The following is a 57,671-nucleotide window of genomic DNA, read 5'->3' on the forward strand; positions in this document are numbered from 1 at the left end:
GCGTTCCGGTGAATACTTCATAAAAACCTCTGTCTCGCCCCACTTCATTTAGAGAGTCTAACATCGGGTGGGGTTCCAACTACCTTGACAGAGGGGGCCCCGCACAACGGCGTTGATCTGGCCACCCCCGTTGGCACCCCCATTTTCAGTACCGGCGATGGCATTGTGCAGCGCGTAGGTAACCATCCTTTCGCAGGCAAGTACATCGACATCGACCACGGCAACGCTTACAAAACCCGCTACCTGCATCTGCACAGGATTCTGGTCAAGAAAGGACAGTCCATTCAGCGGGGTGAGAGAATTGCGCTGTCTGGCAACACCGGGCGCAGCACCGGCCCTCACCTGCATTTTGAACTGCATGTGAATGGACGGCCGGTGAATCCTCTGAAGGCAGATATACCTACCGCAGCGGACATCCCCAGTGAACACGCCAAAGCGTTCAAAGAGGACGCTTCCTACAAACTCGCTGTTATGGAGCGGGCGGGTAGTCGTTCGAATCTGATGTTGGCGGGTGCTCGGGTTTCGTTTGACTGAACCCGACCATTCAGCACGGGTAACCATCAACCGCTTATAGCCCAGGGATACTAGCTATGCCCGAGAGCCTGGCCTGGTTTCCAGACAACCTCAGCCTGCCGGAGTCGGCCTTACCACTGCTGATCAGCACCACGCTCCTGATCCTTGGTGTGATTGCCCTGAGGGTTGTCATCGCAGGGGTTATCCGGCGCAACGTGGCGTCATCTGAACTGCGTGGTCGGCTCTTGGTCAATTCCCGAAATGCACTGGTGTTACTGTCGGTGTTCGGCCTGGTCTTTATCTGGGGCGAGCAGCTTCGTTCCCTGGCGCTGTCGATCGTCGCCATCGCGGTAGCGTTTGTGGTGGCCACCAAGGAACTGATTCTTTGTGTGTCCGGCTCCATTCTCAAAGGCGGTGCCGGCTCATTCAGCATTGGCGATCGTATTCAGGTAAAGGATTTTCGGGGTGATGTGATCGACCAGACCCTGCTGACCACCACACTGCTGGAAGTTGGGCCCGGCAAGGCCAGCCATCAACGCACCGGGCGCATGATCGTGTTGCCCAATGCGTTGTTTGTATCGGAGCCAGTCACCAATGAGGGCGGCTTAAGGCTGCAACGGCAAGGACCGAAGAGCCTTATCAGTCTCTAATGAACCCTTTCTATTCGAAACACCGACCGAAACGTTAACTAACCCGAAGGCAAACATACGCTGGCAACAACAGGAAAACCACCCTGCCGCTGCCAGCCAAACAGAATCAGGGCTTCGTCTGATACCAAAGCGACTGATAATACTGCAGTAATTGACCACCCGACACTATTGCATGACCAACCTTCTGACGTTCCACGTGACTCAACCATGCGATCGATTTTTTCACATCCCCAATAGCCCACTCCAACTGAGAACGTGTGCTCAAGTCACGTGATAGCGCTGATTGCGCATAGATCAAAGCTTTGTGGACGGGCCAATACTCCAAAACAGAGTAATCAATGGACTCAATGGACTCCATGTAGCTGAATTCCATTTCCGACCTACTCTGTTGACCAGCAACAACCAGAGTTGCTTCAGCCAGTAGGGTTCCCGCTCCAACCGTTCCATCGTATACGGCCAAGTTCACAGCTCCTTCGGCATTCTCTTCGCTTAGCCGTATCTGGGAGGTAATCGCAACATCGGAGGACAGCGCGGTTCGAGACCAATGCGCAGTGTTCGGATCAATCATTTCACCACCTTGAACACTCACAATCTCTAGTTGATCAGACAACGTCTGCAATATGGCCAGATTCTGACCATGTTCTGTGCCGCTGATTGTCCATTCGATGTCGACTATCCCTTCATCGAAGAGTCGGCCAGCCAACGGTGTCGCGTAGTTTGTCACTTCGCTAACCATTGAGCGCGCATGCTCAGGTTCTGCCAGCTCACCTGGGTTAAAGGTAAACATCGCCACGCTACCAGCACCGTACTTGTTGATTACCAGGGCCGGGTTCTTGTGCTCATCATCGTGTTGCCACCACCGACCATCACAGTCGGCATAGTATTTCCAGAGGTGCCAGTGTGGTTTGCACTCCACTTCAAGCTGGCCCACACCGATACCACCCGTCATTATCACTCGCACACCATGACGGCCTTCGTATTCCCATACTCCAGCACTGGTAGCAGGCCCATCATCCAAGTGGATATTTTGGACATGTGGCAACGCGCCGAAAGACCTCGCACCGATAACGTCGTGCCACAATTCAAACAGGTTCGTGTGATTGTTGATCCAAACAAGTCCCGTGCCGGCACCCACAACACCCCGAATTTCAAGTTCCGTGGAATAAGACATCTTCAGTGGGTGCCCCAATGCAGGCTTGAGGCTCCCGATCAAAAGAACGTTAAAACGTTGCGACCTAAGCGCTGTCACAAAGTCAGACTCGTTCCGAACGACTTGGTAATCCGTTCCGTTCTGATCATAAGCACTGCCGATCAGCTCAATGAGATTGTCAAACTCGTTTCCTTTTGCGTGCCAACCCTTGCCTTTACCCTTGCCTGGATGTTCCGGAATCCAGACAAGCACATGTGATCGGGCCGTAATCTTGCCTCGAAGGTCGAGCTGGGTTTTCCCTCGAACAGTGATCGTTAACTGAGTCTTTTCGCTCACGTTCCCTGCTCTATCCGTGGCAGTCAGCGTTAGTCCATGGATACCATCCTCCAAGGGCAACTCCGCAAACCCGAAGGCACCGGTATCGTCCGCGATCGTCGTGTGCACTGCATCGCCAACACTCAGGTCGATGACGCTTTGTGGCTCAGCACTACCCAAGACGGCAACTTTGTTTTCGCTGACAATATCCCCATCGCTGAGGTTAGTAACCTCTGGCTTCTCTGGTGCTACGGTGTCTATCTCGAATACGCGAGTCTCTCTGGTCGAATTCCCTGCCTTATCTGTTGCAATCACAACAAGCGAATACTCACCACTCTTCGAAATTTCGTCGCCACTTCGATACGGCATTTCGTTCAACAGAGTTTCAGCTGAATCCAGGTTGGCGTCAGTCACCGCGATGTTAATGATTACCGGTTCAGCATAAAGCTCGGCATCCGACACCCCCGTTATAGCGATTTCTGGTCGCGTTTTATCGATGACAAACTCGACCGAATCCCGGGCGGAATTACCTGCCGCATCTTCCGCATAAGCAAAAAGACGATATGCTCCCTCCAGATCAACTACAGAGCCGGACAAGAACATCTCGCCATTAAGCTCAACGCGTGTGACGGAGGCGTCATCAAAGAGAACCACAGGAGAAACCCCAGTCGGGTAGTAACCTCCTGGCTCAACACCCTCAATCAGGATACCTGGAACCTGGTTATCGATCGTGAAATCTACCGAAACTGGCACAGAGACGTTGCCAGCCAGATCCGACGCACGAACCGCCACACTATGCGCACCCTCTGACAGTGCCATCAGATCCACATAGTAATTCACCATCGCAGGTGGCAATTCGGTCCAAGCTCCGCCATCCACTTGGGCTTCGACGGATTTCACACCCGACAGATTGTCTTCAACAGAAACTGCAACCTTTGCGGAATAGGCGTTAATAACACTGCCGGATGCTGGGCTGAGAATGGTCACGTTTGGGGCGTCTGCATCGAATAGCCTTACCGCTCTCGTCGCGAGTACCTCAGACTGAAAAACCCCCTCGTGTTGGTAGCCTGCGGTGAGGAGAACACGATACTGCCCCAACGGCAGATCTCCGGTCTGAAAAGTTGCCTGCCCTTCGAACGTCTCTGCTCTCTCAAGCTCAGCGTCGAACCTTTCCGATGAAATCAGGCGACCATCATCAAGCCCGACTATAGACACCACCAATTCAAGATCGGACACGGTACTATTGCCCGCGTTGGAGACCGAAAACTCTGGGGTTATGATACGGCCCACGGGTGCGCCGCTGACGACGTTCAACGTTGCCGGCAATACGGGAGCCCCGGCTTTAATAGAAACCTGGTTTGTCGCTGAGGCGAGAGTTTCACCGGCGATATCTAACAACTCGGACTGTATTGAGAGTTCCCCTGGGGCGATATTAGCCGTGTTCCAGACCATCGATTTAGACTGCACATCCGACGGATTGAGTTCAGAGATGCCGACGCGCTCCTCAAAGAGAGTCTGATCCAGCTCGTTAATGATCCGGACAACCAACTCCAGATCTCTCAACGAACTATTTGCCTCTTCGTTTGCAACAAACGTGGTTACGGCGACGTTCTCATTCGGGCCATAACTGACCTGATTCGACCGTACGGCCAGCACAGGGTTGACCTCAGGCTCAATAGCAAACGCGAATCTCGATTCGGAAAGCACACTGGCGTCCGACCCACTTATCTGAGCGACTAGCGAGTATCCACCCGCAAAAATGGCTCCAGTATTCCAAGCCACAGCCTCATGATTGACACTGCTCGCCAGCAGGGGATAACTCGCCTGACTGAGCAGGCGGTCGACCTCATAACCGCTGTCATCCTCTATCCAGACCGACAGCTTCGCTTCCAGCGCCTGGCTCGGATTGACTATTTCGACAGACCCCATGAGATCTTGACGGCTTCCGTAGGTATCACGGTCAGAGCTCACCCTGACTTTTACGCCACCGTCACTCACGACGTTTACGGATCTAATTGCCGAGTTGTTCGCTTTACCGACTTCTTTTATTACCTGGTCATCATCAACTGTGGTAATCACGTTATACATACCGGCTAAACCGGGAACCTGCCATTGTATCGAGTAGGTGATCGATGCTCCGGCGGCTAGCGGTGGTATGGCTCGGCGGTTCCACAATGATGTTACGTCGCCATCAGGACCTATTACGCTGACACTTGATGTCGAGTCTGGCGCGGCTAATTCCCCAAGGTTGGAGATGCGAACCTCCAGCTCTACACTGCTCCCAGCAATCGGCACGTTCGGATTAATAACCAGCTCAACGGCGAGGTCCGGATTGTCAGCGAGGCGATATATAAGAGTAGCAATTTCGGTGGGCTCGCTCTCATTTCCCGAATCATCCTGGGCGATTGCGAAGAGCTGATTGGCACCGTCTCGGAGTTCGCTTTCAAAGGTTTCGAAGCGGCCGGCGGGTTCCACAATATACGCCGAACTTCTCGTGCCGATACTCAGAACCCCTTGCTCTTCGGACCAAAATATCTTTTCCGGTCTATCGTTATAAAATACTGCGGTATATAACTTCTCTATACTTGAGCTGCTTAAATCATATTCGTAAACGTCATAGGAGGCGCCGATGACTATCCGCTCTTCCTGGGCCCAATAGACTGACCGGGTAGAGCTAATTGTACCCAACGAGAGCGGCGCTTTGGTGCCCGTTCCAAGATCAAAAATAGCTGCGCCGCCACTCCTCTCCAGAAATACGAAGGCATTGCCCTCTGGACTCCACGCAATACTATTGGAATTATAAGCGGCCTCTTCGGCAAGCCATGTCCGCTCTCCCGAGTCCAAATTGAACCGACCAATCTGGCGCCTGTTCGAATCCTGCCAGATCAATTCTGAGCCATCCGGTCTCAGGGTCATTGAGCCTTCGACATAGCCCCAATTTTCCAAGGGTAGAATCCTATCAACATTGAAACTATCAGGATCAACCACCCAAATTCCCGACGGATTGGCGGAGTCGTACGAAGTGACCAGAAGAACCCATTTGTTGCGCGCTGGCGAGATCTCCATCCACTGGACGTGATAGTTGTCATAGCCGGGCAAATCCACAAAAGTTCCGGTTGCTCTCACCGCATCAATCATGAGCAACCGATATCCGATGCCAGATTGATACCCGATCGCCACGGCCATCTCATTATTAATCCAAGCCATGCTCCTCAGTTCAACATTATCGGTCCACGAGGCCTGGTCCTGAAGATCAACAACGGAATAGCCAGAATAGTTGGCGGCGATCATTCTCGTGCCGTCAGGAGAAACAACGCTGCCAGCAACGGCGCTGAAAGGAAAAGAAACCTGAACCGTTTGAGAATTCGCAATCGCCGGGATCGACATATTCCCATCGAAGAAAGCTGCCACCCTCGCGCCAGGTTCGGTGAAACCGATAACAGAAACGGCCTGATCGTCAACTACTCGAACTTGTCCGGCTTTCGCTGGCGAGAGCAGAAGGGGAGGCTCGGGTGCCACAACATCTTGCGGAACCCCTTTGACTGTGTCAGAAGGTAGACTCTCGTTACCATATTCATCAACGACAGTTATGCGGTAGAAATAGTCCTGGCCGTTGGTGAGCCCGTCCTCAAGAATCCCACGACTGGTCGTTTCGGCCACTACAGAGAACACCCCTGAAACCGAATCGGCGCGATTTACCCTGAACACAATAGGATCTGGATTCGCATGCTCCCAAGCCACATTGAGAGCTTCACCCTCAGGGATTGGTGTAATTACCAGGTTCTCAGGCCTGGACTCAACCGAGGCCGCAACGGTCAGTGAAACTTTGTTCGAGGCCGGCGATAGATTGCCAGCTGCATCCTCGACGACGACATGATAGATGTAAACACCATTTTTCAGGCTTCCATCTACATAGCTTGTAGCAGTAGCTCCCCGAATGCCCACGAGCTCTCCATTACGATACACCCGATAGTTCGTCGCATCGGCGGAACTGCTTGGCTCCCAGCGCAAGTCTGCATCGTGCTCGTTGACAATCTCTCCACGCAGATTAACGGGCTCGGGCGGAAGCACATCGCCAACGGCTGTTTCAGCAGGATCCGACGGGTTACTCTCCATTCCCAAGCGGTTGATCGCAGTAACCGTATAGCTCTCAAAACCATTACCTTGATTGGATGCAGTAAAGGAAGTCGATTCAAGCACAGGCTGAAGGTACGCCCTGAACTCCCCAATACGGCATGACCAATCACATTGGTCGGTGAACACCATTCGCAAACGGTCAGTCAGATAAGGCCGCTCAAGCCTGAGGTTTAATTCCCCAATAGAGGGCTCATCACCGTCACCAACGTCTCCCACGCGCTGCCCATCGGCGACCGACAACACGGGCAGCCACGAGCTTCCAGTCCATACCTCAATATTGAAGTCTTTTGGTTGGTAGCTGGCTCCATAACCATTCTCGATTTCAACTCGAGACACAAGAGATGGCTCCGACAAAACAAGGGTCAGGGTGCCATAATCTGTTCCCACCGCACGAGGCCTGAAATAGCTGTACGTATCTCCATCAATAGCTTTGTACGCTGCATAATAGCTCGATGTTGCATCTCCCTCCGCAGATACAATAGATACAAGAGTCTCATCGACCAAAGCACCATCTTGTCTGTAAGGGAGATAACCCAAGATATCGGGTTCAGCGTTCGCATCCCAGGTCAGATTCACCTCACTGTCTTGGGCGGATGCCAGGAGGTTCCGGGGCGCCGCCGGGGCTTCACCTCGAATTAAGGTTAGCGACGCAGCCTTGCTACGGTTGCCGACATCATCGGCTACCCGAACTTCAAGAACGTTTTCGCCCGGTTGAACGGCAACTTCAGACCATGCAAATGCGCCCTCTTCGCTCAGCCGTATCGATTCGCCCGTCTGCGTACCGAGAAGATTCTGGACAGAAAGCTCAGCTGTCCCGGAAACAGTTGACGGGGCGTTTCCGCTTACCATGACACTTGAGGCTGTTGTGGGCGTATAGATTGGCGTCAGGTATGGTGTGTAGACCCAACCGTTGGCGATTTCCGATGCCTCAGACTCATTACCAGCCATATCGACTGCATAAACGACATATTGATACTGCCCGTCATCAACATTCTCATCGGTGAACGTCGTTTCTGATAGAGGCTGCCCGTTGAGGAGACTGGCATTCCCGGATTCATCAGTCCGCTTTACAAAATAACCCGCCAGATCAATGTCCGAGTTTTCTGCCCAAGAGAGCTTCACCTGCGCACCGTCAACAGTGGCCAACAAATCAACCACTTTATCTGGCCGAGTAAGGTCAACCTTGGAGATGGCAACGACCTCAGGGTCTGGATCAATGTTACCGTGTACATCGGTTGCCACAGCGCTGAGTTCGTAATCGCCATAGGGGAACAATGTCGCGTCAACGCTTAAGCTGTAGGGCCCATTGCCGTTGACAGATTGAAGAGCCACCCATTCCGGTGCTCCCGTAGCTCGGTACACGAAATTGACCACAGAAACATCGTTATCAAGAGCATCAGCCAGTATCGTCAGAGTATTTTCAAACTGCTCTGAATTCACCGGGCGCTCGAACTCAACATGAGGCGGCTGCGTTTCAATAGTCACTTCCGCTGGCTCGGAGGATTCGCTCACATTGCCAGCAGCATCGGCGGCGTATACATAGTACTGATAGGTTCCATCCGGCTTCTGCTCATCTAGGTAGCCCGTGTCTCCGAGGAGATAAGGAGACATATCTCCAATTACGGCGAGATCGGCATTCGCGAGACGACCACCGGAGAACAGATAGTAACCTGCGAAGTCGGTTTCACTGTTCGCGTCCCACGACAACTCAACATCGTTGCCGACGGCTGTTGCCACCAGTCCCGTCGGAGCAGCCGGTGCGGTGTTGTCAATTTCCAGCAGAACGCTGGTTGCGTTAACATTTCCAGAGAGATCAGTGGCTGTCAGTCGGAGGATGTACTCATCTCCGTCAGCCATTTCCAGTGTATCCCACTGCGCCAATTCCGAGCTTTGCAGTGACAAAGGAGAGCGTGCAATGGTTTGCCAAGTCTGAGGATCCGAACCAACGCCAACCGCAAGCTCATACTCAGCGAAATCGTCTTCACTGAAGGCTGTACCGCGAACATTAATGAGTCCACTGATTACACTGTTTGATATGGGATTGCTCAGAGCCACAGTGGGTGGCGTCCAGTCTACCCGGATCACCTTTGACTCGGATGGCTCACTCTGATTTCCAGCCAGATCCACAGCGACGATCCGGTACTCATAAGTTCCTTCAGCAGCCAACGGGTCTAAGAACACGGTATCTTCTATAAGATCGGCGTTCTGTCGACGACCACCCCGCTGGACGATATACCCAGCAAGATCAGCATCTCCGACCGGCTCCCACGTGACGTGCACACCTTGTTCTTTCTCGGCTTCAAGAGACACCAGTGTCGGAACTTCAGGAGGCGTCGTGTCAACGACTATGTTTACCAGCTTATCAGTCTCGTGCCCGACCGCATCCACCGCACTCAGACGAACGGAGTAATTGCCATCCTCAGGCAGGTCCGACAAGTAAGCCAGATTTCCTGAAACCACCTCGCGGGTACCTTGCACCAGGTTGGTCCAGGCCGAATCATTCGCAGCATCATGCCCCGAAGCTATCTCGACAACATAACTCTCCAGGCTATCATCCTGAACAGAACCAGAGACGGGTTGAGGACCGGTTACGTAGCCACCTTCGGCCGGCTGGGATAACTGCACCTCAGGCGCCGTATTGTCGACCACAATTGGCACCTCTTTCCTGGTCACCTGGCCTGAGGAGTCTCGTGCTTCAACAACCAGCAAACCCGGACCCTCGGCAAACCCTTCTACGCTCACCTCCGCCAGGGTTTCCGTAGCGGGCAATGAAGACGCTTTGAGAAGCTCAAGTTCCTGAGCGCCATCCTGGCTAAGGAACCATACGGAATACTCGGCAAAATACAGATCCTCGACAACGCCGATCACTTGCAGGGTACCTAATAGATCGCCGGTAACCGCATTCGCCACGGGCGCATCTATTGCCACATGAGGTGGTGTGAAATCAACGATATAAGGGAGCACAACCTCAGATCTATTTCCGGCAAGGTCACGAGCAACCAGCCGCAATCCGTACTCGCCTTCCCCGGAGGTATCTTTTGAGAGCGGCTCAAGCAGCCGATTTACTTCAGGCTCATCACCCATCGCCATCTCCGTCCAGTCGGGAGCGTCGGGGTCATCAGCCTTGTAATAAATGTAGCTATCCAAGTGCAGATCGCTGATGGTCGCCGTAATACTGGCTTGGGCAAAGCCATTTTCTATGCCTCGAATAACCAACTCCGGTGCGAGCGTATCCACGATAACAGTGACGCTCTCAGTCTGCTGCAGGCCCGGAAATTCCCGTGAACGGGCGACAACTTCAAGTTGGTACGTACCGTCAGGCATCACATTGCCTTCAGACTGACCATTCCAGGAAAAACTGTACTCACCGGCATCACTCTCATCGCCCGAAGCCAATGTTGTAATAAGCGCTCCGGTAGGCGACTTCAGGTTCAGATCAATCGTAACAGGCTCCAATGTCCCGACATTAAGCCGGACGTTATCGAGTACCGAATCTCCATTGGGAGAGATATACAAAGAACTGAGGTCCACATAGGACAACAAATTTGTTCGCTCATCGATATTGAGACTATGAACCGTCACAGCCTCATTGCCAGCCCTATCCTTAGCGACCAGCCTGAGGCTGACTTCGCCTTGAAGACCAAAGGTGTTCCAAGTAGCGATCAGACTCTCGAGCACATTAGTCCGCCCATCGGCAATAAAAGCCCAGGTTTCGTCCCCTGCGATCTGATATTCCAGGCGGTAGGAGGTCAAATTTACGTCAGATACGCTGGCAATAATTTCAGTACTGAGTGACACGGGATTACCGGTCTGAGGGTAACCAATAATTGCGACCGGGGGAGTTGAGTCAACCTCAACCAAAAACGCCTCGTTCTCGGTGTTTCCACAGGCATCGCGCACTTCAAGCGCCATGAAATAGTGCCCATCATTGATCACAGTCGAGCCATCGGTTCCGTCCCACTCCAGGGCGAATTCTCCGGCGCCATATTGCAGATCTTGATAGACCGCGAACAACGGTTCCTGAACCGGCGTATATCGACCACTCCTGCTATCAAAAACGGCTTCATGGATCGAGAGTGAGACTGATACGTCTTCATCCAGCGAGAGGTCGATGACTGCCTGGTCAAGATTCCCATCCCCGTTGGGAGAAATGATATTGGTTCGGGAGTTTGCCTTGTAACCCTCAACGGAGGCGTCAAGGTAGAAGCTTTGCGTTACACACTGCTTGTATCCGCCAAAGTCTGTGACAGCAACTTCGAAACTCACATTACGTGTGTCATTCAAGGCGATCAAACCGACGTCGCCCAGTGCCTTAAGGCTACCGGACAAGGTTCGTCGAGCCGGAACCGAGAACGCAGGGTGGCCTGACTCGGCGAAACGGAGAGCTTTATCGCTAGACCCACGCTTTTCCAGCTGCTTCAATAATTCCGGGTCATTGGTGATGATCGGAACATTGAGGTCCATATCAGCAGACGGAGCAAGGGAAAATCCTCCCGGCGATGAAGCCTCCCCAGCGTCAGTTTGGTAGGTCATCTGGTACTCAAATGCAGACCCGCGAACATCAAGAATATCTGCATTGATAAGCGCTCCATTCAACATTTGCCCATTTGGCGTCTCGAAAGCAATTGCGCAGACCTTACCGTCCGGCTCTGGCGCAAGAATTGCTACCTCAGGCGGTGTGTGATCAATAGGCAGCCTGATTCTTTCAGAGATTTCTTCACCGGAATCTTTTACCGCACGGATTCTGACGTCGCGCACGCCCTCCTCAAGTGGGGAGGTGTCCAGAGTGAACGCATAAGACTTACCAAGCTCAGGATTGTTTTTGGTGAACAGTGTTTTGGGGGCATCTGCCCCATCCTCAAACATTTCCCACACAAGCACTCGATACACGCCTGGCGTTCCTGGGCTGTTTTCCGGCTTATATATGCCTGCGGAAAGTTGCAGCTCCCGCGTCGGTTCAACGCCACATTCCTCAACTGGTGCCGGGCTCACTCTGTAATGCACCTCAGTACAACCAAGTGTGGCGGGAAATAACTCACTGACCGCCTCATTTCCAAACTCATCCACGAGCACGTACTCGAACACGTACTCGGTGCAAGGAATTACATCATCAATAAAAAATCCACGGGTGACTTCAAGCGGATTCGTCGGATCAAGGGTTCGGACTTTCTTTTCCGAAATTTTGAGGCTAGTTTTATTGATAAATCTGGGATCGCCTGCGCTTGAAACACGGATGAAGTCATCAACAATTTCAAAAGGAGCTTCCTCTACCTCCGTTTCAATTCGATAGCTTTGATCACCCCAGCCGATAATTTTGTCGATTCTGAAATTCGAAATTTGAGTTAGAATAAGGCCATTCGTTGTTAGAGCCTCGCCATTCTGATCGACCACTTTCACCTTCAGCTCGTAGGTCGATGCCTCGTTCAGCTGTCCGAGATCCACCAGGAAAGTGAACTGATTCTCAGTTCTCTCCCATTTGATAAATACCTTATCCTCAGCGCAATAGGCCCCTAACCCCGGACAAACAAAGGCTCCGAAGTCCCGTATTAGTAGCTCTTTCCATTGGGTATGATCCTGGCCCTGCTCTCGATAAAGAAGGGAGACTGACTCGATTGGAGCCTGCACACTTTCAACTATTCTAAAGCGCGACAAACTGAATTTGACCGTGCTCGGCTCTGAAGAAAACGCGTCATAATTTGCGAACGGAACGTTCGGAAATTTCTGTATAGGATTGACAGACCCAAAGTAGTCATCACGGTGGGGGAGAGCCCTGTTCAGAATAACCCTATCGCGTTTGAGTGAGAGATCGAAGTTTTTAACGGATTGGTTTCCAGCCAAGTCTTCTACAACAATTCGATAGGCAAGATCGAGATTATTCAGGTCATTAATGCGGAGCTGAAGCGAGCCTTCTTTGTCCTTATCGTTGAATTCGCCTTCTTCGACCACCTGCCAATTGCTTCCATCGTGTTCGCGCTCAATTCTGAAGCGATAGTAATTTTCTTCTTCAAAGGAATAATCTGCACTCAGATCAACAGCAACATAAGGCTTACAAAACGGACTTGAACTATCACAGGTTTGGCGCAGCAAATCGTTAACGGGGGCCAGGGTAATGGCTGGTGGCGTTGAGTCGACAACCACAGAGTACTTGTACTTGCCAAGCTCCAGACTATATCGACCGTCGGCCACGACCGAGCCGTAATCATCACGGCCGTCCCAGGTTATCTGCTCCTGGGCGCCTATGAGATCAAAGCTACGACGGATGGTCCGGACGAGTTGCCCTTCCTCGCTGAACACCTGCAACGTCAGATTAACGGGCTGCAGGATACGCATATGGACATTGACGACATCCTGTACACCATCGCCGTTCGGTGAAATATAGCCCGGATCCCGGTAGAGATCGGTCAATGCTGCCTGATCGCCCCATGATGTCCGCTTGATACTGCGCCTGACATTCCCGGCCCGATCCACGCCGGTCAGCCTCACATAGTATGAGCCGGGGCCAGGTGGAACCCACACCGTCATTTCCTGATCAACAACGGGAATCAGGCTATCGGGGCTGACCGATTTCCATTCCCTGTTTTCACCACTGCGCGAGTAATCGAGCTCGTAATGATCGAAGTTCAAGTCAGCGGCCGTGCCTGACAACTGCACACCGCCTGCGGCTCTTGAACGAAGGGCTCGGAGATCAAGTGACAGATTCAACAGCGACTCATAGGCAACATCATCCAGGAACATTCGTCGCCCGGTAGCAGAGATCTCGATGTTGTTTACATTGCCAAATGGCCAATCCGTGAAGATTTCCTCAAATTCGCCGTCGTTCTCAATATCCACTACCACTAGCTGACTTGGCCGAAAGACTCGCCAGTTATTTTTCACCTTGGCTATGATACGGCGTTCACCCGGCGACCACTCCCAGTCCTGAGGGCCGTCATAGAGCCAGAATTGGCTCTGCTCATCCGTAAAATAGCTCATAAGATCGGACCCGATCCCAGGGAGCTCAATCACATCAACAGGCATTTCAGCCGTCCTAGCCAACCTGTACTCGGCATCGCCGCCATCGCAGGCCGCCATTTCCGTTACCGCAATTGGTCGCTTGGTACTGCCCGTTACGGTATTCCAGATGTATATGCCGCTAACAGGCTCATAATTTGAAAAATCGCAAAGTCCAGAACCCAAGGGCTCATCACTCGCCACTTCTGACATCATCGCAGTGGGCACAGAGTATGTTTCGCGACTGATTTCGTAGGCCAGCTCCAGATTGTTGGGATTCCAACGCACATCCGAAATCTGAAACCGTGGGTCACCCGCAAAAAACATCTTACGTTCGATGACGGTGCCCGAGGGATCAAACAATCCAAGCGCAGCCATCCGGCTGTCACCTACCGCAAACATTCGCCCATCCGGAGCCCAAGCCAAAGCAGTGCCTGAGGGTCGGTTATAACCAAACTCCTCAATCAGAGATATCTCAACGGTATCCTCGCCAAAATGAACAAGATCGGCCCCACCGCTTCTCCGGTCGAGCATGGCAAAGAAATGATCACTCGAGGGGGAACGCCGAACCTCACGGACGGAACGATAGTCCTCCAGAATGGCCAGACGTTCGGTTACCCCGGTGCCGTCGACTTTGACCCGGCCAAGCTCCAGGCGATTATCAAATCGCTTGAAGTAGTAAAGCCAAACCCCGTCGTGGGAGTAAAACGTCTGATTCCAACTGGCAGAGAATGTCCCACCACCGTAATCGACCGATAAATCTTCCTCAGAGAGAAGATGGCGCAGTTGCCCGCCCTCAACGTTAACGGACCAAACGTCGGAACCGGTAATGAAAGCTATCGTATCGCTCATCGGAGAGACGAGCGGCCCTTGATCCACATATTGGGTAGATGCAAGCTCCGGCACAGAAGCGAAGTCAACCAACGCGGTAAGTTGACCGCCATACACGGTAGAACGATAGATACCCGTCACGTAGCCCTTGGGATCGGAGCTGTCATAGGGCCGCCCCATAAAAAAGGCAAACTCATCGTTATTCGAGTACTCAAAGTTACCCGATGTCCTCAGCAAGTTATCCCCCCTGATTAGCGAAGGCAGATCTGTAATTCGCTCATAAGGGGTATTGGCCGCTTTCAGGAGAGAAGACCGGTTGGTGTCGACATAAACCACGGCATTACCCAGCGTCGCGCCGCTAATATCGATCACGCTCAGCGTGTACTTGTCATCAGTTACGATCCCACCAAACTCATTGCGGCCATCCCATTCGACAGAACCGGATTCAACTGCCTGCAATTCGTCACCTGAATAACGCCGCACTTCCCGACCATTGCTGTTAGCCACGACAATCACAACGTCGCGGGCGGAGTCTAGCCGGAAAGAGAAGCGGGATACGTCTTTAACGCCATCGCCATCCGGCGAGATGTAGCGCTCAGAAACATGGAAATCGTTATTCTGGATGGTAATAGAGCGTTCAGCTTGGTTATTGGAGTAGTCCTTTTCCTGAATAGCCCGATCCTCGTTCACCGTAGCCACCAAAAGAACACTCTCGACGGTATCTCCAAACAGATACTCGAAAGACGCGGACGCACTCCCCCGCCCCTCAATATTCCGGACTATGCGACTGTCGATCAGGCTTCCACCAGCAAGGGGGTTGCCCTCGTAGAGTCTAATAACAACCTCTTCACCCGCCTGGGTGCCTGCATTGTTGATATCCACCTGGATCTCGGCACTTTGCCCCTGTTTGGGAAAGGCCGGATTGACGGTCAAACTGCCTTCGCCCAGGACGAAATCCGGAAGGGCCTGTACGCTGAACCTCTGAAATGCCAGATTGTCTGCCTCATCGAACTCGTCGATGTTATTGTCCGGGTCAACCTGCACGTAAATCAGTTTTTCAGCGGAATCCGGAACCTTGTTCCAGACCACCGACGCAACAACGCGCTCGGCCGCAGCAATCGTTCCGATGGTAGTCGTGCCGATTTCCGAGCCGCCATCTGCAGGGTTACCATTAAAGAATCGAACAACTACCCCATTGACGGTGACTGTGCCGTTGTTTCTGATTTCGGCCGACAGGGTCGCGCCATAGCCTTCCAGCATTGGATTCGGCGACACCGTGATATCAGAGAACCGCACACCGACATTGGTGCCCTCAAGCACCTCGGCATCGAACTGAAAGGCATAACGGTTGTTGGTTTCGTCGGTTTCCGTGACTGTCTGGTCAGGGTCCATTTCCACTATGAGCTGTTTGGGGCCTGCCGTGTCAGCGCGCCAAGTCAGCGTCTGAACCACCGCTTCCGCCGCATCCAGAACAATGTTGTTCGTTCTGAGTATCTGCGCCTGGCCCTCGCTCACCAAGGTGTAACGAACGGTACTGGGGGGGGCAGGAAGCGTCCCCTGATTACGAACCACTACCGTGAACTCCACATCTTCATTAACGACGGCGGTCAGTGGCTGCATCGAAACACTGGTCTCGTCCACGATAAAATCAATGGTGGCCCGCGGAGTTACGCTGGCAGTTCCAGTGTTGTTGGTCTCGTCAGCCTCCGCAATGACATTTTCCGGGTCTGCAACAGCCCGGTATCGGGTCGTACCGGGCACCTCCAGCCGGTCCACAAAGTTCACCACCGAAGTCTGGCGAGGCGGGATAGTAACGATCTTGTCACCAACAGCTACCGGCTCCGCACCATCTTCAATCCTGAAGAGGCGCACCAAAGCCTCATCAGCCTGCTCCGTGCCCGCATTCCGCACTGAAATGCTAACGCTCAAATCCGATGGCAGATAATAGGGAGATGCCGGGGCTACTGACACCGCACCATCATTCAATTCCAGGTCGATGCCTTCAGCAGCCTCACGAACGTCAATGACCAGGCTTGTAAAGTTATCGAGTTCACTCCGTTCAACAACTAAATCATCGGGATCGACCGCAAAGGTAAATGCTCTTTCCCCGGGGCTGTCCATCGAGTCCCAGTAGAAATCAACGGCCACGGCATTCCGGGCTGGAATCGGCGGCACCAGGATATCTTCTGAAATAACACTGGCCGAATCCGCGGAGTCCCCTTTATAAACACGAAGAACGGTTGTTTCAGTGGACTCTCGCCCATCGTTTTCGATAATCACCGTGAACTTGACCCGCTCTCCGTCACGAGGGCTTTTGGGTTCCGCATGCACATCGGAAATCAGCCAGTTGGCGAAATTTGCGGACTGCAAAGCCGATACGGCGAGTGCCGTGCTGTAAACACTGCCATTCCAGTCGCCAGAAATAGACTGCTGACCGGACAAGTAAGCTGCTGCCTGGCCGACGTTTACTTGCTCAAGATATCCGGCACGCAAGAGAGAAAGAATAACGTGAGCAGTCTCATGGACGGTGCCCGCACCAACACCAAAACTCCCATCCGGGAGTTGCTTCGCCTGGAGAAACTCAACAGCCTTCAGAATGGGCTCGCCGCCAACCCCTGCCGCGCGCAAGGCATCCATAGCCAGGGCGGTCACTGTTACCTGACTGGTCGACTTTTCAACGGTTGGCCAGCCACCGTCATTGGCCTGATGCGCCAGCAAGTAATCGACTGCGGCGGTTTTCACCGCTCCACCAAGGTTTGGCGCAATGGACCTCAATACCAAAGCGGTGTCCATCACATCGCTTTCGTAGCCGGCTCTGACCCCCCAGCCACCATCGTCGTTCCGTCGATCAAGCAGGGTATCAAGGTCACCTTGCCTCTCCTGTACGGAGCGACGGACCGCAAGACGGCGTGCCAACGAATCGTTATCAAGTTCGGTCCGGCCACGGAGCCAGGATTCTGCCTCATTGATTCGCTGAAAAGAGGGGTCATAAGTCGTCAAAGTGTCTAGCAGAAGGGCAGTGTCTCTTAGCCGCGTGGCCGGCTGGTCTTCCCAGTAACCCTCACTGGATTGAGCACTCCGCAACCACGCCAGCGCTTCAGGCACACTGGTTGAGCCACTTCTCAGCTCACCGCTTTCCAACACGGCGGATTCACCAACTTCACCAAGCGGCTTGGCCTGAGGGTAGACATTGGCCACGGCACGGCCACCGGTGAGAATCGAAAGACGGGTAACAAAGTTCTCACGAAAACGCTTAAGAGCAAGCAAGGTTGACGAGTCAACCTCTGCTGAGGCGGACTTCAGATAGACAAACGCAAACTTGAATTCCTTTTGCGCCGCGCCCGCAGCCGGGACGCGAGGCCCCTCTGCGGCAATGATATCGTCAACGGTTACTTCTCTGGCTATGCCAGAGATGGAGACACCAGGCTGTGATAATTCCTCCCGGGCCCGATCTGCACTTTCAATATAATAAAAAGGCTCTACCTCATCCGGCTCGTACAGCCCCATGAGATAGAGATCCATCGAACTGAAAAACCGGTTGGCCGAATGTGCCTTGAAGCTTCCATCGCCATGATCATGCCAATCATGACCGTACTGCACGGACGCAGAGGTATGCACCTTGAAGCTCCAGTGCGCATCCTGATGCCCCAGCAGACTATTATTCAGCTCACCTTGTTCATCGATAAACCGAACGAACACCCCCCATCGATGAAAAAACTCGTGAGCCAAAACCAAAAGACCGCGATCATAACTTGGCTTTAGCGAATCCCACTCATAGCGGCTGAACGCAGCCATATCGACATAGCCTTGGAGCTTGCCGTCACTGCCGTAAATGGAAGATAGATCGAACTGAGGCAAACCGATACCCTGCGTATCGTTACGCACGGGGTTATAGAAGGCTGTTGCGTCACCGGTTTCAAATTCAAAGTCGGTAAACACCACAAGAAAGTCGTAGTCATCGGCGTGGGTCCGGTAGAACTCCCGAGCAACGACAGCACGCGCAGCTGCATTGACTTCACCACTGGGGAGTAGCTTGTCGTAATTACCGGAAAACTCAATAATAGATACGTTATCAACATCGTCCACATGGGTCGCCTGATAAGCACCTTGTGGCACATCGAACGGGTCATAAACAACCGTACTATCGCCGAGCGCCTGTGCCGCCCCAACAACGAGCAACAAAGCCAAACAACCTCGAACGAACAGCGTATTCCCGAGCGAAGAAAACACCCAACCCTGGCGGCGACAGCGCATAACAAACTACCCCAAGTTTTTCTGACCAAGCCGCGACGGGCTCAATTCCCTTGATAAACAACAAAAAGACCAGAGCGGCCTTTTCAATCCTTAACGCTCTGAATTTCCCGGGACCGAGAATGTGGCGGGCTCTGGTTCAACTTCACGGATGACCTCCACCCGCGAAGGAGCACCCGACCGGGATACGTGAAGCCAAGTTAGACTAACCATCCCTCTTTCTCCGGAATCCTTGACGAGCAACTTGTCCGAGAGGACTTGCCGAACAACGTAGGGCGTATCGCCTATCGACTCCCCAATGGCGACCACAGACAGCTTTCCCGATGGTTTTTTGATGACGGCCTTGCCATCCCCAGGCGACAACGTCACTACCGACAGATTACCCAACGTATCCGCCAGGACACTTCCGCTTAAGCTTAAAGAGAACAGCACTAACGCAAAGACGAACGATCGACACTTCATCGGCAAAGTTCCTGACTATTAAAGAGGCGTACGAAAGCAAAATAGGAGAGAGCAACCTGACAGGCAGGCATTAGAGAGGGGGCGACAGAGGATTTCATTGACGAAACAACTTCCTTGTACAACTGAGTGACTTCGGAAATGTGCGACGAACCATGTCCAAGGAGAGACATTTCCCACTTCAGATATAAATGGTAGCCATTTTAATTAACTATTGCCAATCTAAAGGTAATGTTTGCGAACGGGTCGACGTATTTTATTTTTACTGCCTCATCATAGAGTTATAAAGAATAGAGCACTCAAGCCTGATCGATTTAGTGAATTCCATCTTAATTAAACATTGTTTTACATTTCAGGCCCACTCCAAGCTTGCCTACTCCAAACCAAGCTGGGCGGACAGCGCGGATAATTTGTAAAGCGCGAGAAGCTAAATTAAACTTTACACAAATTCGTCAATTGGACCCACAGGCATGGCGACTCAGAACTCCGCAGGCAAGCTTAAATATGCCCCCCTGGTACTGACTCTTGCGTCAGTTCAGATCCAGCCTGTTAAGAATATGGAAAAGTACATCCCTGAAATCCAGGATGAGCTGAGGGATGAGTACCCGGAAATCGTCGCACGCAAGATACAAAAGAGAAGTTATAGCGACGACGCCCCTCCAGAGATAACCTATGAGATCGACAGCTGGCAATTAGCGACTGCCAAGCGCGACTGGGTTGTTATTATCGGACGAACCAATATCACCCTGGCGACAAGCGCGAATTACGAGCATTTTTCCAGCTTCGCAGAGAGGTTCAGCAATATACTAGAAAAGGTATCGCGAATCGCCCGCCTAAAGAGCTACCGCAGATTTGGACTACGCCAGATAGACAACATCAGCCCCTTTGGGGAGCACGGTATTGACGAGCTTGTCGACAGCAGATTCCAGCCTCCAAAAGAACTAGACGACTTCACCAGTGACTTCAGCCAAACCGAAGTTCACTACCGGACCGAAATAGGACGACTGGTACTGAGGGCTTTGTATTCCTACCAGGAAAGCGCCATTCCTTCTGTTCCCGAAAACCTTCGTCCTCTTCTCATGAGCCTACTGTCACCTATAGAACAAAAGAAAGTAGAGGAGGTTGTTCTTCTGGACATCGACCATTTTGTTGAATACGGTGAATTGACCGAACTTAATCTTGAAAACATGAAAGAACAGCTTCAGATGCTACACATCGGCGCCAGAGACCTGTTCTTTAACGCCGTTACCCCTGAAGCTCGTAAACTATGGAAAGGTGAAGAAGCATGACGGCTTTCGCAGCAATCGGGCCAGAGGCGGCCCCGGCAAACCTGCATCCGGAGCCCGTCAGGGATCAGTATGAGTATGCTGTCGTCGGCACCCCGCCGGCGCATTATGCAACAATGGATGACAACCCTACTGTTGGCTGGGAAGGGTTCTCAGGAAACCTGACCACCCACGCCCGCATTGTGCCTTTTGAATCAGATACAACCAGGCACAACCGTTTTGTTCGCGACCTCCAAGCCCTGCGTGACCGATTCAGCTTGAGCAAATTACAATTGGCGAAACTGCTGTTTGTTTCCCGCCAGACAATTTATGATTGGGAAAGGAAGATCCCTCGCCAGATTGCGCCAGAGCATGAGCAACGACTTGTCGTTATTACTCAAGCACTTGAGCATTTCGAAGGCGATTCAGCCCATCACTTCGGCAAGCTTCTTAAACAGAAAGCGGATACCACGATTCAGGCCCTCTGGAAGACCCTTACTAACGCCAGCCCCTCGGAAGATGAATTAAAAGCTGATGTGAAAACAGTCGCTCGCAAAGTAAAAATGGCCGCAAGAGCAAAGCGCCTGCGTGAAAATACCCAGGCCTCCAGCCAGCACCACGAAATTGATCCTCTTCGTGATGCGTAGAGGTTTCCCCCAGCGCCATGGACATAAGAGCAGCCATTAAAGAGAAGGGGTGGACCCAAGGGGCCTGTTTCACTACCAGAGACCTACCTGATCCAGCCGTGCTTCCGGCTCGTTATCAAGCCGACGAATTCGTTTTTATTGTGGTGACCCACGCTTGCACCGTTGTCCATGAAAACTTTGACGAAGAGCCTCACCTGGAAGTCCTTGCCGCACGCATTATAGATAAACCCATCGGCACAGATACCAACCTCAAAAACACCCGGCGCCTATCAACTTCTCTTGTCGCCTCAGAAGCGGAAACCCCGATACACCTCTTTGCCCGAGACCGGTTTTTCCTCCCGAGAAAGCTGCTGCTTGAGTTTGAAAGCAATCCTGAATTTCACATAACGACTCAGCAATTAACCATCATTAAAAATTGGCTGGTGCTTCGCTTTACAAATCTCGCGCTCCCCGACTCGTTCAACGAACGTTTAGAGGGACGCCCCATGGAAAAACTCCGGAAACTCCTCAGCAGAAATCCTGGCTACCTATGTGAAAATCTATATCTGAAGCTTAACTATTGGGATGAACTGGACGAGCATTCGGATTACAGCCTGGCCGTGTTAATCGTCTACGCTGAAGTGGCCTATGACGAGCAAGAAGAAGAAATAGAAACCTGCGCCGAGCGCGTGAATGAGATTTTGGACAACATACCAGGCATCCATCTTGAATCATGTGACGTCATCACCGATGACATGGTCACACTTCAAATGCTGCGTATGGGCTGGAAACGATGGAGCGTGTTTGACCAGGTATCCGTTAAAAAGGAAACTCCCGCCAAATTCGAGCCTTGAATGGCGGTTCAGAGCCACACTGCCCGCAGAGAACAGCGGGAATACTGTGGCCAACTGCCGAAAAACCAGGCAACTTTTAAGCAAAGAGACCGTTTTTCCCAACCCTAATGCCTTCCGGACAGCGGACGGGAAAATCGGAGTTATCAGCCACAAACCATCCAGAAGCACCGCTATGAAATCCACGTGCTGCGGCGCAAGATCAAAAACCGCCCCGCCTATGACGTACCGTAAGGCAAGTACTGGGGCATCGACCTGACTCAGGTCGCCGATACGCAAAAGCACCTTCACACCGTATTCGGTGTCTGCGAACACCATTCCCGGTTGGCGGTTACCCTGAAACGGCTGCCCAACAAAGCGTCCATCACCCTGCTTCGCTGTCTGCTGGATGCCATCGAACAGTTTGGCAAGCCGCAGATTATTCGCACCGACAACGAAGCCGTCTTCACCAGCCGGTTGTTCCGGTTCGGGCTGTGGCTGCTGGGCATCCGCCACCAGACGACCGATACCCATTGCCCCTGGCAGAATGGCCGGATCGAGCGATTCTTTGGGACCTTTAAAGTGAAGGTCCGGCAGATCCTGATTGACGATGCCGCGCAACTGGACGAGCAACTGGCGACTTTTCGCTGGTGGTACAACCAGGTTCGTCCGCATCAGAATCTGGGCGGGCGAACCCCTGCCGAAGCCTGGCTGGGAAAGCATCCGCCTCGTGCCCGCCACTGGTATCACGTCTCGCTGTGGAACGGGGTACTCAATGGTTTTTATCCAAGGGAGTAGCACCGCAACACGCTAAAAAAACTGTTAAACCAAAACACACTGTCCGCAGGGAACAGCGGGAATACTGTGACCAACTGCCGAAAAACCGGGCCAAAACACCTGGTCGGGGCAGGAAACAACAAGTTTTTGCTAACGAATCGTTCGTCAGTCGCTCTTTTTTCTGGAAAACCGGTCAACTTTTGAGCAAAAAGACTGGTTTTCCCAGCCCCTAATGCCTTCCGGAAAGCGGAGGAGACACCGCCCGCTCTTCTGCTAGAAAAGTCGGATAAATTCGCCACCTAGTTCAATCCAGCTTCCCTTTTCAGGTCTTCAAATTCTTCCCTGTTGTAATCAACCATAGCAAGAAAAAATTCTTCAAAGTTCGGGTAGTGATCTATCTTAGATCCCGCAAACCAATAAACCAACCCAGCTTTCGAAGCAGTTGGCTTAACCATTAAAAATAAATCCATGTCTATTGACGACGCAGCTATTGGAAACAGGTCATTCCGCTCAATTTGACAATTACTCAATACAACCTCTTCAACAGAATTTAGCATCTCTTGAGCCACGGCCATTTTTTCATTGCCGATCAGATCCTTGGTTCCGAACAAGTCGACTGACTGATAGAAACCGTTCCAACCATTAGCATGGCGTAAGAACCCGGCGTACTGTTCATCCAATGCAAACCCGAGCTGGCTCTCTGCCAGCTCAATTTCTCTAGTGGTTGCAGCAACTTCGGGAAGACAGTGCGGCCAAAGGTCGTGTACATCAAGGTCTGCCAACGCCTGTTTAACATATGCAAGAGTCACAATTTCTTTCTTCCAATCCATTTCCAATTACTCCAAGTCTGGAAGATCTCTAAATATAAACTCTGTCGGCTGATATCCCACTGGATACCTTGTGGATTGTCCACCGAGACTCATATTAACGGCAGGATCAAGGTCTAACCAACTATATGGTTCAGGAGTTCCAGTCCAAGTTGTATCAGGAACATGTCCAGCATGCCCCTGATAAGCTTGACCTGAGCTCTCAGCATTTGCTCTTTCTCGTGCAGCTGCTCTCGATGCCTGTCTGCGCAGACTGCCAGCCGTGGAAACACGGCCCGTTGGAGACAGTGCGCCCGCTTCAAGCGCCTGGTTACACCCATCACAGTACGCTTTCATCTGCTCGATTTGCGCGGCACTTGCTCCTTCTGGCGCCCTGAATTCGACAGGCCCATCACCGTATGGATTATCGCCTCTAGCCAACATCTCTGGAGGCGTCTGCATAGCACCAACATTACGCCCCCCTCCTACATCCGCACCTGAGGCGTGTGATGACTCAGCTGAGATTGAGGGCTGACCACCCATCTTGCTTCCCAGCTTCCTCAATATAAGAGGAGCGGATGCTGCGGAGGTTACTAGCCCAATCCCAGTCGCAGTTTCCTGAGCTTCAACCATGCCTGCGTCAATAAATCGCCCTTGGTCTCTAAAAACCTGGGCCTGGTTTCGCTGCATTTGCATCTGCTGGGTGATACCGTCCAATGTCTCCAATGGATGGGTGACAGCATGTACGGCACCCTGGGCCCCAGTCACGATCTGGTTACGGGCCTCACGCCGCGTCGATGAATCCGTTGGCCGGAGCGCATTCCCGACCGTTACTACGGAATCCACAGTTCCCACTACAACATCTTTAGCTACGTTTGCGGTTCCAATCGCGTTACCAGCGAGTTCTTGTCGTTTTTGGCTGGTATGCTCGCCCACCGGATTGAAGTGCCACCATGCCCACTCAGCGAAACCTTCACCATCACGACGGGGACGCCGCCCATCCGGATCCCAATACACGGTTGGATTCGCATAGGCGTAAAGGTACTTATTCAGCGATGGTGCAATCGTCGTATCACCTTCCCACGGATCCTGACTCAGGAACCGTCCGGTATCCGGATCGTAGTACCTGGCCTTGGCGTAGATCAGATTGGTTTCACGGTCTTCTTCGTGCCCCGTGAAGGCGAAGCGGTTCCAGCTTTCTCCACTCTGGTGGCGCTTATGGCCCCAGGCGTCGTAGCTGTAACGTGCCTGCACACTGCCATCAGGCTTGGTCAGAGTCACCGGGCTGCCCAGGGCGTCGAAGTGGTAGAACTGCAACCCGTTGTCCAGGCTGTTGAGGCTGATCAGGCGGTTGCCGCCGTACTCGAATTTGGCCAGGGTGGCGCCGGTGTCGTCGAACTGGGTCAGCACGCTCTGGTCGTCGTAGCTGTAGCGCTCGATGCCCCGGGCACCGTCTTTTTCGATGCGCATTCCCCGGTAGTCGTACAGGAACTGGCCCAGGGTGGAGCCGCCGGTGGTGACACTCCTGAGGTGGTCCCGCACGTCGTAGACGAAATCGGTTTCTACCGCCGCCTTGGTCTTGCCGGTCTGGTTGCCGTTGGCGTCGAAGTCGTAGCTGACGTTCTGGGCCGGGTCCAGGTTGTCGTCAATGGCGGTCAGTTGGTTGCGGCTGTTGTACCGGTAGGTCTTGTCCGCAATGGTGGTGGCTTCCACGTTCAGGGTGGTTTCGCCGGTGCGGTTGTAAGCGGCATCGTAGCGGTAGAGTACGGTGGTGCCGGTGCCCACCGGCACATCCGGGTAGGTCACCTGGGTCAGCCGGTCCAGGTTGTCGTAGGCGTAAGTGGTGGTTTCCAGGCCACGGCCGTTTTCTTCTTCCTGGCGTTCGCGGTTGCCGTGGGCATCGTACTCATAGCGGTACTCAGACACCTGGGCGCTGTTCTGGCTATGGGTGATGGTTTGGGTGCGGCCCACGTTGTCGTACTGGTAGGCCATCACCGCATTGCCGGGGTATTCCACCTTCCGGCGCAGGCCGGATTTGTCGTAGGTGTAGGTGGTGGCGCCCTGCAGGTTGGTGACGGTGGACACCCGGTTCAGCTTGTCGAAGGTGTAGCGGGTGACGCTCTGGTCCGGGTCGGTCAGCTGGCTGCGGTTGCCGTTATTGTCGTAGGCCGTGGCGACCTGGAGGACTTCCTGGGCCAAGGGGGTGATGGGCGTGAAAGACCGTTGGGTTTCCCGGTTGAGGGTGTCGTAGTCGTAGCTGACAACGCTGCCCCTGGCATCCGTCATGGCCTCAAGATTGCCGTTGCCGTCGTAGGCGTAGGTGGTGGTCTGCTATGGCCACCCATCTTTATATCATCAAATTATTAAAGAGCTCGTCAGCCTGACATCACTTAATTGGATCTACGCTATAGCCGCTACTCTCAACCGCTGAACACACTGTCCGCAGGGAACAGCGGGAATACTTTGGCCAACTGCCGCAAAACCGGGCCAAAACACTTGGTCTGGGCAGAAAACAACGAGTTGTTTGCTAACGAATCGTTCGTCAGTCGCTCTTTTTTCTGGAAAACCGGTCAACTTTTGAGCAAAGAGACTGGTTTTCCCAGCCCTTATGCCTTCCGGACAGCGGACGGGACAACGGGACACCGGACAGCGGACGGGACAGCTCCTTCTGCGGAGTTATCGATGCGTGTCCACTAAACTGGGGGAACTCCAAGGTGTCAGTTGGAGTCGGTGTCCTGTTTAGTTGAACTGCGATATTGTTCGATTCCTCGCTTGATGCCTGGCATATCCTTCGGACTAAATATTCGTTTGTGGAGGTTTTGAATGTTAGAGAAATCAATATTATCTGGCTCTTCTACTATTAGCTTCTTATCAGCCGAAAACTGGCTTACTCCTTTTCCAGAAACAGCATGCAAAATATATTCTGCAAACAACAAAAACCAAGCCCACTCATCATCATTTCTCGTATACCTAACTTTGTTTTTATCATCAAGAGCGAAGACATAAAAAAGCTCAATACAACGATAGGAGTCTTCTTCATGACTACTTAACAGCGCTAAATAAGAGCGGACTAGAGCACAAAATATATTTTCCTCACGAGCAAATTTTGATGATTTTACGATATATTTATATGCGGATTCATAGTCCCCTTCAGACAGCCTTCCAATCGATTTAAATAAATAAATTCGATAGAACATTCTTCGAATAAATAAATACATAATTTCTATTCACTCTGTTTCATAGTCTCAAGAAGACGTTGCAATATATCGAGAGCATTCTCATTCCAACTCCTACGATCATTGGCTCGCCTGACGCTATCTCGAGTTGCCTCCATATTCCTTACCAGTGCGGCATCACCATGTCGCGCTCCCACCATAGGAGTTCCTGCGTTACGCTGAGCAGCTCTTTCCACGGCATTATCAAACGATACGAAGCGCCCATCTTCGCCAATCACTCGCGCGGCTCGTTCCGAATACCGTAGCCCCTGAACATCGCCAGATCTTATTAAATTAATGGCTGCACCCTGGTCACCAAAACCTGCCTGAACACGCAGCATAGTATTGTCAATATCCAATTGCGACAGCTCGAATCTGTTCCGTTGGGTGCTCGCACTTCCCTGCCCCATTTGGATAATACTCTCTTCTAAGCGCGTCAGAGTTGAAGAAGTTCCTTCCCTAATTCCTCTTCCAGCTGCGCGAATGCCTTTAGCAGATGCATTAATTCCAGCTATACCGGAGGGAGCGACGGCCAGTGCAGAAAATACTTCTGCTACGGCTCCTGGATCACCCGATGCAAACTGTTTTGCCCCACCGGAGGCAGCATTAGCTACACTCGTTGCTGCGCTGGCCGGATCCTCCATCACGATCTGAGCTGTTTCAACACTCGACCCTATGAAATTAGTTATGTCACTTCGGGTTTGCGTTAGATCTGCTCGACTTTCCTGCGCCCATAGGCTTGTACTACCTTCCTCAGCGACAATATCAGTTGCCAAGTTTACACCTTGATTCAAAACCTCTACGCCAGCCCCCATAATATCGAGTAGACCAGCGCCCAACCCCATGGAAGCAGCTGAAAAGACATTCAAGCCATTATTTTCGAGCTTGCCTGCTGTCGCTCTAGTCTCGTCAGCCCAATCTCTTAGGCCTTGCGCCGTCTCATTGAAGACAGGTGCATTTCCATCCGGATCGATATAAACCGTCGGATTCGCATAGGCGTAAAGGTATTTGTTGAGCGAAGGCGCAATGGTGGTATCACCTTCCCACGGATCCTGACTCAGGAACCGCCCGGTATCCGGATCGTAGTACCTTGCCTTGGCATAGATGAGGTTGGTTTCTTCGTCGTGCTCATGGCCGGTAAACCCGAAGCGGTTCCAACTTTCTCCGCTCTGATGGCGCTTATGGCCCCAGGCGTCGTAGCTGTATCTTGCTTGCACACTGCCATCGGGCTTGGTGAGGGTGACCGGGCTGCCCAGGGCGTCGAAGTGGTAAAACTGCAGGCCGTTGTCCAGGCTGTTGAGGCTGATCAGGCGGTTGCCGCCGTACTCGAATTTGGCCAGGGTGGCGCCGGTGTCGTCGAACTGGGTCAGTACGCTCTGGTCGTCGTAGCTGTAGCGTTCGATGCCCCGGGCGCCGTCTTTTTCGATGCGCAGGCCCCGGTAGTCGTACAGGAACTGACCCAGGGTGGAGCCGCCGGTGGTGACGCTTCTGAGGTTATCCCGTACGTCGTAGACAAAGTCGGTTTCTACCGCCGCCTTGGTCTTGCCGGTCTGGTTGCCGTTGGCGTCGAAGTTGTAGGTGACGTTCTGCGCCGGGTCCAGGTTGTCGTCCACCGCCGTTAGCTGGTTGCGGCTGTTGTAGCGGTAGGTCTTGTCCGCAATGGTGGTGGCTTCCACGTTCAGGGTGGTTTCGCCGGTGCGGTTGTAGGCGGCATCGTAGTTGTAGATCACGGTGGTGCCGGTGCCCACAGGCACATCCGGGTAGGTCACCTGGGTCAGCCGGTCCAGGTTGTCGTAGGCGTAGGTGGTGACTTCTTCTCCACGGCCATTTTCTTCTTCCTGGCGCTCGCGGTTGCCGTGGGCATCGTACTCATAGCGGTACTCAGACACCTGGGCGCTGTTCTGGCTATGGGTGATGGTTTTGGTGCGGCCCACGTTGTCGTACTGGTAGGCCATCACCGCATTGCCGGGGTAGGCCACCGTCCGGCGCAGGCCGGACTTGTCGTAGGTGTAGCTGGTGGTGCCCTGCAGGGTGGTGACGGTGGACACCCGGTTCAGCTTGTCGAAGGTGTAGCGGGTAACGTTGAGGTCCGGGTCGGTCAGTTGGGTGCGGTTGCCGTTGTTGTCGTAGGCGTAGCTGGTGACCTTGCCGAAGCTGTCTTCACGGCGGATGAGGCGGTCGAAGCGGTCGTAGGCTTGGGTGGTAACGCGGGTGTCGCCCACCGTGTCGGTCTCGGTGATGGTGACAACGTTGCCGTTTTTGTCATAGGCCGTGGCCACCTGGAGGACTTCCTGGGCCAAGGGGGTGATGGGCGTGAAAGACCGTTGGGTTTCCCGGTTGAGGGTGTCGTAGTCGTAACTGACGACGCTGCCCCTGGCGTCGGTCATGGCCTTGAGGTTGCCGTTGCCGTCATAGGCGGTGTATTGCTCCTGCTCGCCATCGGCGTAGGTGACGGACACCAGGTTGCCAACGGCGTCGTAGGCCATGGCGGTGGTCTGGTTCAGGGCATCGGTATGGCTGGTGCGCAGGTCCAGGTAGTTATGGGTGTACAGGGTCTGTTCGCCATTGCCATCGGTGACCGAGCTCAGGCGGTCGGCGCTGTCATAGCCGTAGTGCCAGGTGTGGTTGGCGCTATCGCCCGGATAAGTCGCGGCCAGGGTGTCGTTGTAGCCACAGGTTGCGCTCTCGGTGCTGTTGCCCTTGGGCTTGGTCTGGGCGATGCGGTTGCCGTTGCCGTCGTAGGCGTAGGTGGTGGTCTGGCCTAGGTTGTTAATCGCGAAGATCTGGCGGCCACGGACGTCGTAGCGCCAGTTGGTGGCGCGGCTCTCGGGGTCACACTCGGCGGTGCGGTTGCCCATCCGGTCGTAGGCGTAGCGTGTGAGGGACGACTCTTCGCGGCTCAGTTCGATAACGCGATTGGCGCTGTCGTAGACCCGCACAGTGACGTTGCCTTTGGCGTCGGTTTCTGTCACCAGGTTGCCGACTTCGTCGTACTCGTTCTGCAGTATGACCAGATCGTTGCGTTCCACCCGGGTTTCGCGGTTGAGCACGTCGTAGGCCCGGGCGGTTACGTGGCCCTTCTTATCGGTTTCTTTGGTGCGGTTACCCACCAGATCGTACTCAAAGGCCATGCTGTCGCCATTAGGGTCGGTGGTGGTAACGCGGTTATCGAGCTCGTCGTAAGTGTGGGATGTGGTGTTGTTACGTTTGTCTTTGACCCACAGCAGGTTGCCCACGTCGTCGTAGCCGTAGGTGGTGGTGTAGCCCAGTGGGTCCGTTTCGGTCTCTTTGCGGTTCAGCAGGTCGTAGGTGTAAGTGGTCTTGGATACCCGATCACCGGCCGCTGTTTCACGGCTTTGGGTAAGCAGGTTACCCACCAGATCGTAGGTGCGCACTTCCCTACGGTTCTCCGGCAGGTTGCGTACACGAAGCTCATTCAGTGCGTTGTATTCGCTGGTGGTGACGTTGCCGTTGGCGTCCAGGCGCCGAATCACGTTGCCGTTGGCGTCGTAATCCCGGTCTTCAAGAAGGCCGAGCAGGTCTGACTTGGTATCGAGCCGGTTCAGCTCGTCGTAGGTCATGGTAACCAGGTTGCCGTTTGGCCAGGTTTCCCGGGTGCGGTTACCTACCTTGTCGTAATCGTAGGCATAGACTTCGCCGCTGCCTGCCGGGAATTCCCGGCTTGTCAATCGGTTCAGGGCGTCGTAGGTCATCACCTCGGCAACGGTGCGGCCATTAACCTTGCGGGTCAGGTTGCCGGCGTTGTCGTAACTGAAGTAGGTTCGGCTGAGGGCACTTCCGTAGTCAGAAGAGAGGGTTTCCTGAATCTTGCGGTCAAGCTCGTCGTACCGGTTTTCCGTGAGGCGGCCGATCGGATTGAGCTCTTCAATCAGGTTGCCATTGCCGTCAAAGCTACGGGCGATTCGCCGGTTCGGCGATCCGTTTACAATGCGCTCGGTAACAATCGGGCGGCCCAGGCCGTCAAATCGGGTGACTGTCTGTCGGCCCAGCGCATCGTATTCGGTGACGATTTTACCCAAATCGTCACGCACCACTTTGCGGGATTCGTTACCGAGCGCATCGGTCACCAGGGTCAGCCGGTCGAGGTTGTCGTACTGGTATGCCTCATACCGGCCAAGGTCAAAGTCTTTCCTTGTGAGATTACCAACCCCGTCATAAGACTTTCCAATCCGGCGTTCGTTGCCCTCACCATCGGCTTTGGTAACGGCTGTTTGCCGGTTGGCGGCGTCGTACTCGTAGTAGGTCCAGTTTTTGTCCGCCAGCCAGTCGGATTCCGCTGTCAGGTTGCCATAGGCGTCGTACTGGTTCTGCTTGGTAATAAAACCACCCGCGAGGCTTTTACGGATTTCAGTCACCTGGTCGCGCGCGTTGTACTCCCAGAAGGTCTGGCGCCCCTCCGGATCTTTTTGCGACAGGCGATTGTCTTGTGCATCGTAGGTGAAGCTGGATTCGCCGCCTTCGGCGTCGGTCATACCGATCATCCGGCCGAGGCCGTCGTAGCGATAGGATGTGGTGGCGCCCCTGCCATTGGTTTCAGAGGTTTTCAGCCCGAGGACATTCCACTCGGACTCGTCGCAGCAATACAGGGCGTTGGCAACCGTTGCGACGTAACCGTGGGGATCGTAGGTGAAGGCCCGGACATTGCCGTTACGATCTTTATGATTCAATCGGTCCCCGTTGGAGGCATAGCTGAAAGATTCACCATAGCCACCCGGGTGGCTGATCGATGTCAGATTGCCAGCCCCGTCGTATTCGTACTTGGTGGTTTCGCCGTTCAGCCCGGTTTCTTCGGCAACCCTATTCCGAATCCTTGTGTCGCCGATTACCGCGTAATTGCGAGTGATCGGCGGCATACCCTCGGTTTCCTCGGAGAGGACATTACCCCATTCATCATGAGTAAAACTGGTGGTAATACCACGCTCGTTCGTGCGGGAGGTCATCACTACGTCATCGGGTGCCCAAGTCATCGAGACTGTGCCCGCTGGCCCTGCAATCGACAATGGCGCTCCGTACTGGTCCAGCACGTAATCCTTTACGCGGCCGCTTCCTCGATTGACGCGGGCAGTGAGATCCCCGGTTCTGGTGCCCCGGTCGCCGTAGGTGAAATTGATGACCTCGTTACCCGAGACAGGCTGGTGCCTGGTAATCCTGGTAACAGCCGAGATCGGAACCGCAAAGCTGCTGGTTGACCGAACCAGAATGTCCTGGATGTTGTACTCGTACTCAACCTGATGTCCGTTGGGTGTGGTAACGGCGTTCAGGTCGTTGAAGTATTGAGGCTCTACGGCAAAGAGTGAAAGAGCATCGTAGCGGTAGGACTCAACAACCGGTTCACCACCGCCCTGTTTCGTTGATTTGATCAGGCGACCGTGATCATCGTAGTCAAAGAGAAGTTCTATGCCATATGGCGCCTTGATCCGAGTGATCAGGTGATTGTTCAAAAACCGGAAACCGCTTGGTTTGGGCGCATATTCAAATTCAAGAGCGCGCCCGGACGAATCTTTAACGACCATCAACCGGGGATCGTTCGCTGCCGGGTCGTAGCCCAAAGCCAGGGTATTACCATTGGTGTCTTCTACGTAAGCCAACTGCCAGCTTCGAGCGTTAAAACGATACTTTTCATAATGATACCGGGTGCCGTCTTTCGCCGTAAAAACCCAGCGGTCACTTGCGTCGACTCGCTTCAGGTCACCGTGAAGCCCTTTTTGCGGTCGATAGCCGCCCTGGCCATCGGGGAAGTAACGCCCGCCACCGATTCCACCGCTGATCGCAACGGCGCCACAGCCGATGTCACGAACCTGGGAATCGAAGTTGTGTCCCCAGGCAGCACCAAGGGTGCTGTTTTGACGGTTGTTGCTTGAGTAAAAGCGCTGGAATTTGAGGTCTGGTCCCCGGCTCTTGATTGAAAGGTCCGTCCTCGACAAGAACAAATGGCCATCAAACAAGTCGACGTTTTCTTCAATGGCGTGACCAACGGGCAAGTTGGATTCGAGGTTGTACTGAACCGCCACATAGCCTTCTACCTGTTCGGTGTGCCCGTCCAGACTGGAGACGGTGCTCATGGTGAACCGATAATAACCCTCGTTCAGCGTTGATAGGGGCAAATCTATCTCGTGCACGCCTTTGGCGAAGTCCACGTCGGTCACCAGGTTTGTCGTGATGCCTCCAAAGGGACTGGTGAGATCAACGGTAACCGTTGCGGGGTGGCTCAGTCGGAACACGAAATCGGTGCTGGAATCGCATACCCACTCGTTCATCAGGTCAACTTCACGCCTGGCTGCGATCAAGCCATCCTGCCTTGGGAACAAAATGGTCTTCTGGGATACCGGAATGGGATAGGGGTCTGATGCAATCTCGAATGTCGAGCCTCGATTGAACACCAGTCGTGCGGTGTACTGTTTTTCGGTATCAATTAGCAACCCTGAGGGCAGTCTGGCCACCTGGTGCGTTGCATCGGCCTTGCCCTCATCAACGGTAGTGCCAATGAGTTGGTCGTCGGCATAAATATAAACCCGACGATTGGGGTCTGAATAGCTAGGTGGCAAAACCGTGTGGAACAATTCAAGCGATCGCTCACTGATATTGTTTGCGTCCAGTTTGAATCCTTCGGGCTGTTGATGGGCAACAATCTGCGGCTCAATGCCGTAGCCCAAGCCTGCCAGGCCACTGAAAGGCTGATCTTCTCCAACAATATCGCCACTGACGAGAACCCGGTTCAGGCCGGGCTGGTTTCCCATCTGAAGGCGCATCTGGTATTGGCCCGGCTGGGTCTGAAGCAGGTTAAACGCCGAGCCAGACTCGACTACCTCGCCCGATTCCGGGTCTCTCTGATTGACGGTCAGGGCAGGTGTGCCCTCAAAGCTGACAGGTTCCAGTTCGTACTGGTACTGAGTTCCATCCGGCGTGTCGAAGCCGGCCGAGCGATCGTATCGGGACAATGCAAACTTCAGTGGCGCGGGATAGAGCTCGCCCACCTTGGCAGAGGCTCCAACGCTTCCGTCCGCAGCCATCTGATAGGCAAATTGCAATCGGATCTCTCGCGCACTTGCCGCTGCCACTTCATTTGAAACCGTCTTAGTGATTGAACCCGCCGATACGTGCCAGCGATATACCACGCCAGATTCAGAGCCATTGAACAGGTAAGTCACTGCGCCGTATAAGGGAGAAGACAAGGTCGTGCTGATGCTGACACCGCAGTTCCAGACGGACGGAATAGCAGGACATGTATCCAGGCCATCCCCGGCCACTCTGGAATTCAGGCTCCCGGCTTTGAGCGCCCGGGAAGGTGAGCCGGTCGAAAACGTTACCTCTACATTGCTGATGGGGTTGCCGAATTCATCAACAGGCATGACCCTCAGCGTGTCTGCCCAAGCCCCTGGACGATTTGATAGACCGTCAGACAGAAGGTTCAAATCAGCCAACTCGCCCGCAGTGGTGTATACCGTGAATGGTGATTGGAGAGCGGCCTTTTCATGGCTCGCCGTTACCGTGTTGTACGAAACCCGTTCCGAGAACACGAGCTTCGGGTCAGTTCTCCGGAACAAGGAGCTTCGCCCCGTATCGGTGCCATGGACAAAGGCAACGGAAGCAATGCCGTTGTTGTCTGTAATCACCGTGACCTCATCAAGGTCCGCTCCGGATTCCGGATCTTCGGGATCAACCAACCGCAAACCGCCGAGTTCCCGTTTGAACACCACGGATGCGCCTACTACCGGGCGCCCATCCACAGTTTGTGCCAGAACCTTCAGCTCTTCGCCCTGTTGACCGGCGGCGCCAGTCTGGACATCCGTGGAAGGTATCATTAGCAGTCGTGCAACGAGATCCGTGTTGGTTTCCGGGGGCTCGGAATATTCGTTTATAAGGGCATTCTTGAGACCCTCGGGCCATGCAATGGAGGCGGACTGACCGCCCGCAATGCCGCCCGACAAGAAATATCCCTGAGCACCTGTAGCCGTATCGGTAACCACCCAGGCCGAACCCGTCCAGTTTTCATAGGTAACGGGAGAAACCGGAAGGTCAACCTGATACCCGAGAGACAGCCACTCCTGCACTGCGTCCACCACGGGCTGCGGGTGTGAAAGGCTGGAAAGCTGCGGAGAATCTGGCGCAACGAGTGAGAGCACGTCCAGGCCCTGCCCTCTTGCAACGGCAATGGCTTTATCCGCAGAAACACTGGCTACGGTGAAATCCGACTCAAACTGTGCGTGCTCCAGGAAAGATCCCTGTAGAGCGCTCAGTTGTCGGAACTGTTGCGCAGAAAGCGCACTGGCGGTGGCAGGCATCACCTCGGAAACCCGGAACGCGGCATCCATAGTGACGCCATGCCAGTTGATTAGCTGGGGAACACCGAGGACACGATCCACCGAGAGATTTTGACCCACGAAAACCAGTGACGGTAATGGTTTGATCAGAACCTGACCCGACAAAGCTGCGAGCTCGGCTTCGGTTTGGTCCCAGGCTTTGAGGTAACGCAGTGCGGACTGGCTGAGTAGCTGGGCAGCAAGATATTCGGTATCCCCTATCAGGTTTTTTTCACCCGTTTGCGTTACCTTCTGGGCACTCACAGCAAGTGCTTCATAACCACCGGCCAGAATATTTTTGACGACTGTCTCTGTGTGATAAGCCGAACGAATCGACACCTCCAGGCGTTGCCAGGCGGCCATATCAACAGGCTGTTCGGAGACCGCAACGAGCTTTCCGGCCACCTTGATTTGTGGTCGTAATTTAACGAGGCCTGGTGGAACCGCATCCAGGCCGCCAAAGCTGTTTACCGTGTTGTGGTCATCAGACGATGCTGGGAGGTAAGAAATTGTTACTCTGCGGCTTGCCAGCTCAGACACGGGAATGGAGGCTTCCAATACCGGGTCATCAATAGCGTTCACTGACGAGAACACCCGGAACTCGAGCGTTTGCAACCACTGCGCCGAGAGTTCCGATTCTTCTTTTGTTATTGCCACCACGGGAGTCTTCAGACTATTTGGAAGGTAGCGTAACGGCTCCTGCTCTATGATTCGCGAGCCCAGTTGGGCCTTGTAGCTTTCCCCGGCCTGGGCAACGGTCTGCTCCACCAGAGCACGAATTTTCGCGAGGGGAGAATCCGTTTGAATGGAGTTAAAATAGGAAGCGGATATCGCCGCCAATTCGTCTTCAACTGCGCCAAGCACTGCCGTCGGCGCTGTGTACGAATAGGCTTTCTGTGAGGGATCCAGGGGCAACCATAGCTTTCCTGAGCGATCCACCGTCGCACCTCGGTAATTTGCATAGGGCACGTACGCAGACACCCATGTGTGCTCTACTTCAATCGCGTCGATCCGACCGCCTCGCACAATTGACTGAACGGGGACTCCTGAGGCGCGAATGGCTCGGACGATCGCATTGGGATCGTCAATGCCCAATTCGCTGCGGAGTTGTTCGATTTGCATTTCGACAACGCCGTGAACGTAGCGCGAAGGTATGCTGCTTGCCCTCAGCAATGCAATCAGTAGGCTGGCCTGGTCAACCGAGTTGCCTGCGCGTTGTTCAAGGGTGCCCAGCGCTCCCTTCATTGCGCCCGAATACCACTCCCGAGCAATGTTGTTGTGTACAAACTCGAAAATCGCGGCCGGATTATAATTCAACTCCTCGGCAAGCAGTAATACCGCCTCCTGCAGGGGTGCCTGTGAGGTTGCCTGCAGGTCAGCGGCGGTTGGCTCGGGGCCGCTTGGTTGCTGATAACTAGGCGTTTCAACCGGCTCTTTGACCAGCGCTTTCGATGATAGACTCAGAGGGCCGTAGGGAAGCCCGGTGGAACGTATGATCGGCTGATAAGGTGGGTCAATGAGAGCCGAGAGTTCCAGCGCCACCGAACGTATGTTTCGGATCTCAAAATAATTCGTGAAAATCGCCCCTAAGTCCGTTATGACAGATCCGCCACCAACCTTCTCATAGCTTTCGAAAAACGCATCCAAACCCTCAAACAATGGCGAAACCAGGTTGGAATATTGGTCAGAGAACGAATTGCGATCCAATGCGCCAAGTTTATGAGCTTTCTCATCGACTTCATTCAGATAGGACCGGAAAAGCAAGTGCTCAGCTTTCAAGCGTTCATAGTGGGGTTTGAGGAACCATACTGACGCTTGATCCTGCGCCAGCGCTTCTGCCAATTTCGGCAAAAACGCTTGGTAGGACGATGACAAACGAGCCGGTGATTCCGTACGCATCCGCGCATTCGGGGTTGAGACCTCTGCATTCAAGAAGCCCGCGAATTCGGTTACATCGCGACCAGCCAGATAACGTTCAAAATAGGTCTCCCAGCGTTGCTGGACTTCATTATTTGCATGGGCAGGAAGAGAAAAAACAAAGAACAAAAGGAAGGCAACGGCAACAACCATCCTTGGAGCCAGATACAACATGTTTCATTCCGTCTCGGTCCTGCAGATGCAGGAAATATTTTGATTGGGCCACTTCAATTGTTTATTGATTGGCCACAACCCCCAACATAACACTTCCTATGTAAAGCGCGGGATTGGCGAGTTTAATTTGTATGGGTCAGGCTTTCCACTGGATCAAGGATACAAACCCAACAACCTCACATTTATATCAATTATCTCATTCTGCTCGCAGCCACCACGTCGCAAAATCGGAAATTAAAACCCGGTTTTGCAAACTTTCACAATATCGCCCACCCACTACGGGAAGAAATTGCTTTCCTTCAAAATGAGATTTTGCGGATCGTGCGCAAAAACCCAGTCTTCATAAGTCTCAGCATCTTCGAAGTGAGATAAGTTCGACGGAAAGCCTGACTTTTTTATCGGTCGTCCATCACTTTTACTGACCACTCCAACAATATTGCCGGAGGCGTTTAACACCATTCTCCACTCGCCATTTGGCCCGCCCATCGGATCGCCCCATGGTTTCCTCAAGTGGTGGATAGACACAAATCGGGGATCCAGGAGCAAGTCATCAATTGATCTGGGATAACGCCTTGGCGTTCCTGTCTCATAAAAGGACTTTATTGCCCGTCGGTATTGCTCGCCCCTGAAAATCAGCTCTTTCTCCATCGCACGCTGATGAAGTTGCGACGCCACTCTGGAGACAACCGAAGTTGAAATCATAGTGACCGCTATAACCAGCAACAGAATCAGATAGCTGTAGCCACCATGTCTCACGGATTTGGGCGCGGCTATTAACTTTCCCAACTATTAATATCCCTCGCATCGCCTTCCCCACCCGCAGCACCATCGCTTCCATAAGAGATGATTTCATATCCTCCATTTCGGCCCGGCGACCGGTAAACGTATGGGTTCCCCCAAGGATCACTCGGAAGCTCCTTCTGGAGATAAGGCCCATTCCAACCCGAAACCGAAGATGGCTTGTCTCGCAGCGCTCCCAGACCTTGCTGGCTGGAAGGGAATTTCCCCGTGTCGATGAAATAAGCGTCCAGCGCGCTCATGAAGTTCTGAATCTGAGCTTTTGCAACGGAGGCTTTAGCTGGGCTGATTTGTTTGTACAAGGTGGGGCCAACCAGTGCCGCCAACAGGCCAATAATTACCAGCACTATCAATAGCTCCATCATCGTAAAACCGGTTTGCTTTTTCATACTTCACCACTCACTGTATAAACTGCCATCAAGGGCTGCTTCGTTTGAGGCGCTGGAGATATCAATGATCCCCTGCCTCTCATAGGACCGTTCAAGCACCCACTGCGTGCTGCTTTCAATCACGGGATCGTACGGCTCGGACCGCAGGTACTTTTCTTCTACCAGCTCGCTCAGTGTTGACGGATATCGCCCCTTATCGGTGTAGAAGTCGTCAAGGGCAAGTCGCGAGATTTGAAGTGTTTCCTTTAAGGCCGACTCTTTTGCCCGTACTACTGACTTGTAGACCACCGGTGCGGCCAGGCTCGCCATCAAAGCGATCATGGTAAGAACCACCAAAAGCTCGATCAGCGTAAATCCTGAGTGTTTTCTTCGACGATTCTGGACTGCTCTGAAAGCGGGTGAGCACATCATTACCAGTCCTTATAGTCGCTGCCATCCAAGGCAACACGGTGACTTTTTGACCTGATATCAAATACATCTTCTCCGCCCCACAAGGTCGAATCAGGATCATCCTGCGATGATCTCAATGCCCAGTGCTCTTCCGAGCTGGAAGTATCGTCATTGAACGGGTCGCGAGGAATTCGCCTCACGTACTTCTTTATGTCTTGGGAATTGTTTAGCGGTACGCCCTCCACCAGCACCGCCAGTGTCACGGGATAGCCATTGCGACTTGAGCTTTCATCAATTCGGGAAATGACTTCGCCCTGCCAATCGCTTTGAAACTGGTCGAGAGCTGTTCGGATCGTGCGCAGGCTTTCCCGCAACTCGTATTCCTTCTGCCGGACCACTGCTACCTCGGCAAATGGAATCGCTACGGAGGCGAGGATCCCCAGTATCGTCAGGGATACCAGCATCTCAACCAGCGAGAAACCTCTGACATATCGACTCTCCGCCGGCTTCAAGATAACAATATTCATTAGTTGATCGTGACCCGTCCGTTTCTTGCAATCCCACCCTGTTTGCCACCTCCTTCCGAGGTTAAAACCGGAGTCTTCAGTACAATAAAGCTCGTACCATTGCGAAGCGCCTTGAACGTCAATTCAATCACCCCGACGGCATCCAGCGCCCCCTGGAGGTCTGGATTCACATCCACCTCGATAGAAGCAGAGCCGCCCGTGGAATCCAAGTTCACTGCGACGTCTGTCGTATACGGTTGAATCACCTCGGCCCCAACAAACTCCAATATATTTGGATTAAACAAAATACCACTCGCTATTTGCCTGAGATCTTCCGGTGACGTCACCTGCAGCCTCAGTGTTACCTCGGCGCCGCTCGCGACCTCTTGTTTGTCCGGGGTTACTGACAGTACGGGGGAGGAATCATTGACGGGACGGGGCGCTTGGCCAACATCGTTCTGCGATGGAGTCAATTCCGGTGCGGGCGGTGCGTTGTGCGTATGCTCAGACCTGCGAACCTGGTCTCCCACCACCTTCGCCGATGACTCAGCGGTCAAACCACTATCGATTGACAGGTTTAATCGTTGGTCAGCCTCCATCTGATCGATGCTGGTAAATTTGGGGGCGCCAACTCTCAACCGATAAATAGCATCATTTGTAGGCGCATATGTCCGCTCAAGTGTTCCTGTCTCCATCTCAAGGTCATGCAAGACTTCATTCAGACGATTCTTTCGAATCACTCTTGGTGTTATCGTCAGGAGCACATCGGTTCTCCCTTCAGATGTGTCCGAGAACGAAAAGAGCTTTGCGAGAAACGAATCTCTTTCAATTCCCGGGAAGGTAGAAAACGACCGGCGCTCTTCTTCACGGATCAAACCACCCAACAGCACGCTTTCACCATCTTTGAGGACCATCATGGTTTCGGCATTCCTTGAGCCGATTCGAAAGGCCGGCTCCTCTGTCGTGCCAAGGTTCTCCCCCAAGGCACTCACTTCAAGCGATACTTCCAACGTGGTGTCATTATTGGGGTGGATCTGCGGCTTTACCGCTAGACGAATCCCGATCTCCTGATACTCGAACGTGGTTCGCGTCTGCCCCGTTGCATCAAGGATCGATGAACTTCTGAGGGGGACGCGGTCGCCAATATGGATTTTCGCCTGCTTTTGGTTTACCACCCGCACTTTGGGATTCGCCAGTATTTTTGCATCAACGTCTTGCTTCAATGCTTTCAATGAGACCGAAGGAATTGTCATTTCCGAATTTTCGTTAATAGAGCCCAATATCGACTCACTGATCGGAATAGAGTCTGTCGACAACCCTATCTGATAGCTGCCAAAATCCACGCCAGCTTGCCTGGAATTGCTCTTATTAATCTCAAGTATTTCGACATCGAGAAGGACTTGAGGCTGGGGGACGTCATTGATCGTAATTAACTGATCAACCAGCCCCATCACCTGCGGGCTTTCTCTTATCATTAGTAAATTACTAGATTCGTTAAGCGTTATGTTGCCTATATTCAAGACTGCTTTTAATATCGCAGCCATATCCTTCACGTTAATGAATTCTAGCTGAACGGCCCGCAGCATCAGTTCTTCGTACTGTGCACGTTTGTCCTTACTATCCGGATAGACCACGATGGTCTTGGAATCAACCACTTTGAAATAGTGTCTTGACATCTGAAGCATCAAATCGAGCGCCTGATAGAAATCAAGACTATCAATATCCAGAGTGACTGGCACATCTTTTACCGATTCATCAAAAATAACATTAATACCATAAGAGCGCGCAATGAACTCAATAGCTGAGCGTAACTCCAGTTTATTAAAATTAAGATCAATGGTATCCACTCTCCGGCTGGGGATCTGACGTTTCTTTATTCGCTTCAGCAGGGTCATGGCTTCGTCGTTACCAGGATCTAACCGGACCGACTGCTCCAGAGCGTCGATGGCAGCAACCACCTCTCCCTGTTCAATCAGCTTTATAGCGTTGTCATAGGCTGCTATGGAATCGGACAGATCTACCAGCTTTTCCTTAAGCTCTTTCAAGATGAGGCTTTCTGGCAGCTCCGCAAGACCTTCCGCTACAATGAGCGCTGCGGCATCATATCGAACTAAATTAATCATTTCCTGAGCTTTTCTGTTAATTTCCTGCTCTTTGAGAAACTCAGCTCGTTGCAATTCAAGCTTGAAAATCTGGTTCTGCGGATATTCCTCCACCATGCGTTGGTAGTAGGCCAAATCATGGTTGGTTGGCTGGCTTGCGCAACCACCAAGGCCGGACACCAGTCCGGTTACCAAAAGAACCAGCCAAATGCGGAGGCTCTTCATACTACTTTGTTGATACATAAACACCAGATTCATCAATACGTTCTATGAAATAACGACCACCTACCACATCGCCTACAGCCACGTAATAGGATCGGCCGTCGTATCTAATAAGAGCCATGGAGGCTTCAGCGCGCATACTCACACCAAGCAAATCAATATCCTTATATGAGCCAATATCCGCAACCTTTTCTTGGACGGTTTCGCTGGCCGGTGCTGGATCCTCCTCGACTCTTTCGGCATCATGTTCTGAGGAGCTTATTTCATCTGCATCCAGCCGGACAAAAATATCTCGCGTGGAACCACCACTACTGTCATCAGTGAGTGCCGGGGGGATTATCAACTCCGCAACTTCGTTATATGTTCGATACTCCGTCTGTCCTGCATCATTTTCCAACCAGTATTTCTTAATATTAAGAAGTATCAATACAAGTAGGACGATGGCTCCGAGACCGGCCTTAAGTCGATTTCTATTCGCCATTATTTCCACCCAAATATCGCACCTGGAGATCCAGGTCTCCCAATATTCTTGAACCTCGTGATTCGAGCTTCGCCCTATCAATCACGACAAAAAACTGGCTTTCCTTAATCAGGCTGATAAATCTACGCATTCCCTTATAATCAGAGGCCACTCGGACATTAATTTCTACGACCTCAAATTGCCCGTGAACCCGCGCAGGCGAGTATGACTGGGCGACTATCTCGACTCCTGATTCGCTAACAAAGCGTTCCATGTCGGCAGAAAATGCAACCGAACTGAATCTTCGCCCCAACATTGCACTCAAGGCTTCGAGGCGCACTTGAACATTTTCAAGCCTGGCCAACTGTCCCGAAAGCCTTTGCTGATACGAATACTGAGCTTTCACGTCATCCAGCTGACGTCTTAGTTGGTCATTTTCCGAAACAGACGAGGTATAAAGTGAAAAGTGAAAGGTAATTGCCGCCAACGAAATCACACAACAAATAAACAAGACCCTTCGAAACAGGGGATCCCGCAAGCAATTTTTTATTTCTCGATTCATAGGGCAGCCCTCAGTTCATAAATGACCTCATAGGGCGACTTGCCAGCGGTTTTCTTGGACAAGATTGAGAAGTTCAGCATTGCTTCAACGTCGCTGGATGTTATTGAAGATTCCAGCTCTCTTGGATAAACCGATTTCACATAGACCAGCGCGTGTTTTTTTCCTGCGTCGAAAATTACCCTTTCGACGACACTGTTCTGATCAATAGACTTCTCTAAACTATCCAGAACCGAATCAAGGCTCCGGCTGGAGCCATGAGCTGAACTCACAAGGTCCAATTTACTAACTGCGTCCAGGTACTTGCTTTCAAGTACCAATGTATCAGGAGATTCATTTCTCAATTTTTGATATCGGTCAATCTTTAGCTTGTTGCTGACAATCTCGGAATCGGCTAAATAATAAGAGGCCACTTCGAAGACAAACACCCCTGAAGTCAACACCGCCATAATTAGTACAAGTGCGGTAAAACGCTTGATGCCCAATCTGGGATCGCTATAGAAATGAGGAAACTCAGGTTTCATAACGTAATATCACATCAAGGATTTCGTTTCTTTGCTGGAGCTGTTCATTCTCGCCAAAGACAAAACGTTCAATCATTGAAACTGAGTATCGCTCCAACTCGGCTTCTTTCTGGTACAGCTCACACAACGCACCAAGCCCGGCTAGCAGAGCAACACCTGAGGCCGCCCGAATCGAGAAGCCGAATTCTGCGGCCAGTTCATTTATCTCCTCAGCTCTGGTCAGCTTGGCTGACCAACGACATGAGCGATAATGGGTGATCGCGCCATTTGCATTCACGCTCAAGAAAGACCAGAAGTCGTCCCAGAGAAAGATCAAGACCCTATTCGATAAAAGCGATGATAAGCTCTCGGGAGAACGCTGGAGCTCCGACAGGATGTAAAAGCCAAGAGGCAAAAGCATTTTCGGCTGGGCGCTGGCGCTTCGAACGAGATTCGAAACTTCTTGATAACGGTTTGACTTAAGCATCAGCGCAGACCTGGCATCGCTATCAGGCTGGCCGATCGCCACTTCGCAATCATGCTGAAGCTCACCTAGGTCCTGCTCAAGGCGCCATTTTATAAACTGCATAGCGGAGCTTTTCTTTTCAGGAAGCTTCGCAGACGGCAATATTCTGTAGCAGAATTCGTAATCAGGCAGTGCGACGTAACACGGAACCCCCTCTAACAGCTTTCGCTCCTCGGCGGACCAGGCGGCGCTTTGTTTGTCAGCCCCATTAATATCCAGCTCTCGGGCAAAGGCCCTTTCGTGCGGCTCAGGCAGAGTTTGATACTTGACCACCGCCTGTCGGCTCCCCAACACAAGGGCAAGGTTGCCCACATGCTTGCGGTGCATATAGTCCGAAGCCTTACTCAACAAACGTAACACGGTTTACCTCTTCCAAAGAGCTGAGGCCGATTTTGGCCGCGTTTAGCGCAGATCTGCGCAGTGTAAGTGCTCCGCAAAGATCTTTGGCGTTCAGCGCTTCATAAACCGACTGCCTCTCGAGTATTCGATGCCGGAGATCATCATTCAGCACCAGAACTTCGGCAATACTTGTTCGGCCCCGATACCCGGTGCCCCCACACTCCTCACATCCTGAAGCCGTAAAAAAGGGAACGTCGGTTTCTTCCGGCGTGAACCCCATTTCAATGAGATAGGTCGAATCGTAGTGGGTTTGGGCCTTACAGCTGGGACACAATACCCGGAGCAGCCGCTGCGCGACTACACAGTTCAATGAAGAGATAAAGTTGAAGATATCGATTCCCATATTCTGGAATCTCGAAATCACATCTATTGCGTTATTAGCGTGTACCGTAGAGAAAACCAAATGCCCGGTTAACGCAGACCTGACGGCTATGCTCGCCGTTTCAGCATCCCGAATTTCACCGACAAGAATTTTATCTGGATCATGGCGAAGAACGGATCTCAAACCGGAGGAAAAAGTAAGGCCCTTTTTCTCATTGACGGCGATCTGCATAACTCCATCAATCTGATACTCAACCGGATCTTCGATCGTGATGATTTTTTCTCTTCCAGAATTTATCTCGGTCAGTGCAGAGTATATGGTGGTGGTCTTTCCGCTACCGGTTGGGCCGGCAATGAGAATCATCCCGTAGGGCTCGTTGACTGCGCGCCGAACATATTTAAGCTGCTCTGGCTGAATTCCCAGGTTATCTAACTTAAGCTCCGAGGCCGATTGAGCGCCTGATAGGTTGTCCAATACTCGTACTACTGCATTTTCGCCGTACGTGGTTGGAATAACTGACAATCGGAAATCGATCTCCCTGCCCTGAACTTTGAGCTTGAAACGTCCATCTTGTGGGATTCTCTTTTCTGCAATATCCAGCTCCGCCATGACTTTCAGACGGGAAATCAATGAGGCATGGTAGGAACTGTCTAGCATTTCAGTGGCTGGGTAGAGTATGCCGTCTATCCGGTATTTCACTTCAATGCCGTATTCATACACTTCAAAATGGATGTCGGAAACCCGTTTTTTCAGGGCCGATATGATGGTTGTATTTATCAGCCGCACAACCGGGCTACTCGACAATTCGCCGAACTCCTCAAGCGAATAAGACTTGTTCTCTTTTCCGTCATCAAGCACAATTTCAAGTCGCATTCCATCAGTGACGTCTTTGAGTGCATCGTGCTTCTCGTTAAGAGTCGCCAATGTCTGGCGTATTGAGTCGGAATCCGCAACGCAAAATCGAACACGCTTTTGTGTATAGAATTCCAACAGGTGTTGTAACTTCAGGTCACGCGGATCTGAAAACGCTACTTCAACCACTCCATCAGTATCCGATACCGGGACGACCTGAAACCGATTGCATATCTCGAAGGGAAGGATGTCGAAGACTTGATGCGTAAGACCGGCGCTCCTTAGTTCCAGTTCTCTTACTCCCAGCTGGAATGCCAGGGCCTTACTGAGCTGGGACTTCGTGACCACCCCCCTTTCAACCAGAGCGGCCTCAAAGTCAGATGACGCCTCAAACTCACCAACATCGAAGTCAAAATTTGATTCGACATATTTGAGTTCAGACAAAGCGTCTAGAAGCGTCATTCGCTCTTTGACTCCCATTACTGAACCACCTCTGCGAGATAGAAAATCGGCAGATACATTGAGACAATAATGCCCCCCACAACAAACCCGATCAGCAGCATTAAAACAGGCTCAAAAAGGCTCATAATTACATCGAGCCGGTCTGTGAGCTCACTTTCATAATAATCAGCAACCTCTGACATCATGCCCGCGAGGTCACCGGCGCTCTCACCCGCCTCGATAAGCATCACGGCTTGCTCTGACATCAACTGCTGCTCAAGCATTGCTTTGTGTAGAGGAATACCTTCCATTACCCGCTCTCTAATATTGCGGAGCTGCGGGCCAGAAGACGTTTTCTCGAAACTTTCAGCCAAGCTATCCAGCGAGGCCACCAAAGGCATTCCTGATGACACCATAGTGGCCATGTTTCGGGAAATCTGGGCAAACCGACTATGCTGCACAATCCTTCCCGCCACCGGTATCTTCAGCTTCATGGCATCAAGCCGTTGTTGAAGGCCCACTTTCTCTTTCGTTAATTTCAAAAACAGACCAAATGACACCGCCATAGCCACAAGGGCACCCGCGAAGACCGGAAACGTCTCGGCGAGACCAAGAACAAGCCTTGTGGCATAGGGGAGCTCGGCATTGAAACTGTCGAAGAGTTCGGAAAAACTAGGAACGATGAAGACAAACAGAAAGCCCAGCACAACCACCAGCGTGACCACCAAAAAGACGGGATAGGCGATAGCCTTTTTCAGCGTGGACTGAAAGGTAATTCGACGGACCAGGTATGACTGATATTCGCTGAGCGCCTGGTATAACCCGCCGCCTTTTTCCGCCGTGCGAACATTACTCAGAAAAATCTCGTCAAACACATCAGGGTACTGTCCACACACATCCGCTAATGCCCCGCCATCCTTAAGTTTGGCTTCTATGTTTTCTAGAATGGCGCCGAAGGCCTTGCTGTGCCCTCGTTTTCTGGCGATCGCTATAGATTCAACCAGAGGCATTCCCGCCCTTAATAAAGACGCCAATTGCTTGGTAAACCCAAGAAATTCCTTGTCACTTACACGGACTTTTCGAGAAGCCGACAACACGTTCTGAGAGAGCTTTTCGACAAACAAGCTTCGAGATTCGAGCGCGGTCTGTGCTTCCGCCCGATTGGTGGCGTGCAGTGAGCCTTTTACAGGTTCACCCTCCCCATCAAGAGCCCTAAAAATGAACTCAGGCACCACTGCCCCGGAAGTTCGACAGTATAGGAGAGCTGCCCTTTGAACTAGAGAGCGAAAATTGAAGAGCAGTTTGCGAAGATACGCAGGAAGGATGCATCCACTGCATGCGAAGCCTTACATTAAAATCCGTTTAAGATTTGTTCATCTTACACCAAAGGCAATCCATCAATCCTTCGAATTTGACATTCTTTTACATTGGACGCCTGATTGTGAGCAGGCATTGTGATGGAGTGCAAACTTTCTGCCAGAACGCCTGACTTTCCCAGGCACACCATCTCCGTACCTTACCTCTGACTTGTCTCAAACTGCGGGTGCTCGGGTTTCGTTTGAGTGACTAACGTTCAGAAATCCGCGACAACCGCCATACCTCGCTCACAGCCACCTAGATAACCGGCACCAAACAGGTTGTAGTGATTCAGGTAATGGTAGAGGTTGTAGATCTCGCGCTTGGTGGTATAGACCTCCGAGCGAGGATAAACACTGTCATAAGCGCGATAGAAGGCCGCACCGAAGCCTCCAAACATTTCTGTCATGGCAATATCCGCTTCCCGATCGCCCTGATAGACCGCAGGGTCAATCAGCCAGGGGCCGTCGTGATCGAACAACACATTGCCACGCCACAAATCACCATGCAGAAGGCTGGGGTGCTTGCAGTGACTGTCCAGCCAGCGGGTAAGCGCAGCGCTACTTTGGTCAACAACGCGTTGAAATCTTTCTCTAATAACCGGATCAGCAATCCGGCTGACCTGATACCGGAGTCGATAGTCGACAAAGAACTGCCCCCAGGATTCCGTTAGCCCGTTGGGCTGTGGTGACAGACCGATATAATTATCCCGGCCCCAGCCGTAGTGTTCCCGCTCTTGCTGGTGAAGTCGGGCCAGGCCCTCACCGAGCAGGGCCTGGCCCCTTTCGTCCGGAGCAACCGACACGATCTGGGTCATCACCAGCTTGTACTGATCGACCTCAGCCACTTGCGGAATTCTCAGATGCTCCACACCAACCTGCACCAACACTTCGCGAAGGCTTTCCAGCCCCTCCGCCTCACAGGTTAATGCATCGGCAAAGCCGGTGGTGTTGGTTTTGACAAACATAACGTCGCCCTATTGCTGCTGGCGCAGCAAGGCATTCACAGTAAAGGTATACGGCGCATCCACACCCAGTTGCGCACACCGGCGCAGCACGGCCCCGGCGATGCTGTCCAGCTCCAGCGGACGGCCTTTTTCGTTGTCCACCAGCATGGAGGTTTTGATGGCGTTGAAGTTGCTGATCAGCTCGAACATGTCATCCAGGTCTTGCCGTGTCAGGTTCACCCCGTCTGCTTCCGATGCCTTAACCGTTTCCGCCATCATGCCGTAGACCACTTTGCCGAACTCCGGGTGATGAGTCAGGCTGCGGGTATCCAGATGAGTGAGCGCTGACAACGGATTAACTCCATTGTTGATGACCAGCTTGCGCCAGAGTTCGTACCGGATGTTTTCCGATACGGTGGTGGGAATGCCCGCCTCGTTAAAAGCCAACGCCAAAGTCTTGAGCAGTTCCACTCGTAGGTCGTCAGTTTTTGGTATGGGCCAGGCGCCTATCACGATCTGGGCCACGCCTTCGGCGAACACCTTGCCCGGCTCGGTTATGTGGCCGCCAATGCGCACCGCAAGGCCGCCGAGCACACGTTCTTCGCCCACCACCTCGGCAATCAGGGGTTCATTATCAATACCATTCTGGAGAGACAGCACCGGAACGGAGCCTGCACACAGCCAGTCAGAAAGCTCCGTCATCACGGCACCGGTCGCCGTCGATTTGAGGGCAATGGCAACCAGATCAAAATCATTCGGGTGGTAATCCCGAATGAGCTCCTGATGATCGCAGGCCGGGAGGCGATGCTGGAGAACCTGCCCTTGATAATCTACGGTCAGGCCTTTTGCTCTCAATGCCTCAAGGTGATCGCCACGGGCCGTCAGCACAACCTGGTGACCGGCGTCAGCCAACCTTGCGGCGTAGTAACCTCCGATGCCACCAGCACCGATCATCAGAATCTTCAAAGCAACCACGGCAACCTCGATCAGTCAGGGCGTTGGTCAGAGAGCGTTCAGGGACAGCAGCCCAGAGTATATCAGGCCCGCAGCGCCGTCAGCTCGCGACCCCAATACAGCGGCTCGCCGCTATCTCATCCAGCCAAATCCGGACAGCATCTGTGCCGCATTGTTCATTCCACTGCTGAACATCCGTTGGGGAAACTGCGAGCCCCCCAGGGTAAACGCGGCATTGAGCAGGCACACCGTCGGGTCATCCAGGCGATTATTCTGGGCGGAGCCCGCAGCATCTCCCTTGAACGACATCACGGCCCCCCACTGCTGATCCTGTGCCCAGGCACTGAGCAACTCCCTTAAATGCCGGTCGTGCAGGGAAATACCATCTGCCTCTTTATGGCAGGCCTTGTCATCAAGGCAGATTAAAAGGACATCCTGTTCCCGAAGCACCTCCAGACACCGCCCGACTCGCCGATATTCAAGCTCACTCATACCGGTATTAAGGATCAGCTCCGTTAACTCCCCGGGCTCCTCTGCCAGAAGCACCCGGAACAACTGGTGCCGGCTTACGACATCCCGTGAATGCACTTCCGGCTCAAAGCCCTGGTCTGAGAGCAGCGTCTTTATCCTGCCAGCGGTGGAGCCGTTGCCTTTAAGCTGCAGGATTTCCGGGGCTTTTTGATCGGCACGGGAGCTGATCACCACCACGCTCTTGTACTGCTTGCCCCAGATCATCCGGGCAGGCCCGGAACAGGTCTGTTCCCGGGACTGGATGCTGTCAGCGTCACAGGAGACAAATAACACCGGAAGTTTTGTCATGTGTCTTCTCCTAATAAGACGGCGAAATTGCCGGGGCTTATCGCCCCAGTTTTTTTGCTGACTGCCCGCCGATGCCGAAATGTTGCTTCGGCATTTCGTTGAGAATGACACGAACACTTTCAACCGGCGCGCCGAGGGAACGGACAATGGCGTCTGTCACCTCGTGGATCAGCATCTCCTTTTGCTCGTCCGTACGGCCTTCCAGAATGTTGATTTGAGCAACGGGCATAAAACCTCCTTATGCGAACCGGGCCGTGACCGTTCCCAGGCCCTGGTAGCGAACGCTGATGTTGTCACCGGCTTCCACCGTAATCGCCGCGGTGATGCCACCGGTCATGATGAAGGTGCCGGCCGGGATGTGCTCACCGCGCTCAGCCAGCAGGTTGGCCAGCATGGCCACACTGGACGCCGGATGGCCCAGCACCGCAGCACCGGCGCCGACGTCCACAATCTCACCGTTCTTCTCGACTACTACCCCGAGAGTTTTCAGGTCCAGGTCGGCCACGTTGGCCATGGTGCCACCGGTGATAAAACGGCTGGATGAGGCGTTATCGGCCACCACGCTCACCAGGTCGAACTTGAAGTTCTCGTAACGGGAGTCGATCACTTCCACCGCCGGGATCACAAAATCCGTCGCCGCCAGTACGTCACCGATATGACAGCCCGGGCCGTGCAACGGCGCCTTGGTCACGAAGGCGATCTCGGCTTCGATTTTCGGGTGGATCAGCTCTTTGGTGTTGACCACACCGCCGTCCGGTACGCTGAAGTAATCCGCCAGGAAGCCGTAGATGGGGGTTTCCACACCCATCTGAGCCATCTTGGCCCAGGACGTGAGGCCCATCTTCATGCCCACCACCTTGTTACCACGGGCCTCCTTACGACGGCGGATTTCCCACTGCACGTCGTAGGCGTCTTCGAAGGTCATGTCCGGATAATCATTGGTGACCTTGGTGATATCGTGGGCGTTCAGTTCGGCATTTTCTACGTGCTCAGCCAGGGCCAGCATCTGGTCATTGCTCAGGGTCTTGCTCATGCTTTTTGCTCCTCTTGCGCCTTCAACAGGTCCAGCGCCACGTCCACGATCATGTCTTCCTGGCCACCCACCATCCGGCGTTTGCCCAGTTCAACGAGAATATCCACCGTCTTCAGGCCATACTTCTGCGCCGCCACTTCGGAATGGCGCAGGAAGCTGGAGTACACACCGGCGTAGCCCAGGGCCAATGTTTCACGGTCGACTCTTACCGGGCGGTCTTGCAACGGGCGCACGATGTCGTCGGCGGCGTCCATCAGCGCGTACACGTCCGTGCCGTGGTTCCAGCCCAGCTTGTCGAAGGCGGCAATGCACACTTCCAGCGGGGCGTTGCCAGCGCCGGCACCCATGCCGGAGAGGCTGGCGTCGATGCGGTCACAGCCTTCTTCCACCGCCACCATGGAGTTGGCCACACCCAGCGCCAGGTTGTGGTGGGCGTGGATGCCGGTCTGGGTTTCCGGCTTGAGTACGTCTTTCAGGGCGCGGAAGCGGTCACGAATATCGTTCATGTTCATGGCGCCGCCGGAGTCGACCACATAGAGGCAGGTGGCGCCGTAGTCTTCCATCAGCTTGGCTTGTTCGGCCAGGCCCTGCGGGGTCTGCATATGGCTCATCATCAGGAAGCCGACGGTGTCCATGCCCAGCTTTCTTGCGTGCTCGATGTGCTGTTTGGAGACATCGGCTTCGGTGCAGTGAGTGGCGACACGAACAATGCGGGCACCGGCTTTGTAGGCGTTGTCCAGGTCGTGGACGGTACCGATACCGGGCAGCAGCAAGGTGGCAATCTGGGCGTGTTCCACCACTTCGGCCACGGCTTCGATCCACTCCAGGTCGGTGTGGGCGCCAAAGCCATAGTTAAAGCTGGAGCCTTGCAGGCCGTCGCCGTGGGCGACTTCAATGCTGTCGACTTTCGCCTTGTCCAGGGCCCGTGCGATGTCCTGCACGTTCTTGATGGAGTACTGGTGACGAATGGCGTGGCTGCCGTCTCGCAGGGTCACGTCGGAGATGTAGAGTTTTTTACCGGGGTTAAAGGTCATGGTTCGGTCCTCCTCAGTTGACCAGCGATTCGGCGATGCGCTCGGCGGTACCGAGGGCGGCGGAGGTCATGATGTCCAGGTTGCCGGCGTAGGCGGGCAGGTAATGGGCCGCACCTTCCACTTCCAGGAAGATGGAGGTTTTCAAGCCACTGAAGCGGCCGAGACCCGGGACGTTCATGGGCTGGTCTTCAGGAATGAGGTCGAACTGGACTTTCTGCTTGAGGCGGTAGCCCGGCACGTAGGACGACACGGCTTGCACCATTTCTTCGACGGAGGCTTCCACTTCCGCCTGATCAGCAGCGTCAGACAGCACGTAGACGGTGTCACGCATCAGCAAGGGCGGCTCAGCCGGGTTCAGGATGATGATGGCCTTGCCCTTCTGGGCGCCACCGACCACTTCGATGGCCTTGGAGGTGGTTTCGGTGAACTCGTCGATGTTGGCGCGGGTGCCGGGGCCGGCTGATTTCGAAGAAATAGACGCTACGATTTCGGCGTAGTGAACCTTGGCGACGCGAGAAACAGCAGCCACCATCGGGATGGTGGCCTGGCCACCGCAGGTGACCATGTTCACGTTACCTTCATTAAGGTTCTGTTCCAGGTTCACCACCGGGACGCAGTAGGGGCCGATGGCTGCCGGCGTCAGGTCGATGATCTTCAGGCTTTCCTTATGGCCACGCAGGAACACTTCGTTGTGCCTGTGGGCGCCGGCGGAAGTGGCATCAAACACGATGTCGATGTCGGCAAATTCCGGCATCTTCACCAGGCCGTCCACGCCTTCGTGGGTGGTGGCTACGCCCATGCGGTTGGCGCGGGCCAGGCCATCGGATTCCGGGTCGATACCGACCATGGCGCCCATTTCGATGTGCTGGCCGTTACGCAGGATCTTGATCATCAGGTCGGTGCCGATGTTGCCCGAGCCGATGATGGCGGCTTTCAGTTTTTTGCTCATAATCTTGTCCTCAATGGGTACGGATCAGACAAAGCGCACAGACGCGCTGCCAATCCCGCCAATGTCCACACGCATGGTGTCACCGGCTTTCACCGGCTCCAGCGGTACCAGGGAGCCCGACAGGATGACTTCACCTGCCTTCAGGGAAATACCGAATTCGCCCAGGGTGTTGGCCAGCCAGGCCACGCAGTTCACCGGGGAACTCAACGCCGCTGCGCCGGCGCCGGTGCTGATAATGGAACCGTTCTTCTCCACCACCATGCCGCAGGTCACCAGATCGATATCCCGGGGAGAGACTGCGTTGTCGCCCAACACAAACAGGCCACAGGAGGCGTTGTCGGCGATGGTGTCCTGAATGGCGATCTTCCAGTCCTGGATGCGGGAATCGACAATCTCGAAACAGGGCATCACACACTCGGTGGCCGCCAGCACGTCGGCGTTGGTCACGCCCGGGCCGGTCAGGTCTTTCTTCAGGATGAAGGCAATTTCGCCTTCGGCACGTGGGGCAATCAGTCGGTCGCTGATGGGCACCACTTCACCGCTGTTGAACACCATGTCGTCGGTCAGGTAACCGAAATCCGGCTGGTGTACGTTCAGCATGTTCATCACCGCCTTGCTGGTGACGCCAATCTTCTTGCCGATCACCCGGGCACCGGCCTGCTGCCGACGCTCGAGCATGCGCAGAGAGATGTGGTAGGCATCGTCGATGCTGATGTCTTCGCCGCGGCCGGTCAGGGGCGAAACCGCTTCCCGCTTGACCATGGCTTCATAGAGTTCGTCGCCGAACTGCTGGATCTTCTGCTTATCCATTACTTGTCTCCGGCAGCGGCCTGATCCGCTTCGTTCAGGAAATCGTTGACCAACCGGGCGAACCGGTCAGCGTGTTCAATCTGGGTCCAGTGGCCGCAGCGGCCGAACACGTGCAGCTGGGCACGATCAATCAGCTCAGCCAGCTTGTAGGAGGCGTCCAGTGGAATGACTTCGTCTTCGCGGCCGTGGATGATCAGGGTTTCGTGTTGCAGGGCGCGGATGTCGTCCTCGTTGCTGGCCAGTCCATCCACCCAGCGCTGACGAGGTGCCGGGAACATGGCCGCAAAGGATTCCTGGAAGCCGGGGCGAACGCTGGCCTGATACCGCATCTCCGCCAGCTCGTCGGTCAGCAGCCCCTTATTGAAGGCAAACACATCCATCAACCGACGCATGGCGTCCAGTGACGGCTGGTAACCCCAGACTTCGTCCAACCCCTTGGTGATCGGGAAGCTGACACCTACAGACCCCATCAACACCAACCGGCGAACCCGTTGCGGGTGTTCGATAGCGAGGGCCAGAGCGAGACCACCACCAAAGGAGTTACCCACCAGGTCCACCTGTTCCAGGCCCAGTTCATCCAGCACACCGATGGCGTGTTTAACCCAGCGTTCACGGTTGTAGACCTGGTCTTCGGGGCGTTCGCTGTAGCCGAAGCCCAGCATGTCCGGGGCGATCACCCGGCGATGCTTGGCCAGCTCGGGAATCACCAGGTGCCAGTTGGCCCAGGCGGTCACGCCGGGGCCGGAGCCGTGGATCATCATCAGCGGAAATCCGCCTTTGCCGTGATCATGCAGGTTGGTCCGGTAGCCGGCGGCGGTGATCTCGCGCCCGATTTCCGGGCTGTCTACAGGTGCGTTCATGGCTACCTCACAGTTTGATGCAGACGTTCTTCATTTCGGTGTAGAACTCCAGGGAGTGCACACCGCCCTCGCGGCCAATACCAGACTGCTTGCTGCCACCAAACGGTGTGCGCAAGTCCCGCAGGAACCAGCTGTTCACCCAGATGATGCCCGCCTCAATCTGACCCGCCACACGGTGGGCACGGCTCACGTTCTCGGTCCAGATCGCAGACGCCAGGCCGTAAGGCAGGCTGTTGGCCAGCTCGATGGCTTCTTCTTCACTGTCGAACGGGCGAATGTGGCAGCAGGGGCCGAAGATTTCGTCGGTAATCACCGCCGAATCGTCCGGCAAGCCGGTCCAGATCGTGGGCTGCACCCAGGCGCCACCAGCGTACTCTTCCGGCATGTCGGGCACACCGCCACCGGTCACCACCGTGGCGCCGTCGTCCACCGCTTTCTGGTAGTAGGACAGCACCTTTTCACGGTGCTTCAGGCTGACCAGCGGGCCGAAATTGGCCTTGTCGTCATCGGGCGGTCCGATACGCAGCTTTTCTGCTTCCGCTTTCAGGCGGGAGACAAACTCGTCAAAGATGGAACGTTCCACATAGACTCGTTCGGTGCCCAGGCACACCTGGCCACAGTTGACGAATGCAGAGCGCATGGTGCCTTCGATGGCCTTGTCCATATCGCAGTCGGCAAACACCAGGCCGGCGTTCTTGCCACCCAGTTCCAGGGAGATATCCCGGATGCCCTTGGCGGCCGCCTTCATGATCACTTCGCCAGTGCTGGTTTCACCGGTGAAGGTGAAGCCGTCCACATCCGGGTGGGCCGTGAGGAAAGCCCCGGCGGAATCACCACCGAAGCCGTGCACCACGTTGTACACGCCATCCGGCACGCCGGCTTCCTTCATCACCTCACCCAGCAGGGCAGTGGTGGTCGGGGTCTCTTCAGACGGCTTGACCACCACGGTGTTACCGCAGGCCAATGCAGGGCCCACTTTCCAGGTCATCAGCAGCAACGGCAGGTTCCAGGGGCTGATCACACCGATCACGCCCTTGGGACGGCGCACGGCGTAGTTCAGCGCGCCGCTGCCATCGGGCGTGGCCATTTCAAAGGATTCTGCCGCCACGTTTTTGACCATGTCGGCGAACACCTTGAAGTTGGCGGCACCCCGGGGGATGTCGATGTGGCTGGCCATGGACTTGGGCTTACCGGTGTCCAGGCACTCCGCCTCCAGAAACTCGTCAAAGCGGTCGTTAATGCCGTCGGCCACCTTGTGCAGAATCCGGGTGCGCTCATCCAGGGTCATCTTGCCCCAAGGGCCTTTCAAAGCGGCTCTGGCCGCTTTGACGGCCGCATCCACTTCATCGCGGCCAGCCTCGTGAACCTTGGCAATCACCTTGCCGTTCACCGGGTTGACGTTGTCAAACAGCTTTCCGTTGGCGGAGCCGACGTATTGGCCGTTGATGTAGTGTTTGATCTCTTTCATTGCTGCCTAGTCCTGTAAAGTTGAATCCTGTTTGGGCGTTCTCAGATCAGGTCAACACCGTCAAGAAACGCTCGTTCAGTACCCGGTCGTGGTAGAAAATGGCCTTACCAAGTTGTTCGGCCTGCCAGGTGACTGGTTTGTGGTCCGGGTAGAAGTAATCGCCGCCACAGAACACTTCGTTGCGATTGCCGGACGGGTCAAAGAAGTAAATGGTCTTGCCGTGGGTCAGGCCGTGACGGGTCGGGCCGATATCGATGGATGTATCGGTCATGGAGATCAGGTCTGCCGCCCGCAGCACGTCTTCCCAGGTTTCAAGGAAGAAAGACGCGTGGTGGAACTTGGCCTTCTCTTCATGGTGAATGAAGGCAATGTCGTGCTCTTTCATGGACACGGTCAGGAACTGGGCGATCCGGGTGCCTTCCGGGTCGAGCACCTGCTCGGCCAGATCGAATCCCAGAACATTCACGAAGATGTCGTAAACGGCGGCAAGCTCCGGCCCATAAAACAGGCAATGGTCGAAGCGCACGGCCTTCATCCCTTGCAGGCCGCGAGGCCAGGCTTCCGGGTTGACGCTGGAAACGCCCCACTTGCCGGTGTACTTCTTGTCGGCATAGAGTTCAAAGGCATGGCCGGAAGGCACGGCGAAACGAACGCGGCGGCCGCAATCCTTCAGTTCTTCCGCCGGCACCTGCTCCACCTCAACACCGTAGGCCACCAGGTCTTTTTCCAGGTTGACCAGGGTGTCTTCGTCCACCACCTTGAAGCCCATGAAGTCGCAGCCCGGCTCATCTGCCTCACGCAGTACCAGGGAGAACTTGTCTACCTCGGTCCAGGCTTTCAGGTACACCCGGCCCTGGTCGTCACGATCGGTTTCGATCATGCCCAGCAGCTCGGTGTAGTGTTTGACGGCTTCGCCCATATCGAGAACCCGGATCTGAACGTGGCCGGGACGCATTACACCTTTTTTCATGACAATCACCTCAACGGTTTTGTTGTTGTTTGCTTCGCAAGCGCCGCCTCAGGCAGAGGCACACACTCGATGGTCAAGTCGGTCCGCGGGTAGATCCGGCAAGCCAGGACCTCCCCTTTTTCAACGGCTTCAGGAGGGGCATGCACCTTGCTCATCTTGCCGCACTCGAAATCCCCCTCCAGAACCCGGATCTTGCAAAAGCCGCAGCCACCGCCCCGGCAGCCCACGGGCACACACTTCATACCCAGCTGTTCCATAGCCTTGAGCACGCTCTGGCCTTCCTGGCAGGTGAAGTGGTCACCCGTTGTGCGGTTGAACACCTGGAACCCGGCCATACCGCCTCCCGGTCAGATCTTCTTGAACAGGGCCGAACGCTGGGTGTCTTCCGCACCGTCGGCCGCTGTCAGGAATTTCTCCATGAAGATGTCCCGCTCGAACAGCCGGCCTTGCATCAGGGCGGTGATCGCTGCATCAATCATCGGAGGTGGGCCACACAGGTAAGCCTTGTTACCGGAAAACCGGCCGCCAAAGTGTTCCTTGGCGGCGTCGTGCACATACCCCCGGAAGCCCTGCCAGTCGGCATCGTCCTCGGTCTGGCTCAGGGCCGGCACGTAGGTAAAGTTGTCGTGGTCGCGATCCAGCGCCTCGAACAATTCACGGTTGTACAGTTCGGCCAGGTTGCGGGCGCCCTGGAACAGCACAATCTTGCGTTCGTCGTTCTGCTCCAGCAGGTCAAGAATCATTGATTGCGGGCTGGAAAGCCCTGACCCACCCGC

35 protein-coding genes (1 of these 35 running past the window's edge) are annotated in these 57,671 nt (G+C 53.8%); 6 read left to right on the top strand and 29 right to left on the bottom strand.

The genetic code is table 11. From position 1 onward, the window contains the following. Positions 1-84 precede the first annotated feature (84 nt). Both J122_RS24795 and J122_RS11425 read left to right on the top strand, forming a co-directional pair. Positions 85-534, top strand: a complete 450-nt coding sequence (locus tag J122_RS24795) for a M23 family metallopeptidase (RefSeq protein WP_061332435.1) — start codon at positions 85-87, stop codon at positions 532-534. A gap of 56 nt (positions 535-590) precedes the next feature. Continuing rightward, complete coding sequence (locus J122_RS11425; protein WP_082780572.1) at positions 591-1,163, top strand: mechanosensitive ion channel domain-containing protein; 573 nt, start codon at positions 591-593, stop codon at positions 1,161-1,163. 106 nt (positions 1,164-1,269) lie between these two features. On the opposite strand, the gene J122_RS11430 is transcribed toward J122_RS11425, so the two are convergent. Then, positions 1,270-18,840: a CARDB domain-containing protein gene (locus J122_RS11430; protein WP_082780573.1), complete on the bottom strand. Its 17,571-nt coding sequence runs from the start codon at positions 18,838-18,840 to the stop codon at positions 1,270-1,272. A 926-nt stretch (positions 18,841-19,766) separates the two neighbouring features. On the opposite strand from J122_RS11430, the gene J122_RS11440 reads away from it, so the two are divergent. The 4 genes from J122_RS11440 to J122_RS11455 all read left to right on the top strand — a co-directional run bounded on the left by J122_RS11440 (position 19,767) and on the right by J122_RS11455 (position 22,815). Beyond that, complete coding sequence (locus J122_RS11440; protein ID WP_061332438.1) at positions 19,767-20,585, top strand: TIGR04255 family protein; 819 nt, start codon at positions 19,767-19,769, stop codon at positions 20,583-20,585. Next, positions 20,582-21,208, top strand: a complete 627-nt coding sequence (locus J122_RS11445) for a transcriptional regulator (RefSeq protein WP_061332439.1) — start codon at positions 20,582-20,584, stop codon at positions 21,206-21,208. Before J122_RS11440 ends, J122_RS11445 begins: the two co-directional genes overlap by 4 nt. Positions 21,209-21,225: 17 nt before the next feature. After that, positions 21,226-22,041, top strand: a complete 816-nt coding sequence (locus J122_RS11450) for a hypothetical protein (protein WP_061332440.1) — start codon at positions 21,226-21,228, stop codon at positions 22,039-22,041. A 246-nt stretch (positions 22,042-22,287) separates the two neighbouring features. Next, positions 22,288-22,815 (top strand): integrase core domain-containing protein, encoded by a 528-nt coding sequence (locus J122_RS11455; protein WP_082780574.1) that lies wholly within the window; start codon positions 22,288-22,290, stop codon positions 22,813-22,815. Between the two features lie 278 nt (positions 22,816-23,093). Here the strand turns inward: J122_RS11455 and J122_RS11460 are convergent, their stop codons facing one another. From J122_RS11460 to J122_RS11595, 28 genes are all read right to left on the bottom strand, one after another. Further along, on the bottom strand, positions 23,094-23,624 hold the full coding sequence (locus J122_RS11460) for an SMI1/KNR4 family protein (RefSeq protein WP_061332442.1): 531 nt from the start codon (positions 23,622-23,624) through the stop codon (positions 23,094-23,096). A 6-nt stretch (positions 23,625-23,630) separates the two neighbouring features. After that, positions 23,631-25,886: an RHS repeat domain-containing protein gene (locus tag J122_RS11465; RefSeq protein WP_061332443.1), complete on the bottom strand. Its 2,256-nt coding sequence runs from the start codon at positions 25,884-25,886 to the stop codon at positions 23,631-23,633. A gap of 431 nt (positions 25,887-26,317) precedes the next feature. Beyond that, positions 26,318-26,818 carry a hypothetical protein gene (locus tag J122_RS11470; protein WP_061332444.1) on the bottom strand — a complete coding sequence of 167 codons (501 nt, stop codon included), beginning with the start codon at positions 26,816-26,818 and terminating at the stop codon, positions 26,318-26,320. Between the two features lie 5 nt (positions 26,819-26,823). After that, the gene (locus J122_RS11475) at positions 26,824-37,227 is read right to left on the bottom strand and encodes an RHS repeat-associated core domain-containing protein (protein WP_061332445.1); all 10,404 of its coding nucleotides are present in this window, start codon (positions 37,225-37,227) and stop codon (positions 26,824-26,826) included. Positions 37,228-37,503: 276 nt separating this feature from the next. Next, positions 37,504-38,013, bottom strand: coding sequence for a type II secretion system protein (locus J122_RS11480; RefSeq protein ID WP_061332446.1), 510 nt, complete (start codon positions 38,011-38,013; stop codon positions 37,504-37,506). Next, positions 38,001-38,414 carry a type II secretion system major pseudopilin GspG gene (gspG, locus tag J122_RS22485; RefSeq protein WP_061332447.1) on the bottom strand — a complete coding sequence of 138 codons (414 nt, stop codon included), beginning with the start codon at positions 38,412-38,414 and terminating at the stop codon, positions 38,001-38,003. The genes J122_RS11480 and gspG overlap by 13 nt, the downstream gene beginning before the upstream one ends. Before the next feature lie 3 nt (positions 38,415-38,417). After that, positions 38,418-38,825: a type II secretion system protein gene (locus J122_RS22490; RefSeq protein WP_061332448.1), complete on the bottom strand. Its 408-nt coding sequence runs from the start codon at positions 38,823-38,825 to the stop codon at positions 38,418-38,420. Next, positions 38,825-39,331 (bottom strand): type II secretion system protein, encoded by a 507-nt coding sequence (locus J122_RS11495; protein WP_061332449.1) that lies wholly within the window; start codon positions 39,329-39,331, stop codon positions 38,825-38,827. The genes J122_RS22490 and J122_RS11495 overlap by 1 nt, the downstream gene beginning before the upstream one ends. After that, positions 39,331-41,670: a secretin N-terminal domain-containing protein gene (locus J122_RS11500; RefSeq protein WP_082780575.1), complete on the bottom strand. Its 2,340-nt coding sequence runs from the start codon at positions 41,668-41,670 to the stop codon at positions 39,331-39,333. Before J122_RS11500 ends, J122_RS11495 begins: the two co-directional genes overlap by 1 nt. After that, on the bottom strand, positions 41,639-42,115 hold the full coding sequence (locus tag J122_RS11505) for a hypothetical protein (RefSeq protein ID WP_061332451.1): 477 nt from the start codon (positions 42,113-42,115) through the stop codon (positions 41,639-41,641). The genes J122_RS11500 and J122_RS11505 overlap by 32 nt, the downstream gene beginning before the upstream one ends. Further along, entirely contained in the window at positions 42,105-42,656 is a 552-nt protein-coding gene (locus J122_RS11510) for a GspMb/PilO family protein (RefSeq protein ID WP_061332452.1), read from the bottom strand. The genes J122_RS11505 and J122_RS11510 overlap by 11 nt, the downstream gene beginning before the upstream one ends. Beyond that, entirely contained in the window at positions 42,653-43,177 is a 525-nt protein-coding gene (locus J122_RS11515) for a hypothetical protein (protein WP_061332453.1), read from the bottom strand. The genes J122_RS11510 and J122_RS11515 overlap by 4 nt, the downstream gene beginning before the upstream one ends. Further along, positions 43,167-44,042, bottom strand: coding sequence for a hypothetical protein (locus J122_RS11520; RefSeq protein ID WP_156471752.1), 876 nt, complete (start codon positions 44,040-44,042; stop codon positions 43,167-43,169). Before J122_RS11520 ends, J122_RS11515 begins: the two co-directional genes overlap by 11 nt. Further along, complete coding sequence (locus J122_RS11525) at positions 44,023-45,717, bottom strand: GspE/PulE family protein (protein ID WP_197463844.1); 1,695 nt, start codon at positions 45,715-45,717, stop codon at positions 44,023-44,025. Before J122_RS11525 ends, J122_RS11520 begins: the two co-directional genes overlap by 20 nt. 17 nt (positions 45,718-45,734) lie before the next feature. Then, positions 45,735-46,928 carry a type II secretion system F family protein gene (locus tag J122_RS11530; RefSeq protein WP_061332456.1) on the bottom strand — a complete coding sequence of 398 codons (1,194 nt, stop codon included), beginning with the start codon at positions 46,926-46,928 and terminating at the stop codon, positions 45,735-45,737. A 341-nt stretch (positions 46,929-47,269) separates the two neighbouring features. Continuing rightward, positions 47,270-48,019 (bottom strand): fructosamine kinase family protein, encoded by a 750-nt coding sequence (locus tag J122_RS11535; protein ID WP_061332457.1) that lies wholly within the window; start codon positions 48,017-48,019, stop codon positions 47,270-47,272. A gap of 9 nt (positions 48,020-48,028) precedes the next feature. Then, the gene (locus J122_RS11540) at positions 48,029-48,973 is read right to left on the bottom strand and encodes a ketopantoate reductase family protein (RefSeq protein ID WP_227510180.1); all 945 of its coding nucleotides are present in this window, start codon (positions 48,971-48,973) and stop codon (positions 48,029-48,031) included. A gap of 111 nt (positions 48,974-49,084) precedes the next feature. Next, the gene (locus tag J122_RS11545; protein WP_061332458.1) at positions 49,085-49,771 is read right to left on the bottom strand and encodes a hypothetical protein; all 687 of its coding nucleotides are present in this window, start codon (positions 49,769-49,771) and stop codon (positions 49,085-49,087) included. Between the two features lie 37 nt (positions 49,772-49,808). Further along, the gene (locus J122_RS11550) at positions 49,809-50,000 is read right to left on the bottom strand and encodes a 2-hydroxymuconate tautomerase (protein WP_027951160.1); all 192 of its coding nucleotides are present in this window, start codon (positions 49,998-50,000) and stop codon (positions 49,809-49,811) included. 9 nt (positions 50,001-50,009) lie between these two features. Beyond that, positions 50,010-50,804, bottom strand: a complete 795-nt coding sequence (gene dmpH / locus J122_RS11555; protein ID WP_061332459.1) for a 2-oxo-3-hexenedioate decarboxylase — start codon at positions 50,802-50,804, stop codon at positions 50,010-50,012. Beyond that, entirely contained in the window at positions 50,801-51,838 is a 1,038-nt protein-coding gene (gene dmpG, locus J122_RS11560; RefSeq protein ID WP_061332460.1) for a 4-hydroxy-2-oxovalerate aldolase, read from the bottom strand. The genes dmpH and dmpG overlap by 4 nt, the downstream gene beginning before the upstream one ends. Before the next feature lie 13 nt (positions 51,839-51,851). After that, positions 51,852-52,787 (bottom strand): acetaldehyde dehydrogenase (acetylating), encoded by a 936-nt coding sequence (locus J122_RS11565; protein WP_061332461.1) that lies wholly within the window; start codon positions 52,785-52,787, stop codon positions 51,852-51,854. 24 nt (positions 52,788-52,811) lie between these two features. Then, positions 52,812-53,597 (bottom strand): 2-oxopent-4-enoate hydratase, encoded by a 786-nt coding sequence (gene dmpE, locus J122_RS11570; protein ID WP_061332462.1) that lies wholly within the window; start codon positions 53,595-53,597, stop codon positions 52,812-52,814. Continuing rightward, complete coding sequence (locus J122_RS11575; RefSeq protein WP_061332463.1) at positions 53,597-54,457, bottom strand: alpha/beta fold hydrolase; 861 nt, start codon at positions 54,455-54,457, stop codon at positions 53,597-53,599. Before J122_RS11575 ends, dmpE begins: the two co-directional genes overlap by 1 nt. A gap of 7 nt (positions 54,458-54,464) precedes the next feature. Continuing rightward, positions 54,465-55,925: a 2-hydroxymuconic semialdehyde dehydrogenase gene (locus tag J122_RS11580; protein WP_061332464.1), complete on the bottom strand. Its 1,461-nt coding sequence runs from the start codon at positions 55,923-55,925 to the stop codon at positions 54,465-54,467. A gap of 46 nt (positions 55,926-55,971) precedes the next feature. Further along, a complete protein-coding gene (locus J122_RS11585) occupies positions 55,972-56,895 on the bottom strand; it encodes a catechol 2,3-dioxygenase (RefSeq protein ID WP_061332465.1) in 924 nt (307 codons plus the stop codon). Between the two features lie 5 nt (positions 56,896-56,900). After that, entirely contained in the window at positions 56,901-57,230 is a 330-nt protein-coding gene (locus tag J122_RS11590; protein WP_061332466.1) for a 2Fe-2S iron-sulfur cluster binding domain-containing protein, read from the bottom strand. A 12-nt stretch (positions 57,231-57,242) separates the two neighbouring features. Then, on the bottom strand, positions 57,243-57,671 hold the end of the coding sequence (locus J122_RS11595) for an NADH:ubiquinone reductase (Na(+)-transporting) subunit F (protein ID WP_061332467.1). It continues 633 nt past the right edge of the window; 429 of the gene's 1,062 nt are visible here — the last part of the coding sequence; the start codon falls outside the window, past its right edge; its stop codon occupies positions 57,243-57,245.

Origin of the sequence: Marinobacter excellens LAMA 842, from assembly GCF_001574445.1 — a bacterium.
GTDB classification, from domain to species: Bacteria; Pseudomonadota; Gammaproteobacteria; order Pseudomonadales; family Oleiphilaceae; genus Marinobacter; species Marinobacter shengliensis.

What these genes read in the sequence shown, in the direction of transcription:
- J122_RS11425 (WP_082780572.1), top strand. Translation starts at nt 591, where the DNA reads ATGCCCGAGAGCCTGGCCTGGTTTCCAGACAACCTCAGCCTGCCGGAG.
- J122_RS11430 (WP_082780573.1), bottom strand. Translation starts at nt 18,840, where the DNA reads ATGCGCTGTCGCCGCCAGGGTTGGGTGTTTTCTTCGCTCGGGAATACG.
- J122_RS11440 (WP_061332438.1), top strand. Translation starts at nt 19,767, where the DNA reads ATGGCGACTCAGAACTCCGCAGGCAAGCTTAAATATGCCCCCCTGGTA.
- J122_RS11445 (WP_061332439.1), top strand. Translation starts at nt 20,582, where the DNA reads ATGACGGCTTTCGCAGCAATCGGGCCAGAGGCGGCCCCGGCAAACCTG.
- J122_RS11450 (WP_061332440.1), top strand. Translation starts at nt 21,226, where the DNA reads ATGGACATAAGAGCAGCCATTAAAGAGAAGGGGTGGACCCAAGGGGCC.
- J122_RS11460 (WP_061332442.1), bottom strand. Translation starts at nt 23,624, where the DNA reads ATGGATTGGAAGAAAGAAATTGTGACTCTTGCATATGTTAAACAGGCG.
- J122_RS11465 (WP_061332443.1), bottom strand. Translation starts at nt 25,886, where the DNA reads ATGACGGATGCCAGGGGCAGCGTTGTCAGCTACGACTACGACACCCTC.
- J122_RS11470 (WP_061332444.1), bottom strand. Translation starts at nt 26,818, where the DNA reads ATGTATTTATTTATTCGAAGAATGTTCTATCGAATTTATTTATTTAAA.
- J122_RS11475 (WP_061332445.1), bottom strand. Translation starts at nt 37,227, where the DNA reads ATGTTGTATCTGGCTCCAAGGATGGTTGTTGCCGTTGCCTTCCTTTTG.
- gspG (WP_061332447.1), bottom strand. Translation starts at nt 38,414, where the DNA reads ATGAAAAAGCAAACCGGTTTTACGATGATGGAGCTATTGATAGTGCTG.
- J122_RS22490 (WP_061332448.1), bottom strand. Translation starts at nt 38,825, where the DNA reads ATGATGTGCTCACCCGCTTTCAGAGCAGTCCAGAATCGTCGAAGAAAA.
- J122_RS11495 (WP_061332449.1), bottom strand. Translation starts at nt 39,331, where the DNA reads ATGAATATTGTTATCTTGAAGCCGGCGGAGAGTCGATATGTCAGAGGT.
- J122_RS11500 (WP_082780575.1), bottom strand. Translation starts at nt 41,670, where the DNA reads ATGAATCTGGTGTTTATGTATCAACAAAGTAGTATGAAGAGCCTCCGC.
- J122_RS11505 (WP_061332451.1), bottom strand. Translation starts at nt 42,115, where the DNA reads ATGGCGAATAGAAATCGACTTAAGGCCGGTCTCGGAGCCATCGTCCTA.
- J122_RS11510 (WP_061332452.1), bottom strand. Translation starts at nt 42,656, where the DNA reads ATGAATCGAGAAATAAAAAATTGCTTGCGGGATCCCCTGTTTCGAAGG.
- J122_RS11515 (WP_061332453.1), bottom strand. Translation starts at nt 43,177, where the DNA reads ATGAAACCTGAGTTTCCTCATTTCTATAGCGATCCCAGATTGGGCATC.
- J122_RS11525 (WP_197463844.1), bottom strand. Translation starts at nt 45,717, where the DNA reads ATGACGCTTCTAGACGCTTTGTCTGAACTCAAATATGTCGAATCAAAT.
- J122_RS11535 (WP_061332457.1), bottom strand. Translation starts at nt 48,019, where the DNA reads ATGTTTGTCAAAACCAACACCACCGGCTTTGCCGATGCATTAACCTGT.
- J122_RS11545 (WP_061332458.1), bottom strand. Translation starts at nt 49,771, where the DNA reads ATGACAAAACTTCCGGTGTTATTTGTCTCCTGTGACGCTGACAGCATC.
- J122_RS11550 (WP_027951160.1), bottom strand. Translation starts at nt 50,000, where the DNA reads ATGCCCGTTGCTCAAATCAACATTCTGGAAGGCCGTACGGACGAGCAA.
- dmpH (WP_061332459.1), bottom strand. Translation starts at nt 50,804, where the DNA reads ATGAGCAAGACCCTGAGCAATGACCAGATGCTGGCCCTGGCTGAGCAC.
- dmpG (WP_061332460.1), bottom strand. Translation starts at nt 51,838, where the DNA reads ATGACCTTTAACCCCGGTAAAAAACTCTACATCTCCGACGTGACCCTG.
- J122_RS11565 (WP_061332461.1), bottom strand. Translation starts at nt 52,787, where the DNA reads ATGAGCAAAAAACTGAAAGCCGCCATCATCGGCTCGGGCAACATCGGC.
- dmpE (WP_061332462.1), bottom strand. Translation starts at nt 53,597, where the DNA reads ATGGATAAGCAGAAGATCCAGCAGTTCGGCGACGAACTCTATGAAGCC.
- J122_RS11575 (WP_061332463.1), bottom strand. Translation starts at nt 54,457, where the DNA reads ATGAACGCACCTGTAGACAGCCCGGAAATCGGGCGCGAGATCACCGCC.
- J122_RS11580 (WP_061332464.1), bottom strand. Translation starts at nt 55,925, where the DNA reads ATGAAAGAGATCAAACACTACATCAACGGCCAATACGTCGGCTCCGCC.
- J122_RS11585 (WP_061332465.1), bottom strand. Translation starts at nt 56,895, where the DNA reads ATGAAAAAAGGTGTAATGCGTCCCGGCCACGTTCAGATCCGGGTTCTC.
- J122_RS11590 (WP_061332466.1), bottom strand. Translation starts at nt 57,230, where the DNA reads ATGGCCGGGTTCCAGGTGTTCAACCGCACAACGGGTGACCACTTCACC.